At 36.2% G+C, this 57,671-nt stretch carries 43 protein-coding genes (2 of these 43 running past the window's edge); 21 read left to right on the top strand and 22 right to left on the bottom strand.

Going from position 1 to position 57,671, the window contains the following annotated elements; translation table 11 throughout:
• The 5 genes from VHP32_09435 to pyk all read right to left on the bottom strand — a co-directional run.
• On the bottom strand, nt 1–352 hold the 5' portion of the coding sequence (locus VHP32_09435; protein ID HEX2788115.1) for a hypothetical protein. The gene continues 599 nt to the left of window position 1, outside the view; the window shows 352 of its 951 coding nt (coding positions 1–352); it begins with the start codon at nt 350–352; its stop codon lies beyond the left edge, outside the window.
• A gap of 775 nt (nt 353–1,127) precedes the next feature.
• Nucleotides 1,128–2,768, bottom strand: coding sequence for a chaperonin GroEL (groL, locus tag VHP32_09430; GenBank protein HEX2788114.1), 1,641 nt, complete (start codon nt 2,766–2,768; stop codon nt 1,128–1,130).
• A gap of 33 nt (nt 2,769–2,801) precedes the next feature.
• The gene (gene groES / locus VHP32_09425) at nt 2,802–3,086 is read right to left on the bottom strand and encodes a co-chaperone GroES (GenBank protein HEX2788113.1); all 285 of its coding nucleotides are present in this window, start codon (nt 3,084–3,086) and stop codon (nt 2,802–2,804) included.
• 442 nt (nt 3,087–3,528) lie between these two features.
• Nucleotides 3,529–4,515: a YpdA family putative bacillithiol disulfide reductase gene (locus tag VHP32_09420; GenBank protein ID HEX2788112.1), complete on the bottom strand. Its 987-nt coding sequence runs from the start codon at nt 4,513–4,515 to the stop codon at nt 3,529–3,531.
• Between the two features lie 17 nt (nt 4,516–4,532).
• Nucleotides 4,533–5,957, bottom strand: coding sequence for a pyruvate kinase (gene pyk, locus VHP32_09415; protein ID HEX2788111.1), 1,425 nt, complete (start codon nt 5,955–5,957; stop codon nt 4,533–4,535).
• A gap of 168 nt (nt 5,958–6,125) precedes the next feature.
• Between pyk and VHP32_09410 the strand changes: the two genes are divergently transcribed.
• The 13 genes from VHP32_09410 (at nt 6,126) to VHP32_09350 (ending at nt 26,198) form a co-directional block, all read left to right on the top strand.
• A complete protein-coding gene (locus VHP32_09410) occupies nt 6,126–6,893 on the top strand; it encodes an SDR family oxidoreductase (GenBank protein ID HEX2788110.1) in 768 nt (255 codons plus the stop codon).
• Nucleotides 6,894–7,014: 121 nt separating this feature from the next.
• Nucleotides 7,015–9,396 (top strand): S8/S53 family peptidase, encoded by a 2,382-nt coding sequence (locus VHP32_09405; GenBank protein HEX2788109.1) that lies wholly within the window; start codon nt 7,015–7,017, stop codon nt 9,394–9,396.
• A gap of 140 nt (nt 9,397–9,536) precedes the next feature.
• Nucleotides 9,537–10,607 carry an Omp28-related outer membrane protein gene (locus VHP32_09400; protein ID HEX2788108.1) on the top strand — a complete coding sequence of 357 codons (1,071 nt, stop codon included), beginning with the start codon at nt 9,537–9,539 and terminating at the stop codon, nt 10,605–10,607.
• A 214-nt stretch (nt 10,608–10,821) separates the two neighbouring features.
• Complete coding sequence (locus VHP32_09395) at nt 10,822–12,171, top strand: T9SS type A sorting domain-containing protein (protein ID HEX2788107.1); 1,350 nt, start codon at nt 10,822–10,824, stop codon at nt 12,169–12,171.
• A gap of 139 nt (nt 12,172–12,310) precedes the next feature.
• Nucleotides 12,311–12,754, top strand: coding sequence for a hypothetical protein (locus VHP32_09390; protein ID HEX2788106.1), 444 nt, complete (start codon nt 12,311–12,313; stop codon nt 12,752–12,754).
• A gap of 46 nt (nt 12,755–12,800) precedes the next feature.
• Entirely contained in the window at nt 12,801–13,685 is an 885-nt protein-coding gene (hpnC, locus tag VHP32_09385; GenBank protein HEX2788105.1) for a squalene synthase HpnC, read from the top strand.
• Entirely contained in the window at nt 13,685–14,566 is an 882-nt protein-coding gene (locus VHP32_09380; protein ID HEX2788104.1) for a phytoene/squalene synthase family protein, read from the top strand. Before hpnC ends, VHP32_09380 begins: the two co-directional genes overlap by 1 nt.
• Nucleotides 14,567–14,664: 98 nt before the next feature.
• Nucleotides 14,665–16,026: a hydroxysqualene dehydroxylase HpnE gene (gene hpnE, locus VHP32_09375; protein HEX2788103.1), complete on the top strand. Its 1,362-nt coding sequence runs from the start codon at nt 14,665–14,667 to the stop codon at nt 16,024–16,026.
• A 31-nt stretch (nt 16,027–16,057) separates the two neighbouring features.
• A complete protein-coding gene (locus VHP32_09370; protein HEX2788102.1) occupies nt 16,058–17,887 on the top strand; it encodes an activator of (R)-2-hydroxyglutaryl-CoA dehydratase in 1,830 nt (609 codons plus the stop codon).
• A 97-nt stretch (nt 17,888–17,984) separates the two neighbouring features.
• Entirely contained in the window at nt 17,985–18,602 is a 618-nt protein-coding gene (locus tag VHP32_09365) for a transposase (protein HEX2788101.1), read from the top strand.
• 21 nt (nt 18,603–18,623) lie between these two features.
• Complete coding sequence (locus VHP32_09360; protein HEX2788100.1) at nt 18,624–22,244, top strand: BadF/BadG/BcrA/BcrD ATPase family protein; 3,621 nt, start codon at nt 18,624–18,626, stop codon at nt 22,242–22,244.
• Complete coding sequence (locus VHP32_09355) at nt 22,241–22,762, top strand: YdeI/OmpD-associated family protein (protein ID HEX2788099.1); 522 nt, start codon at nt 22,241–22,243, stop codon at nt 22,760–22,762. Before VHP32_09360 ends, VHP32_09355 begins: the two co-directional genes overlap by 4 nt.
• Before the next feature lie 127 nt (nt 22,763–22,889).
• Nucleotides 22,890–26,198 (top strand): hypothetical protein, encoded by a 3,309-nt coding sequence (locus VHP32_09350; GenBank protein HEX2788098.1) that lies wholly within the window; start codon nt 22,890–22,892, stop codon nt 26,196–26,198.
• Nucleotides 26,199–26,300: 102 nt separating this feature from the next.
• On the opposite strand, the gene secA is transcribed toward VHP32_09350, so the two are convergent.
• Nucleotides 26,301–29,384 (bottom strand): preprotein translocase subunit SecA, encoded by a 3,084-nt coding sequence (gene secA / locus VHP32_09345; GenBank protein ID HEX2788097.1) that lies wholly within the window; start codon nt 29,382–29,384, stop codon nt 26,301–26,303.
• Between the two features lie 318 nt (nt 29,385–29,702).
• Between secA and VHP32_09340 the strand changes: the two genes are divergently transcribed.
• Nucleotides 29,703–30,035, top strand: coding sequence for a 4Fe-4S dicluster domain-containing protein (locus tag VHP32_09340; GenBank protein HEX2788096.1), 333 nt, complete (start codon nt 29,703–29,705; stop codon nt 30,033–30,035).
• Here the strand turns inward: VHP32_09340 and lspA are convergent.
• The 6 genes from lspA to VHP32_09310 form a co-directional block, all read right to left on the bottom strand.
• Entirely contained in the window at nt 30,024–30,686 is a 663-nt protein-coding gene (lspA, locus tag VHP32_09335) for a signal peptidase II (GenBank protein HEX2788095.1), read from the bottom strand. The two genes, VHP32_09340 and lspA, sit on opposite strands and share 12 nt — an antisense overlap.
• Nucleotides 30,683–31,477 carry a conjugal transfer protein TraR gene (locus VHP32_09330; GenBank protein HEX2788094.1) on the bottom strand — a complete coding sequence of 265 codons (795 nt, stop codon included), beginning with the start codon at nt 31,475–31,477 and terminating at the stop codon, nt 30,683–30,685. Before VHP32_09330 ends, lspA begins: the two co-directional genes overlap by 4 nt.
• A gap of 47 nt (nt 31,478–31,524) precedes the next feature.
• On the bottom strand, nt 31,525–34,665 hold the full coding sequence (gene ileS, locus VHP32_09325; GenBank protein HEX2788093.1) for an isoleucine--tRNA ligase: 3,141 nt from the start codon (nt 34,663–34,665) through the stop codon (nt 31,525–31,527).
• 110 nt (nt 34,666–34,775) lie between these two features.
• Entirely contained in the window at nt 34,776–35,246 is a 471-nt protein-coding gene (locus tag VHP32_09320) for a hypothetical protein (GenBank protein ID HEX2788092.1), read from the bottom strand.
• Nucleotides 35,247–35,258: 12 nt separating this feature from the next.
• Nucleotides 35,259–35,936, bottom strand: coding sequence for a hypothetical protein (locus VHP32_09315; protein HEX2788091.1), 678 nt, complete (start codon nt 35,934–35,936; stop codon nt 35,259–35,261).
• A 101-nt stretch (nt 35,937–36,037) separates the two neighbouring features.
• Entirely contained in the window at nt 36,038–36,613 is a 576-nt protein-coding gene (locus VHP32_09310) for a sigma-70 family RNA polymerase sigma factor (GenBank protein ID HEX2788090.1), read from the bottom strand.
• Between the two features lie 289 nt (nt 36,614–36,902).
• Between VHP32_09310 and VHP32_09305 the strand changes: the two genes are divergently transcribed.
• Nucleotides 36,903–37,829 (top strand): transglycosylase SLT domain-containing protein, encoded by a 927-nt coding sequence (locus VHP32_09305; GenBank protein HEX2788089.1) that lies wholly within the window; start codon nt 36,903–36,905, stop codon nt 37,827–37,829.
• Nucleotides 37,826–39,028, top strand: a complete 1,203-nt coding sequence (locus VHP32_09300; GenBank protein HEX2788088.1) for an aminotransferase class V-fold PLP-dependent enzyme — start codon at nt 37,826–37,828, stop codon at nt 39,026–39,028. Before VHP32_09305 ends, VHP32_09300 begins: the two co-directional genes overlap by 4 nt.
• On the opposite strand, the gene VHP32_09295 is transcribed toward VHP32_09300, so the two are convergent.
• The 6 genes from VHP32_09295 to VHP32_09270 all read right to left on the bottom strand — a co-directional run bounded on the left by VHP32_09295 (nt 39,025) and on the right by VHP32_09270 (nt 45,221).
• On the bottom strand, nt 39,025–40,989 hold the full coding sequence (locus tag VHP32_09295) for a tetratricopeptide repeat-containing sensor histidine kinase (protein HEX2788087.1): 1,965 nt from the start codon (nt 40,987–40,989) through the stop codon (nt 39,025–39,027). The genes VHP32_09300 and VHP32_09295 overlap by 4 nt on opposite strands.
• Nucleotides 40,990–40,995: 6 nt before the next feature.
• Nucleotides 40,996–41,691, bottom strand: coding sequence for a ComF family protein (locus tag VHP32_09290; protein ID HEX2788086.1), 696 nt, complete (start codon nt 41,689–41,691; stop codon nt 40,996–40,998).
• Between the two features lie 23 nt (nt 41,692–41,714).
• Entirely contained in the window at nt 41,715–43,388 is a 1,674-nt protein-coding gene (gene ettA, locus VHP32_09285; GenBank protein HEX2788085.1) for an energy-dependent translational throttle protein EttA, read from the bottom strand.
• Nucleotides 43,389–43,484: 96 nt separating this feature from the next.
• Entirely contained in the window at nt 43,485–43,814 is a 330-nt protein-coding gene (locus VHP32_09280; GenBank protein HEX2788084.1) for a hypothetical protein, read from the bottom strand.
• 233 nt (nt 43,815–44,047) lie between these two features.
• A complete protein-coding gene (locus tag VHP32_09275; GenBank protein HEX2788083.1) occupies nt 44,048–44,659 on the bottom strand; it encodes a GNAT family protein in 612 nt (203 codons plus the stop codon).
• A gap of 88 nt (nt 44,660–44,747) precedes the next feature.
• The gene (locus tag VHP32_09270) at nt 44,748–45,221 is read right to left on the bottom strand and encodes a MerR family transcriptional regulator (protein HEX2788082.1); all 474 of its coding nucleotides are present in this window, start codon (nt 45,219–45,221) and stop codon (nt 44,748–44,750) included.
• Nucleotides 45,222–45,404: 183 nt separating this feature from the next.
• Between VHP32_09270 and VHP32_09265 the strand changes: the two genes are divergently transcribed.
• The 5 genes from VHP32_09265 to VHP32_09245 all read left to right on the top strand — a co-directional run bounded on the left by VHP32_09265 (nt 45,405) and on the right by VHP32_09245 (nt 49,976).
• Nucleotides 45,405–47,066 (top strand): amidohydrolase, encoded by a 1,662-nt coding sequence (locus tag VHP32_09265; GenBank protein ID HEX2788081.1) that lies wholly within the window; start codon nt 45,405–45,407, stop codon nt 47,064–47,066.
• A gap of 87 nt (nt 47,067–47,153) precedes the next feature.
• Complete coding sequence (prmC, locus tag VHP32_09260; GenBank protein HEX2788080.1) at nt 47,154–48,044, top strand: peptide chain release factor N(5)-glutamine methyltransferase; 891 nt, start codon at nt 47,154–47,156, stop codon at nt 48,042–48,044.
• Nucleotides 48,044–48,493, top strand: coding sequence for a D-aminoacyl-tRNA deacylase (gene dtd / locus VHP32_09255; GenBank protein ID HEX2788079.1), 450 nt, complete (start codon nt 48,044–48,046; stop codon nt 48,491–48,493). Before prmC ends, dtd begins: the two co-directional genes overlap by 1 nt.
• A complete protein-coding gene (locus tag VHP32_09250; protein ID HEX2788078.1) occupies nt 48,494–49,345 on the top strand; it encodes a DUF2520 domain-containing protein in 852 nt (283 codons plus the stop codon).
• A 10-nt stretch (nt 49,346–49,355) separates the two neighbouring features.
• Entirely contained in the window at nt 49,356–49,976 is a 621-nt protein-coding gene (locus VHP32_09245; protein HEX2788077.1) for a hypothetical protein, read from the top strand.
• A gap of 3 nt (nt 49,977–49,979) precedes the next feature.
• On the opposite strand, the gene VHP32_09240 is transcribed toward VHP32_09245, so the two are convergent.
• The 4 genes from VHP32_09240 to porU form a co-directional block, all read right to left on the bottom strand.
• Nucleotides 49,980–51,080 (bottom strand): glycosyltransferase, encoded by a 1,101-nt coding sequence (locus VHP32_09240; protein HEX2788076.1) that lies wholly within the window; start codon nt 51,078–51,080, stop codon nt 49,980–49,982.
• A 113-nt stretch (nt 51,081–51,193) separates the two neighbouring features.
• Nucleotides 51,194–54,226, bottom strand: a complete 3,033-nt coding sequence (locus VHP32_09235; GenBank protein ID HEX2788075.1) for a T9SS type A sorting domain-containing protein — start codon at nt 54,224–54,226, stop codon at nt 51,194–51,196.
• Between the two features lie 147 nt (nt 54,227–54,373).
• Nucleotides 54,374–55,432 (bottom strand): type IX secretion system outer membrane channel protein PorV, encoded by a 1,059-nt coding sequence (gene porV, locus VHP32_09230; protein ID HEX2788074.1) that lies wholly within the window; start codon nt 55,430–55,432, stop codon nt 54,374–54,376.
• Between the two features lie 93 nt (nt 55,433–55,525).
• Nucleotides 55,526–57,671: the 3' portion of a type IX secretion system sortase PorU gene (porU, locus tag VHP32_09225; protein ID HEX2788073.1), read on the bottom strand. Its footprint extends 1,919 nt past the window's final position; the window shows 2,146 of its 4,065 coding nt (coding positions 1,920–4,065); its start codon lies beyond the right edge, outside the window; its stop codon occupies nt 55,526–55,528.

Below are 57,671 nucleotides of genomic sequence, written 5' to 3'. Positions count from 1 at the left end.
TGTATATAACATAGCATTTTATTGCGAGCATAATCTCGCCGCCGAATCTCATTTCCATACCGCCGGGATTTTTGATGGCATATTTTGAAATGGTACAGATACGGTATTTGCAGCCGTTCGTGACGTGAACCGTATCACCGAGAGCATATCCGCCGGTGAACGGCTTGGAAGTCTCGGTCATATAGTTCGAGATGTCCACTTTTGTTTCGTAGTTATCAACATAAAATCCGTCAATGAAAAGTATCCTCCCGCAAAGCTCAAGGGAAGTGTTTTCTACTAACGGAACTTCCTGTGAGTAGGAACTGCTTGTAAAAAGAAAAATGAATGCGAGAAATGAAAGGGTTAGTTTCATAGTTTGTTGTTGAGTGGAGAAAATTTAACGATGAATTGTGCGAATTGAAACGAAAAAATTTAGGAAGGGAAGCCACGAATTATCACGAATTGCACGAAAGGATTTGCCACAGAGAACACGGAGAATCACAAAGAAAAGACTAACCACAGATTTACACGGATTAACACAGAATATCAGAGGTTAAAGGTGAAAGGTGAGAAGTATGAAGTCAATATTCCCCCTTTGGAGGGGGATAAAGGGGGAGGATTAATAAACTGTCCTCCTCCTAAATCCTTCCCGACAGGTCGGAACAGGCACTCCAAAGGAGGACTTACACACCCCGTCTTTGACTTCGCCGAATCCACCTCCCGCCTTGACGGGACGTTCCGCCTCTTCTCATAGGGACTCCTTCGGAGCAAGAGGGGAATTAAAAAGCTAAAAACTTGTCACCCTGAACTTGATTCAGGGTCAACGAGTGCTTTCCGTTTAAAATGATTTTTGTTTGGGTTCCCGCCTGCGCGGGAATGACATTAAGAGAAAGTGCAGAAAAATAAAGATACAATATTTTGCGTCTGTTGAAAGAGGATAATTCAAAGAATCTCTTCGCAGGATTGACAAATTATTTCATAATTTGTAGACAGACAAGAATGTCTGTCTTACCAAAATGAAATGTCATTCTTCGCTTCGCTCAGAATGACATTAAGATAGATATTAAAATATAAAAAAACCTGTCAAGTTTGCACCTGACAGGTTTTTATTTTTTACTTTTGCCTTTTTACTTTTTACGAGGAGAGGATTAATACATATCACCCATGCCGCCACCCATTCCCGGAGGCATTCCCATAGGTGCTTTTTCCTTTTCAGGTTTTTCGACGATACAAGCTTCGGTCATCAATAACAAAGAAGCAACCGATGCAGCGTTTTCAAGAGCTACTCTTGTTACTTTAGTAGGGTCGATGACACCTGCTTTTACAAGGTCTTCATATTTTTCAGTTGCAGCGTTGAATCCGTAGTTACCTTTGTTGTTTTTGACTTCATTGATAACAACCGAACCTTCAAGACCTGCGTTTGAAACGATTTGTCTGATTGGTTCTTCGATGGCTCTTTTGATTATGTTAATACCTGTCATTATGTCTGAGTTAGCATCTTTCAATTTTTCGAGGTTAGCGCTGACTCTTAAAAGAGCAACACCACCGCCCGGAACGATACCTTCTTCAACTGCAGCTCTGGTAGCGTGTAAAGCGTCTTCGACTCTTGCTTTCTTTTCTTTCATTTCGACTTCGGTAGCAGCACCGATTTTCAATACTGCAACTCCGCCTGAAAGCTTTGCAAGGCGTTCCTGTAATTTTTCTTTGTCGTAGTCAGAAGTTGTTTTGTCCATCTGAGCTCTGATTTCATTGATACGTTTCTTAATGTCATCCGATTTTCCGGCACCTTCAACGATTGTTGTGTTGTCTTTATCAACAACGATTCTTTTTGCGGTTCCTAAGTATGAAAGTGTAGCGTTCTCGAGCTTGTAACCCTGCTCTTCGGAAATTAATGTTCCAGCGGTCAGGATTGCAATGTCTTCGAGCATAGCTTTTCTTCTATCGCCAAATCCCGGAGCTTTAACAGCAACTACTTTTAAAGTACCGCGTAATTTGTTTACAACTAGTGTAGCAAGAGCTTCACCTTCGATGTCTTCTGCAATGATTAAAAGTCCTCTTCCTTGCTGCGCAGTTTTTTCAAGAATAGGAAGCAAGTCTTTCATTGTAGAAATTTTCTTATCGTAGATTAAGATATAAGGGTCTTCGAGCTCAGCTTCCATAGATTCAGGGCTTGTCACGAAGTAAGGTGATAAGTAACCTCTGTCGAATTGCATACCTTCAACAACGTCAACGTTTGTATCTGTTCCTTTTGCTTCTTCAACTGTGATAACACCATCTTTGCCGACTTTTTCCATTGCCTGCGCAATAAGGTCGCCGATGTATTTGTCATTGTTAGCTGAAATAGCACCAACTTGTGCGATTTCTTTGTTTTCTTTGATAGGGGACGAAAGGTCTTTCAATCCTTTTACGAGTTCGCTAACTGCAAGGTCGATTCCTCTTTTTAAATCCATCGGGTTAGCACCGCTTGTTACGTGCTTTAAACCTTCACGGTAAATTGCCTGAGCAAGAACTGTTGCGGTAGTTGTTCCGTCACCTGCAACGTCAGAAGTTTTTGAAGCAACTTCTTTTACCATTTGTGCGCCCATGTTTTCAACGGGATCTTCGATTTCGATTTCTTTAGCTACTGTAACACCGTCTTTGGTAACAGTAGGAGCACCGAATTTTTTATCGATAACAACGTTACGTCCTTTTGGACCTAATGTAACTTTTACTGCATTAGCGAGAGTGTCCACACCTTTTTTGAGGGCGGCTCTTGCGTCTGTGTCAAATGTTATTAATTTGCCAGCCATATTGTTTGTTATTCCTTTTTAGTTTTTTAAAATTTAGATGATTGCATAGATGTCTGATTCGCGCATAATCAAATATTCTTGTCCGTCAACAGTGATTTCGGTTCCTGAATATTTTCCGTATAAAATTTTGTCGCCTTTTTTAACTGCCATGGCAACTGTTTTTCCGTCGTCTGTAACTTTTCCTGAACCGACAGCAACAACTTCACCTTTCATAGGTTTTTCTTTTGCTGTATCAGGAATGATTAATCCACCTGCAGTTTTCTCTTCAGCTTCCATTGGCTTCACGAGAACTCTGTCATGTAATGGTTTAAGATTCATGTTTTGTTTTCCTTTTTGATTTATGTTTTATTAACGAATTTTGATTTTATTTTACACACCCCGTCTTCGACTTCGTCGAATCCACCCCTCTCGAGAGGGGATTTTGGAGAGTTGAATTGATTGCTGATTAGCAATCAGTATGTATGAATGCTAATATAATATAAACGGATGGTGAAAGCAATTCAGAAATAAGGTTTGTGACAGGAATTGTATAAAATTAATGTAAAATTTGATTGAAATAAAAGAATATTAGCTTTTGGAGCGTTTTTGACGCTTGGGATTGTTGCTTAAAATGGCATATTAGCTTAGATTCCCGCCTTTGCGGGAATGACAACTAGAAACATTTTATCACACTCTCAAGGGGATTCTTCGCTTCGCTCAGAATGACACAAGGAGACGCAAAATGTTGCGTCTCTACAATATCCCTATTGAATAAATTAATTTATTTCTTTTTAAGTTGTTTTATTAGGCTTGTGAAGATGCGGGAGGCGTGGTCGCGGGAGTTTTCGATAAAGAATTTATCTGTTTCCATTCCGCCGCAGACAACACCCGCGGTGTAAACTCCTTTGACGTTGGATTGAAAATATTTATCCATTTTCGGCTTACCGTTTTTCACGTTGATGCCGATACAGGTAAGGAGAGAGAAGTTCGGGTGATAGCCCGTCATCGAGAAAGTGTAATCGTTTTTGATTTTGAAAATTTTTGCTTTCTGCTTCGGAAGTTTTTGTTCGAGGACTAAAAACTTCGGAGTGATTTCAAGAACTTTGGTATGAAAAAAAGATTTTATCGAACCTTCTTTGATGCGGTTTTCGATGTCGGGACGAACCCAATATTTTACGCTTGGCTTTATGTCGGCTTCGCGAACGATAAGAGTAACGTTTGCATTCTTGCGAAATGTTTCGAGCGCAACATCGACAGCAGAATTTCCTCCGCCGATAACAGCTACGTCTTTATAAGCATACGGATGGGCTTCATCAAAGTAGTGTTTTACTTTCGGAAGCTCCTCGCCGGGAACGTTGAGCAAGTTTGGATTGTCATAAAAGCCGATTGCGATGATGATTGTTTTTGTTGTATAAGAACGAAGCGAGGTTATAACATTGAACTTTGGGTATTTGCCATTGAGTTCGAGTACACGCTCGTCTGTGTGAATATTAAGTTCATATGCTCCTGCAACGCGAGAGTAGTAATCAAGAGCTTCGCGTCGGGTCGGTTTTACGTCGTGAGATACAAACGGCACTCCTCCGATTTCGATTTTCTCAGATGTCGAGAAAAAAGTCATGTTGGTGGGGAAGTGAAAGATGGAATTCACTACGCATCCTTTTTCTATTATAACATAATTGAGATTATTTTTTTTTGCTTCTATTGCGCAGGCGAGACCGATTGGTCCTGCACCGATTATTACAACATCATAAATTTTTTTGCTTGGCATATTTACAGGTGATTATTTTATATTTCGGAAACGTTAATCATGTTTGCAACTTCAGGGTTATCAAAAGGTATTGATGCAACGACGACAATCCTGTCGCCTTTATTGAGTATATTATTGCTGATAATTTTTTCTTTAATGATGTCCATTGTTTCGCCATAGCGCGGAGTGCGTTCAATCATAATTGACTCAACTCCCCATACAAGCTTGAAACGGCGCACCATTTTATCGTTGTTGGTTGCTGAAATTATTTGCGCACCCGGACGGTGATTTGAAATCAGCAATGCTGACCGCCCCGTGCGGGTCATTGTGATGATTGCTTTTGCATTTACACGAGCGGCTATAACGCTCGCGGAATTGCAGATTGTGTGAATAGTGTTTTCAGGTGAATCTTCGACGAAAATCTCGCTGTGATAAAACGACGGTTTAATTGTCTCGGTGCGCAGAATGATTTTTTTCATCATGCTGACTGCAAGAACAGGATATTGTCCCGTTGAAGTTTCTGCCGAGAGCATAACGCAATCGGTGCCGTCGAGAATAGCATTTGCAATATCTGAGGCTTCTGCGCGCGTGGGTGTTGGTTCGGTAATCATGCTTTCGAGCATTTGTGTTGCGGTGATAACGGGCTTAATCTTATCGTTGCATTTTTTAATAATCATTTTTTGAAGAAGAGGGACTTCTTCATTTGAGATTTCAACGCCAAGGTCACCGCGAGCAACCATAATCAAATCTGTTTCTTCAATAATTGAATCTATGTTTGCTATAGCTTCGGGTCTTTCGATTTTTGCGATAACTTGAACGTCGGCATTTTTGGATTTTAATGTTTCTTTAAGAAGACGTATGTCATCTGCAGTGCGGACAAAACTCATAGCAACGAAGTCGATGTTATTCTGTAAACCAAACTCAAGGTCTTGCAAATCTTTTTCTGTTACAGATGGAAGCTTTATTTCGGTATGAGGAAGATTAACTCCTTTATTTTCTTTTAAGATACCTCCGACTACTACTTCGCAATCGCAATACTCACCGCTTATGTCAATGTCAGATACTTTTAATTTTAAATTTCCGTCATCAAGCAAAATAATTTCATCAAGCTTTACATCAGAAGGAAGTCCTGAATATGTAGTAGAAAAACCCTTCTGATCACCGACTCTTTCATTGGAGGAAATGCGGACAGTGTCGCCGAGATTGAGGAGAATGAAGCCGTTTTCGAGCTTACCAACACGTATTTTTGGTCCTGACAAATCCTGAATGATGGCAATCATTTTTCCTGCTGTCTTGCCTGCCTCACGGATGTAATTAATGTATTGTAAATGTTCCGTGCGCGTGCCATGAGAGAAGTTGAGGCGCGCCCCGTCCATGCCTTCTTTGATGAGTTCGAGGATTTTTTCAACGGATGCAACTGCAGGACCTATAGTGCATATTATCTTTGTTTTTTTAAACTGCATTCTTGTTATTTATTTTAACACACCCCGTCTCCGACAAGTCGGAGCCACCCCTCTCAAGAGGGGATTTTCAAATTACTTTTTGTATTTGAAATAAGATGCTTTATAGACTTTATAAACTTTATGAACTTTATAAACTTACTGATTAAGATAAAACAATTATTTTTCAAAATGAGTTTAAAAAATAAAGTAGTTTTTATAACGGGAGCGACAAGCGGAATAGGGAAGTCGTGCGCAGTTGCATTTGCAAAAAAGAAAGCACGGCTGATAATCTGCGGAAGAAGGAAAGAGAGATTAGAGGAGCTTGCGAAAGAGCTGAAGAAAAAATGCAAAGTTGATATTCTGACTTTGAGCTTTGATGTCCGCAAATATAAAGAAGTTAAAAAAGCAGTTGGGGGTTTATCAGGAGAATGGAAAAATATTAACGTGTTGATTAATAATGCGGGGCTTTCCAGAGGATTGGATAAATTGCATTCAGGAGTTTTGGATGACTGGGAAGAAATGTTGGACACGAATGTGAAGGGTTTGCTTTATGTGACGAGAGAAATTTTGCCGGGAATGATTGATAGAAATTCCGGACATGTAATTAACATCGGTTCGATTGCGGGTCATGAAGTTTATCCCGGAGGAAATGTGTATTGCGCAAGCAAACATGCTGTTGATGCGATTACTAAGGGATTGAGAATGGACGTAAACGGAACGAAGGTGCGTATTTCGACGATTGACCCGGGATTGGTTGAGACTGAGTTCAGCATAGTGAGATTTAGAGGGGATAAACAAAGGGCAAAGACGGTTTATCACGGATTGAAACCGCTGACTCCCGATGATGTTGCAAATGCGGTTATGTATGCTGCTGAAAGACCTGCAAATGTTGTTGTTGCCGAAATGATTTTACTTCCTGTTGCGCAGGCGAGTTCAAGCATAGTGAGTAGAAAATAAATTAGTTAAGAATTAACATTAAAATCCTATTTATACGTTAATTTCCCATTAGGAATTAATAAAAAAACTTCATAATTTTACATTATCCTGACCTCTTTTATAACTAATTAAATTCACCAAAATGAAATATTTATTATCACTTTTGATGGTTTTGGGATTAGCGGTAACAACATATGCAAATCCTAAAATTCAAATTGATCTTCAGCATCAAATGACACAAGTCCGTGCTGATGAGCAAATCCCCATATATATTCTTTTCAATCAGCATTTAACATTAAATGACTTTGCTGATATTAGCTACGATACTCCAAGGCAAGAAAGAAGGAGAATCGTGATTGAAAGATTACAGAATTTCGCAAACAATTATCAGAGAGACATAAGACCATATCTTGACATGAAAGTATCTGAAAGAGATGCAAGCAGTTATGAAGTTCTATGGATAAACAATTGTATCGCATTAAGCGCGAACTCCGAAGTCATTAATGACATTGCAAACAACTTCGATAACGTAATGATGATTTGTTATGACAGACCTGTGCCGCTTGAGGAATTACGAGATGTTATTCTTGCACAAATTCCTTTTAACAATGCCGTTGTAACTTCAACCATAAATCCGGGAATTACCTCATTGAAAGTTGACCTGTGCTGGGCACAAGGCAACAGAGGCGCAGGCGTGCTTGTAGCAAATTCGGATGACGGTTTCTGGTGGAAACATCCTGACGTAGTTAACGGTATCTGGCAAAATTTAGGTGAAGATGCAAATTCAAACGGAAGAACCATAAATATTGTACCCGGAGGAACAAGCTCGGCATTCGATGCGGGTGATGTGAATGGTGTTGATGATGACGGGAACGGAAAAATTGACGATTTAATCGGCTGGGATTTCACAACAAATAATTATAACGTTACATCTGCTTCACACGGAACAGCAACTTTAAGTCAGGTTATCGGCGATGGAACAATGGGTAATCCGACGGGTGTAGCACCACTTGCAAAATCGATTGTAATGAGAAATGCGAGCGGTCAAACACAACAATGGGCGGCTTTTCAATATGGTCTTTCAAAAGGAGCTGACGTAATAACAAGCTCATTGAGCTGGAAATGGCCTTCAAGACCCGATTACAGTCAGTTCAGAATAGTAACTGACATGACACTTGCTGCGGGTTCCATTCATACAAACTCAACAAGCAATGACGGTAATGGAAACGGTTTTCCTTTAAACATTTCAACTGCAGGTAACTGTCCTGCACCATGGCTTCATCCTGACCAGTTAAAAATTGGCGGTGTCGGCGGTGTCCTTGGAACCGCAAACATTAATGTAGGCTCTAATGTCATTCAAAGTTCTTCACCATGGGGACCTGCAACATGGGGTAACTGGAATTTATGGGGAACATACAACAATGTTATAGACCCTTCTCATAAGGATTATTCATACAGCAGAGTTGCTCCTGTTGAAATGCCTGACTCAATGGGGTTATTGAAACCTGACATTGCATCACCTGGAGAAGGAACTATTGCATGTTATGTAAGTTCCGGAACGGGTTATGGCTCAACATTCGGAGGAACATCATCCGCAACTCCACACACTGCAGGTGTTGTTGCTTTGATGCTTTCAATTAATCCTGAAATGCTTCCGAGAGACATTGCAAAAGTTATACAGATGACTGCAATTGACATGGGAGACCCGGGAAAAGATTACAGATATGGCGCAGGAAAGATTGATGCATTTGCTGCTACAAGCTCACCGAAATTTTTAGTTGCAGGAATTAACGGTCCGAGCAACATGCTTATGAACTCATCACTTGCAGCATCAGATACAGCAAGAGAGCTTGTCGGGATAAAAATTTCTACTTCATTAAATCCGCAGCTTGGTTCTTTGAAGCTGTTAAAGTTCGGAATGACTACGAATGCAACGGCATCTCACATAACAAGCTTTGATTTATACTTTGATAAAGATAAAAGCGGATTAGTAAGCACAGGTGATATTAAAGTCGGTTCATTGCCTTACCAGTCAATGGGTCCTTTAACATTTGATAATCTGAAATTCAAATTTCTCGATACTGCCAGAACACTTATTCTGGTTGCAAAAACTACAGGTTCAGCATCGGGTTCGCAAAATGTTAATATTGGTTTGACTGATACAAATCAGGTAGTGGCATATTATACAACAACTGCTTCAGCAACAAACTTTCCGTTCGGAAGCGTAACAGGAACAGGAAGCAACACTGAATTGATTTCTTATGATTTAGGACAAAATTATCCTAATCCATTCAATCCTGAAACTCAAATCAGTTTTTCGATTGCAAAAGACGGAATGGTAAAGATTACATTGTTTGACGTTCTTGGAAAACAAGTAGCAACTCTTGTAAATTCATTCAGAACTGCAGGAAGTTATAAAGTTGAGCTGAATGCAAATAATTACAAGATGTCGAGCGGAATATATTATTATAAGATTGAATCGGGAAGTTTTAATGATGTTAAGAAAATGATTTTAGTAAAATAAACTTTAAAGATTTTACCAATGTTTAGGAGTAAAAACCCTAAACATTGGTAAATTATATATTTAAAAAAGGGTTGATTTAAATATTCTTTTTATTAATATTTCGTTATAAATCTAAATAATCCCAAGCGGAGGAGAAAGAAATGAAGAAATTTATACTAGCTTCTTTATTAGTGTTCTCATTACTCATATCAACTAATAATTCACAAGCACAACAATTTAATACCACTCTTGAATATTGCACCGGAACATGGTGTCAATGGTGTCCATGCGGTCATGATATTATCGATCAAATTTTGGCAGTCTATCCTAATACTGTTGTATTGGCATATCACGGAGCAGGAAGTGACCCGTGGCAGTCATTTACTTCAGGCATAAGAGGATTAATGGGAATGTCTGCATATCCGACCGGAACAGTCGGAAGAAGAACCGGAATAATTTCCAGAGGATCGTGGGGAAGCAATGTTGTTCAGCAAACAATTGGTATTACTCCTACAATCACTGTTCAAAAGCAGAAATCAATTAATGCAACAAACAGAACTATTACGTTGGAACTTACATTTACTGCAACCGCAAACATGACAGGTAATTATTTTATAAACTTTATTTTAACAGAAGATAATATAATTTACGGTCAGACATCAAATAACACATGTTCACCCGGAACTACATATTTTCCGAACTATGACCATGACCACGTTGTAAAAGCAATGATTAACGGTGATTTAGGTGAAGCTTTAAATACTGGCGGAGTATGGAATCAAGGTCAGGTAATTACAAAAACTTTGAATTATACAGTTCCTGCAGGAATTGAGTTCTCAAATGCTTTTGTTAATTATTTAGTTTATAAGCAAGAGGGTGCATTATCCTCACAAAGTGAAGTTGGTATTGCAGAATGGATTGACATCGACGGACCAACAAACATAACTCCGATTTCAAATGGAGTTGCTGACGGGTATTCACTTTCACAAAATTATCCTAATCCTTTCAATCCACAGACAAACATTAATTTTACAATTCCAAAAGATGGAAACGTAACATTAAAAGTTTATGACGCACTCGGAAACGAAGTAGCATCATTAATGAACGGTTTCCTTAAAAAAGGATTGTATAAAGCTGAGTTTGATGGTAAAGGACTTTCAAGCGGAATTTATTTCTATAAATTAATAACCGACGGATTTACCGATACAAAGAAAATGATATTATCGAAGTAAAATTTTTAAATTTATTGTTTTTAAATAAAAAGGGCTTCAAATAGAAGCCCTTTTTATTTATAAGCATTTTATTTTCATTGTAGTGCATAAAAATGTTGATTTTATTCATTTTTAATTATAAATTCTACTAACCTCATTAGCTCTTCCAGAATATTTATTTAAAGTTCTCTGTTTATACCAATATAAATTAATTTTAATAGAAGGAGAAAAAGAAATGAAGATTAAATTACTTATTTCAGTTGTAATATGTTCTTTATTTTTTGCGGATTTAAGTTATGGACAATGGACAGTTGCAACTACAGTTGTAACAGGCCAAACTTTTCCGGCAATTTCTGTTGCAGGACAAAATGTTGTATGGATTGCACGGGGAACGTCGGGAGTTCCGTTGGTTTACAGGTCAACTAACGGCGGAACGAATTTTACAAACGTAACGGGTACAGGAATTTCTCTCGATTTATTCTGCATTTGGGCAAGAGATGCGGACGTTGCATTTGTAGGTAACGGTGGTGGTGCAGGAGGCACAGGCGGAAATGCATCTTTTTATAAAACAACAAATGGCGGAACTACATGGACACTTGTTGCATCAACAGGAGGAACCTTAGCATTTTTTAATGGAATAACTTTTTCAAAATTAATGCCATCATTCGGCATTGCACAAAGTGATCCTCCAACAGGTTCAGGACAACCTTATTATGTTTCAAAAACTACTGATGGAGGTACAACATGGACACTTACCAATCCACCGGGCATAACAGGTGAAGCATCAGCAGCAAATTCAATTGTGGTATTAGATAACATGTGGTATGGCTTTGGTTTGAATGCCTCATCCAGAGTTTATTTTACAACAAATGGCGGAACGAATTGGACAATAGGAACATTGGGTATTGCCGGCACGTTCGTTTCAGGTTTTGCAATGAGCGATAATAAGACCTTAGGTATTGCGGCTACTCAATCATCGCTTCCAAGTATTGCCAGAACGACAAACGGCGGAACAACATGGGCTACTGTGAATGTAGGAACAGGATTTACCGGATATTGTACTACTAAATGGATTGAAGGAACTAATACTTGCTATATTTCGTGCGATGGTGCAGGAGCAACAGGAGGTGCAATCAAAAAAAGTACTGATGGCGGTGCAACATGGACAACAATGACCACCGGAGGAATAACGGGTGTTCAACATATGGAGTTTACAAGAATAGGAACAGTTGTTTACGGTTATGCTGTTACAAGTTTGGGAACAGTTTTAAAATTAGTTGATAATGTAACAGGTATTGAACCTATAAATAATCTTATTCCTTCTCAATATAAACTTGGTCAGAATTATCCAAATCCATTTAATCCTTCAACTACAATTGAATTCTCAATTCCTATTTCAGGCAACGTGAGTTTAAAAGTTTATGATGCTTTAGGCAAGGAGGTAGCTTCAATTTTAGATGGCTACAGAACGGCGGGAAATTATTCCGAACAATTTATTGGAACTGAGCTAACATCAGGAGTTTATTATTATCAGCTTATCTCAGGAGATTATAAGCAAACCAAAAAATTCATGTTGGTTAAATAATTTTCTCATTCTTTCTTGATGTTGTTAAAGAAGGGGTTATATAACCCCTTCTTTATTTGGAGTCAGATAATAATTATTTAATATTCATACACTTATATGAATATTGATTTTATGCATAATTAGTTATAACTTGACGGAAATGGAAGTATTTTTACAATACATATATTATGTCCCTCTCCGTGAATTTTTTGTTCCGGAATATTTATTCATCTACAGATTGCATCATATTCTAATGATGGATTTTTACAGAAAGCTTTTTTATAAATGTTACTGGAGAGACATCACAACAATCGAATCCGGCAGCAGATGGAAGAAAGTTTCCATAATAGGTTTCTCGATATTAGCTTCCATATTCATTTCATTTTTTTATGACCCATCAGACCCGACAAACTCAAAGTCGGCTTCAAGTCTTTTGAATGTTTCAAATTATATTAAGAAGTTTTTAATTACGATTTCAAATCTTAATGATAATTTTGTAAATTCATTTAACAAAATTCTGAATGGTATATTGAATCATAGTTATATTTTGTTTCTTGTACCCGCACATCAGAATCTTGCTTACATAAGACGCTGGAGAATTTAGCATTCCCGGTATTGCCTTAATCGCTTAATCCAAAAAACATTAGATATTGAGTTCAGCTCAGAACGAACATAAGATTCAAGAGTCTTATGAGTTTTGTAAAAATTTAGCAGTCAGCCATTACGAGAATTTTCCCGTAGGTTCTTTCTTAATACCAAAGGATAAGCGAAGATATGTTTACAGCATATATGCTTTTGCAAGAACAGCTGATGACATTGCTGATTCTAATGAAAGCTCTTATGATAAGTTTCATAAGCTCAGCGGATTAAAAGAGGATTTGCATAAGGTGGTTAAGAATGAGTTTGAGAGTATAAATGAAGATAACAAAAAGTTTTTAAGTGCTCTTTCACATACGATTGAAACATTGAACATTCCCGTTATGGAATTCGATGATTTGCTTGCGGCGTTTATGCAGGATGCAATAAAATCTCGATATGAAAAATGGGGTGAGCTGATTGAGTATTCGAAGTTTTCAGCTAATCCGATTGGTCATCTGATTTTAATTTTGTTTGGATATGACATGAAAAAAGATGCAAAACTATTTGAGTATTCGGATAAGATATGTACTGCACTGCAATTGACGAATTTCTGGCAGGATGTTTCAGTGGATTTGAAGATTGACAGGGTTTATATACCTGAAGAAGTTATGAGACAATATGAGTATGATTACGAGGCATTGATACTCGGGAGAGAAGATAAGAGGTTTCATAGTATGATGAAGGATTTGGTGAGCCGAACACGGAATTTGTTTTTGGAAGGAAAAGATTTGATTAATAATGTTTCGGGAAGATTAAAGCTTGAAATGAAGCTGACATATGCGGGAGGGAATGAGATTTTGAACAAGATAGAGAGAATAAATTACAATGTTTTAACTGAAAGAGTAAAATTAAGTAAAACGGATTTTATAAAATTGTTTTTCAAAACAATTTTCTGATGAGTTTAGTAATGGAAGAAGCAAAAGACATTTCGAAACAGAGCAAAAGCAGTTTTTTGTATTCGTTTTCTTTGTTAGGAAAAACAAAGAACGATGCAATAAACACAGTGTATGCATTTTGCAGAAAGACCGATGACATTGTAGATGATGAAAGCGTATCGACTGATGTAAAGTATAAAAGAATCCGTGAATGGAAAAATGAATTTGAAAATGCTTTGCAGGGGAGCTCAAAATATACTTTGCTGAATCATGTGAATCAGATTATTAAAAAATTTAATATTCCGGTTGAGCCGTTTTTTGAGCTAATAAAAGGAATGGAAATGGATTTGCAGAAGCACCGGTATAAAAACTTCGAAGAGCTTTATGATTATTGCTATTGCGCGGCGGCGACGGTGGGACTTATGTGCATAGAAATATTCGGTTATAGAAATTCAAAGACACGTGAGTTTGCGATTAATCTGGGAATAGCATTGCAGCTGACGAATATATTGAGAGATTTAAAGAAAGATGCAGAGAATGGTAGGATATATCTGCCAAAGGAAGAATTAGAAAAGTTTGGTTATTCAGAGGAAGAACTTTTGAGATATGAATATAATAATTCTTTTATAGAACTTATGAGATTTCAATGTGAGCGCGCGAGGGATTATTATAAAAAAGCTAATGCTAACCTGACAAGAGAAGACAAAGGTTTAATGTTTGCGGCGAGGATAATGGAGAAGATTTATTTTGGTATTCTCGAAAAAATCGAGAAGATGAATTATAATGTATTTGATAAAGTTGCAAAGGTATCAAAGTTTAAAAAGATTTTTATAACGGCAGGGGTTTTTGTAAAGTATAGACTTTTATACAGCTTTAAAGACCCGAGACCTGCTTTTGATTAATCGTTCTTTAAAATAATTTAAATTATGCTAGAGAGTTCACAGAGAAAAAATAAAAATTTGCAAAACATCTCTGTGTGCTCTGTGGCTAAAACTAAATTTTGAAAAAAAAAGTTGTCATTATCGGCGGTGGACTTGCAGGATTATCGGCAGGTGTGTTTTTGAAAGAAGCTGATAAAGAAAATAAGCTCGACATAAAATTGTATGAAGGTTCGCCCAAGTTTGGCGGAAGAGCTTACAGTTTTTATGATGAAAAAAATCAGGTTTGGCTAGATAACGGACAGCATATTCTCGCAGGATGGTATAAAGATACTCTTGAGTATCTGAAAATAACCGGGAGCCTGAACAAACTGAATTTTCAGAAGAAACTTGAAATAAGTTTTTATGAAAAGGGAAAAGAAAGCGTTAAGCTGGATTGTCCGGGTGTTACCGCACCGCTGAATATAATTCTCGGCTTATTCAGATATAAACCATTAGGTTTTAATGACAAGAGGAGGTTTCTGAAGGTTCTGAAATTGATTAACAGGGAGAAGTATTCGGATGAGCTTTTAAAGAAACGAAATGTAAAAGACCTTCTGAAAGAATTAAGACAGGGTGACAATGCAATTAAATATTTCTGGGAGCCGTTTTTGCTTGCGGTGTTTAATACAAGCTTGGAGAAGATAAACGAAAGTGTGTTTGCAAATGTTCTTGCGGAGGGATTCGGGAAGAAAGGAAATGCAAACTTGTTGATTCCTGATAAAGATTTATCGAAGCTGTTGATTGACTATGCGATCAGGTATTACAAAGATAACGGAATGATAATAGAGGATAATAAAAGAATTAGTAGCTTAAAGATTACGGATGACAGTATTGAAGTGATTGAGGATGAAACGGGGGAGAAAGAAAGCTTTGATTATGTGATTTCGTCGGTTCCGTTCTTTAGATTCAGAGAGTTGTTTGATGAAAATGATTTTGCTAAATATTTTGATTATGATTTTGACATAAAGCATTCTTCGATTGTGTCGGTTCATTTGTTTTTTGAAGATGTGATAAATGAAAATGTTCTTAAAAATAATTCGTTTGGCATGAGCGGGCTGCTCGGAACGAATACTCAATGGATATTCAAACGAAATGATAAACATTTATCGATGGTAATCAGCGGAGCAGATTTTCTTGAATATGACGGAGGGAAAGTGATTGATATGACCGCAGAAAAGATTTTTGAAATGTGTAAAGAGGAGTTATCAAGGTGTTTACCGGGATTTGGCAGTTTGAAAATAAAAGATTATAAAGTAGTGAAAGAAAAAAGAGCGACCTTTATTCCCGATGTGGATTCTGAGAGATTCAGGTATAATGCAGAAACGAAAATTAAAAATTTATTTCTTGCGGGCGACTGGACAAATACAGGTCTGCCTTCAACAATAGAAAGCGCGGTGCGAAGCGGAAGAAACGCCGCAGAGCTTGTGCTTAACAAAGTTTAAAATTAAAATTCTTATTAAAGGAGGTTCCAAAATGGAAACAGCAACAAACACTCAAACAGTAATCGGAAAGATTTCACTTCCGGGCGAAGTTGAAAAAAATAATGCTGTTCTTGAAAAAGAACGAATGATTCAGGAAGCACTTCTTGAAGAAAAAAAGCGTCTTGAAAGGGAATACGGTGTCGAGAGCAAAAAAATCGAACACTTCAAACGTCCTTTTGAACATGCTTTTACAAGGTCACAAAGAAAAGACACAACGATTCTTTTCGGCGGTTTAACATGGAAGCATGAAAAACTTATTAAAGGTGCCCTTGAGGGAATCGGTTATAAGACCGATTACATTCCTGTGCCTGACAAGAAAGCGTTTCAATTAGGTAAGGAGTACGGCAATAACGGTCAGTGCAACCCGACATATTTTACCGTTGGTAATCTTGTTCAATTTTTGCAGACACTTGAGAAAGAAGGTCAGAGCAAGCAGGATATTATAGATAAGTATGTTTTCTTCACTGCGGGTGCATGCGGTCCGTGCAGATTCGGCATGTATGAAGCTGAATACCGTCTGGCTTTAAGAAACTCGGGATTCGATGGTTTCAGAGTGCTGTTGTTTCAACAAACCGGAGGATTGTCTCAGGAAGAAGCAGAAGCAGGCTTGGAAATGAACCTTGATTTCTTTTTGGGAATCTTGAATGCAATGATGGTTGGTGACGTAATTAATGACGTTGCATATCAGATAAGACCTTATGAAGTAACGCCGGGTGATACCGATAAAGCGATTGAGAAAACAATCGATATGTTTGCGGAGAGACTTCGCAGCAAAAAATATTTTGACTTCAACTCGCGTCTCGGACAGCTTATTCAGAAAATGCCTGCTTCCGAATATGTAGTGAAATTCTTAGACCAGATACTTGGTGATTATTACATGGAAACAATGCATGAGACAAAAAGAATTTTCAATGAGGTGAAAGTTGACAGAACCAGAATGAAGCCGATTGTGAAGATTACTGGTGAGTTCTGGGCGCAGACAACTGAGGGCGATGGTAATTTCAATATGTTTCCTTTCCTCGAAAGGGAAGGAGCACAGGTGCTTGTCGAGCCGATTGCAACGTGGATAATGTACATGCTTCATCAGGCAAAGAAAGTAAATGAAGATGAGCGTGGATTGATTGTTTCGAAAGAACTAGGAACTAAACTTACAGCAAAAGAAAAAATACAGCTTAAAAAAAATTATAAGCAATCGAAATTGGTTTTGACAATTGCAGAAAAAGTTTTTGACAGGGAGTATAATAGATTCAGAAAGGCATTGGACAATATGCCTCATGAGCTTGTTGACCAAAAAATTATGACTGAGCTTGCACATCCGTTCTATCATTCAAGAGTTGAGGGCGGTGAGGGGCATCTGGAAGTTGGAAAGAGTATTTATTATACAATAAATCATTTATGCCACATGGTGCTTTCATTGAAGCCGTTTGGTTGCATGCCGTCGACGCAGTCGGATGGTGTGCAATCAGTTGTGACTTCAACTTATAAGGATATGATATTCCTTCCGATTGAAACATCGGGCGAGGGTGATGTGAATGCACATTCGAGAGTTCAGATGGCTCTTGGCGAAGCAAAAGCAAAAGCAAAACTTGAGTATGCCGAGTGTCTTGAGAAGAGCGGGTATTCGCTTGATGAGATAAAAGCATACGTCGAAACTCATGAAGAATTGCAAAGACCTTTCCGTCATGTATCACACAGAAAGGGAATAGCCGGAGTCGGAGCGAATTTCATTCTCGACGTTGCAGAATTGATGAAGAAAGATGGGATTAAGAGCGTGAAGAAAGATGAAGAAGTTATTGAAGAAATAAAAGAAACAGTTGTTTAAATTAGGTTAGTTTTTCGTCAGGACGTAAGTCCTGACGACACCATAAAATATTTCACAGTGCGGTCAGGACTTATGTCCTGACCGAAATAAATTAAGAATGGGTTTAAGAAATAGAACATTATTTGATAAAAACGGAAATGTATTATTTATAACTACTACCGTTATGAATTTTGAAAGAATTTTTTCTCTTGGAAATAATTATAGTGATATTTTAATTTCTTCTTTAAAATACTTAATTAAAGAACATAACGCTTATCTTTTATCATATGTTATTATGCCGAGCCATATTCATTTTATAATAGCACTTCCAACAAATGAAAGTATATCAGATTTTATGAGAGATTTTAAAAAGTATACTTCAACTAAGATAAGAAAACAACTTGAGTCAGATAATCATGCCGAAATTATTGAATCATTGAGAAGTAATGCAATTGGGAAGAAGAATCAAATGTTTAAGTTATGGATGGATAGGTTTGATGATGTTGTTATTTATTCAGAAGAAATTCTAAAAATAAAAATTAATTATATTCATAATAATCCTGTTAAAGCAAATTTAGTTTCAAATCCCGAAAATTGGATTTATTCAAGTGCCGGAAATTATTTAAAAAGTGATAATAGTATTATTGAGGTTTATACTGATTGGGATTTTGATTTAAACCGTCAGGACGTAAGTCCTGACGGCACTCTAAAGGTAATAAATGAAGTTGTTGCTTAATTAAACTAAAAATTTTCTATTATGGCAGATATTAAAAGGAAATACTATATAGGGCTTGATGTGGGCTCGACGACAGTAAAGGCAATTGTTGTTGACATGGATACTGACGAAATGTTGTGGAGTGATTATCAGAGGCACGACACTAAACAGCCCGAAAAAACTCTTGAGCTTCTTAAGAATATAGAGAAAGACCTGAATCTGACAAATCCTGATGAGTTCAGAATTTTTGTGACGGGTTCGGGTGGAGCAAATATCGGAAAGCATCTCGGAGCAAAGTTTGTGCAGGAAGTGAACGCTGTTTCTCTTGCAGTTGAGAAGCTTTATCCCAATACGGGCTCGGTAATCGAGCTTGGCGGTCAGGATGCGAAGATTATCATCTTCAAAGAAGACCCCGAGACGGGGAAGAAGAAGAAAATTCCTTCGATGAATGACAAATGCGCGGGTGGAACAGGCGCGGTTATTGATAAGATTAACGCAAAGCTCAAAATTCCTGCTGACCAGCTTTGCCAAATGGGATATGAGGGCTTGAAGCTTCATCCTGTTGCCGGTAAATGCGGTGTATTTGCAGAGACAGACATCAACGGTTTGCAGAAATCAGGGGTACCTGCAGATGAGCTTATGGCTTCGCTTTTTGAATCGATTATTCAGCAGAATATATCAGTTTTAACGCGAGGACATACTTTAAGACCGGAGGTCTTACTGCTTGGCGGACCTAATACTTACATCAAAGGAATGAAAGATTGCTGGAGGCATAATATTCCCAAAATCTGGAAAGAACGTAAGGTCGAATTACCTCCGGGAAAGACTCCCGAAGACCTGATTATTGTGCCTGACAATGCTCAGTATTTTGCTGCAATTGGAGCAATTGAGTTTGGCAAGGAAGAGGAAGAGCATATCGGGGTTTATAAAGGATGGGGCGGACTTGAGCATTATATTTTGGTCGGGCGTGAGGAAGAAAAGAAGCGAATGAGCGGCGGAAATGATACCGGGCTTTATAAAACTGAAGAAGAACTGGCGGAATTTAAGGCAAAGCATACTTTAGAGAAATTTAAACCGGCACAGTTTAAGCCGGGCGAAGTTGTGCGCGGATTTATAGGTATTGACGGCGGTTCCACTTCAACTAAGGCGGCTTTGATTTCCCTGGATAAGCAAGTTTTGATTAAGTCATATCAGCTATCGAAAGGTAATCCGATTGAAGATACAATGGAGATTATTTATAAAATCCAGCAGCAGGTTGAGGAGCAGGGCGCGACTCTTGAAGTACTTGGTGTCGGAACAACGGGATATGCGAAGGATATTTTGAAGGATGTGCTAAATGCAGACGTTGCGCTTGTTGAGACTGTTGCGCACACGCAGGCGGGACTGCATTTTTATCCTGATTGTGATGTAATTTGCGATGTCGGCGGTCAGGATATTAAAATTATTATTTTAAATCAGGGAAGAGTTGTTGATTTTAAATTGAACACGCAATGCTCTGCCGGCAACGGATATTTCTTACAATCGACTGCGCAGGGATTTGGATATCCTGTTGAGCAGTTTGCCGATGTAGCATTTTCTGCAAAGACATATCCGATGTTCGGGTATGGATGCGCGGTGTTTATGCAGTCTGACATTGTTGATTTCCAAAGACAGGGATGGAAAGCCGAGGAAATCATGGCAGGACTAGCAAATGTGCTTCCGAAAAATATCTGGCTTTATGTATCGCAAATTCCGAATCTTGCAAAGCTTGGTAAAACATTCGTGCTACAAGGCGGAACACAGCATAACTTAGCGGCTGTAAAGACACAGGTTGATTTTATAGAGGATAGATTTAAAGGCTCGGGAATTACACCTAATGTATTTGTTCATAAACATACGGGTGAAGCGGGGGCAATAGGATGCGGTATCGAAGCAGCGAGATTATATGCAAACGGACATAGGACATCGTTTATCGGACTTGAAAAAGTTGCTAAGATTGTTTTCAAAACCACGAGAGAAGAATCGACGAGATGTTATTTCTGCAAGAATAAATGTCTGAGAACTTTTATTGATGTTAAGACTGATATTAAAGAAGACGCAAATTATGAAGCAGAAAAGAAAAAGTTTTTAGAGCTGAACGTGATTCCTGCGGAAGAAGTTATTAATCCGAAGTCAAAGGTGCCGATGGCGGAGGGAACGCAGAGATTGATTATTGCAACTTGTGAAAAGGGAACTGTTGAAGATATTAACGATATGAAAGACATCAAGAAAGGTCTCGATGACATTAAGAAAGCTAATCCGAATTTTGTTGACCAGGCGGCGACTAAGGCATTTGTTGGATTTAAACCAACTGTTGTTGCAGAGCCGGTTGGTGAGGAACCGAAAGGAATGTTTGTATCAAAAGCAAAAAAAGATGAATGGGCAAAGAGAAAAGAGCTTGTCGAGAAACGAAGCAAGATTGTAATTGGCATTCCGAGGTTGCTTAATATGTATCAGCATACTCCGTTTTTCACTGCGTATTTTGAAGCGCTTGGAATTATGCCGGGTAATTTTGTTTATTCGGAATATACTTCCGAGGAGCTTTACAAAGCAGGCGCAAAGCGCGGAAGCATTGACCCATGCTTCCCGTCGAAAGTTGCTATCCCTCACGTTCATAACCTGATGTATGTTCAGCATAAAAAGAAAAAACTTGATTTCATTTTTTCTCCGATAGTCGATAATATGCCGTCTGATTTGGTGCATGCGCAGGCGCATAATGCTTGTCCAACAATTACCGCAACGATTGAAGCCGCAAAAGCTGCATTTACAAAAGAAGGTGACTTGTTTAAGGAATCAGGACTTGAGTATATATCAACATTTGTTCAATTGTTCAATCCGCAATTGACGGCAAGACAGTTGTTTGAAGAGTTTAAGGACAGACTTGGACTAACAGAGGAAGAGAATTATAAAGCAGTCAATGAAGGATATAAGGCGTATAATAAATTCATGAATGACCTTAAAGACGGTTCAAGAAAAACGCTTGATGATTTGAAGAAAGAAGATAAAATCGGAATTGTTGTTCTTGCAAGACCGTATCACAATGACCCGGGAATTAATCACGAAATACTGGAGGAATTCCAAAAGCTTGGATATCCTGTTTTCTATCAAGATACATTGCCGACTGACCCTGATGTTTTAGAAGAACTATTCGGTGCTGAGGTCGAAGCAGGCATGATTAAATCTGCTATGGACATTGAAGACGTATGGAAAAATTCTTATTCTGAAAATACATCGCGAAAAGTCTGGGCTGCGAAATATACTGCAAGGCATCCGAACCTTGTTGCGCTTGAGCTTTCATCATTTAAATGCGGACATGATGCTCCGATTTATACGGTAATTCAGGAGATTGTTGAAAGTTCGGGAACACCGTATTTTTCATTCAAAGACATTGACGAGAATAAGCCATCGGGTGCAATTAAGATTCGTGTTGAGACAATCAGCTACTTCTTGAAACGATATCGCGAAGACATGATAGCGAAAAACAACAAACAAAGAACTATTGAAGAAAAATTAAAAGAGCTTGAAGCGAAGTTGAGAAATGAAGAAGAATTATTGAAACGAATTAAATTCCTTGATGAAAAGAAAAATGATATTGTGAGAGTTGAAGAGATAGGATTTAAAAAGGAAGAAGAAGTTATGGCATGAAGAGGCGGACGTTCAGTGCTGAAATTTTAATAATTGGCGTTAATCCTTATGTGCGTCCGCCAGATTCAATATTAAAATTTATCTTTAAACAGGCAGGTAAAGAAACGAGTCCAATTCCTGTCGAAGGCAAAGTTAATGGCGCAGCTTTTCAGCAAACATTAGTTCGATATTCAGGTGACTGGCGATTATATATTAACAATGTTATAGCAAAAGCCGCCGGGCTTAAATTCACAAAGAGTGTCACTACCATCGCCGGACAAAAAATAAAAGTAACGATTGCATTTAATCCTTCACCCCCCACATTTACTATACCTATTTTATTTCAAAAAGCACTTCTCAAAGACAGAAAAGCAAAAGCTGCATTTGACAAACTTACACCGGGACGTCAAAAAGAAATAGCTCGATATCTTGGATCTCTGAAAACCCAAGATTCTCTTAAGTTAAATATTAAACGAGTATTTAAGCATTTACGCGGCAAAAAAACAGATGGTCTTCATGCACTTATGGGCAAAAAGTAGTTTAACTTATTTTTATAGTTATAGTGGTAGATTCCTATAAAAGTGAGGCATTTTTAGACAATTACCAAAATATTAACCTTACTTTTTAATAAATTTATTTATTTATTGTAAGGATTTAAATTGGGGAATGTCACTTATTAACATTAAATTTTCTCAGAAGATAATTTCGCCTTCTAACAGCGAATTTTATTATTCAAGAGAAAGACTTCTGGAAAAAATCCATTCATTCAGAGATAAAAAGCTGATTCTTATAACTGCGCCTGCAGGTTACGGAAAAACTTCTTTGTCTGCCGAATATTTCAATTCAATCAAGCGTGACATAAAAATCTGGATAAGCTTAAGTCATTATGATAATTCAATAGAAAATTTTTTCTTATTGCTTTCACTGGCATTTGAAAAAAACATACCTGATGCGCATTTCGGTGAGAACATAAAAAAAGTCATAGCAACGAATCAGGATATTTCCTCAAAAGAAAAAATTCACAATGTAATTTCTTCTTTCTCGAATGATTTGTTTTTATATCTCGAAACAAAAAAGAAAAACATACACATATTTTTAGATGACTTTCATAATATAGACGACAGCCCGGAAGTAAGTGAAGCGCTAAATTATTTTATGGATTATCTTTCGACCAATGTTCATTTTGTTTTTATATCACGACGTGAGCCACCAAAAATTAATTATTCAAAATTTCTTGCAAAGAACTGGCTTGGCAGAATTACAAAAAACGATTTAGCTTTCAAAGAAGACGATTTCAAGAAGTTTTTTGCGTTCCTTAAAAAAAATAATAAGATAATTAACATCGACAAAAGTCTTCTTGAAGAGTTTTTGAAATCTACCGAGGGATGGATAACTGCGATACAGCTTGTATTTCTTGTAAACGACTTTGAACATTTTAAGCTTGAGGATATTATCAAGTCGAAGCATGATTTGTTCAGTTATTTTACAAATGAAATTTTTAATACTTTTTCAGAAGAAGAGAAAAAGTTTTTATATCTTACTTCATATCTTGAATCACTCGATGAAGTAATTTTAAACCGTGTTCTGGGAAATGAGAACGGATATAAATTCATTAATACGCTTTATGAAAATAATGTTTTCATAAGCAGGGAAGATAACATATACCGTTTCCATGAATTGTTTAAAGAATATCTGAACAAGAACGCGGTACTTTATCTGAAAGCAAGTGATTTACAAGATTTATTTATTAAATTAGGGGGTTATTATCTCGGACTTGGGGACTGGAGAAGTGAATACATCGGATTGAATTATTTGATTGATGCAGGTGAATACGATTTGTTAAAAAGCTGGATAAGATTAAACGCGACTGAAAAGCTTTTTTTGATTCACTCAAGTAATTTATTTAATAAAATTCAGGACATAAAAGATAATAAATTTAAGGATTCTCTTGAGTATATTCTTTTAAATGTTAATACATACATTTATATAGAGAAAAATCTTGATAAGACCCTCGAGTATCTTAAAAACTTAATTGTAAGAAAATTTAAAATAAAAAATCCTGATAATTATCTGATTTCAAAAATAAAAATAAATAAAAGCGATGTAACTTATTACACTGAAATTCTGATGCTTATCAGTAACTGTAATTTTCTTAAATATGGAATTTCACCGGTGAACATTGACATTGCAAAGCATATACTAAAATTTAAACTGACACCCGAGCAGGAGATTCAGTTTTTAATAACGCTTATAAAATCATACATAACGACTTCCAATAATTCTAAGAGTAAACCATACATAAACCGCCTGAGGGAAATATTTGATAATCTTATTAGTGAATACGAAAAGGGGTTAAGGAGCATTTCCGATAATAATTTTATTGAGAGCATATTTTCTCTACTGATATTTTTTGATTACGGAGATTATAAAACGGGTAATAAAGTCATAAGCTTTATAAAAAATCATATAGATTTTAACAAATTTGATTTATCTAATTACAGTCAGGTTTGTTTTGCATTATTCACGAGTTATAATGCAAATGATTTTCAGTTTTTCTTTAATAAGCTGAAAGAAAAAAACCGGGAAAAGAATAAAACTTTATTTCTTGCATATAAAAATCAATTCGAATTTCAGAGAGTATTGTTGAGATTTCTGAATTATGACATAAAAGATACAATAGGGCAGCTTGAAATTATTAAGAAAAATGTTTATCTGAAAAATTATATTTTCTTCATAGATGCTCTTATTCTTTATTGCTATAATTTATTAAATCAACCGGCTAAAGTCATTTATTTCCTTAATGATACAAAAGATTATAGTGTATCAAATACCCGCAAACTTATTCTGAAGCTTGAAGCGTGTTTATTGCTTGATGAATTCGATAATGCAAAGATTATTTTAAAGGAAATTTCGCAAATAAAAAGAGAAAATTTTACTTTATTTAATCAGGCAGTAATTTATTTCTGTGAAAGTTATATTGAGGCAATGAAAAACAATGAAGAAGAATTTGAGAAAAAATTCAGAAGCTTCATAAGTTTGGTTAAGGGATGCAGTTACGAGAATTATCTTATTTTCAGAATGAAGCTTAATAAAATGCGTTTTGTTTTTACATATGCAATTGAAAAAAACATTGAAAGAACATATTTGACTTCTTTATCCAGCAAGGCACAGGTAAGCATAGATGCAAGAAATTCAATTCAGCTTAATGTCAGAATTGAATTTTTGAATGAAGGCAAAATAATCATTAATGGCAAACATTTTGATGACAAGTTATGGGAAAGACCTAAGTCAAAATTAATTTTTATGTACTTACTGTTAAGATTTTATAACATAAAAGACATAACAAAGGATGCGTTAATTAATGATATTTTCATGAATACATCAAGCAATAATCTGAATGCATTTATCGACGTTGAAATAAATAAAGTGAGAAAAGCATTTCAAGCTTTTTTGAAACAGAATGTTCCCGGCTCTTCAGAAAAAGACATACTGCTTGTAAAAGACAAGAAATATCTTTTGTTCGGAAACAATTATAACGTTAAAATAAATTTTGACACCCTCGAGTTTATCAGATTAAGCGACAGCAGCCTGATACCTGACAACGAACAGGCATTTGAAATGTACAAAAATGAATTTTTACCGAATATATATTTAAATTGGGCTGAAGACATTCGTGAAAACCTTAAATTTAACTTTCAGAAAATTTCAACAAAGCTTCTGTTTTATTATGAGAATGAAGTGATGTTTGAAAAATATAACAAGCTGCTTGAGAAGCTGTATGAATTAGACCCTGCAGATGAGGAAATAACAAATAAATTATTGAATTATTATAATTCGATAGGTGATATGAATAAGGTTAAATTTGTTTTCGATAAACACAAGAAAGCTATGAAGAACGAATTTAACCTTACACGAAATGAAAAGCTGAAGAAATATTTTACTGATATTAAGAAAAGGTATAATATATCGGTTTAATGTTAAAATACACCTGTATTTTCGTTGCTATTATACTGGGATTCCCGCTTTCGCGGGGAATGACTTCGTCTTTTGTCCAATATTAATATATTATAAAATTAACTAAGCGTTTTTGCCGTGACAGTTTTTATATTTCTTACCGCTTCCGCAATGACACGGGTCATTTCTTCCGATTTTAGGACCAACTTTCACAGTTTCGACCTTTCCGCCAGGCTGTTGTCCGCCTTGTGACTGCACAGGGTCAGCATTTCCAATGAATCCCATTCCCGATGACGATGCATGAGAGGTTCTCAAACGGGACATATTGACCGACTTAGGTTGATTTAATGGCTGCTGTTTTTCAGGTGTCTGAGTTGTGAACTTGAATATAAAATTTATAATGTCTTTTGAAATTTCATCCATCATCTCCCCGAACATTTTGAAGCCGTCCATTTTGTATTCAATCAACGGGTCTTTTTGTCCGTAAGCACGGAAGTTTATACCTTCTTTGAGGTCATCCATTTCGCGCAGATGCTCTTTCCACTTGTTGTCGATTACGCTAAGAACAGCAAAGCGTTCAACCTGGCTCATTAATTCCGAACCATAACGTTCTTCTTTTCTGTCGTAAAATCCTTTAACTTCTTTTTTTATTAAATCTTTTAATCCTGCTTCGCCAAGTTTTTGGAATTCTTCAGGTTTTATATCGAGACGAACAAGGAAAGTCCTTTGAACTTCATCTTTAAGTCCGTCGAGGTCAGCTTCGGGGAAATATGCATCAACCATAATATCGATATGCTTATAAGCCATATCGAGAATTTCATCTTTTAAGCGTTCACCCATAAGCGCCTGACGTCTGCGTGCGTAAATAATCTCACGCTGCTGGTTCATCACGTTGTCATATTCAAGTAGTCTTTTTCTGATGGCGAAATTGTTTTCTTCAACTTTTTTCTGAGCACGTTCGACAGAATTTGTAATCATTTTATGTTCAATTGCCTGACCTTCTTCGATTCCGAGACGCTGCATGATGTTTGCAATCCGCTCGCTTCCGAATAAACGCATCAAATCATCTTCAAGAGATAAGAAAAATTTTGTGGAGCCGGGGTCACCCTGACGCCCTGAACGACCTCTGAGCTGCCTGTCAATCCGGCGTGACTCGTGACGCTCTGTTCCGATAATATGCAATCCGCCTGCCTCAGGAACACCGGGTCCGAGCTTAATGTCGGTTCCACGACCTGCCATATTGGTAGCGATTGTTACCGCTCCCGGCAAGCCGGCGTTTGCTACGATTTGCGCTTCACGCTGATGCTGTTTTGCGTTCAGAACTTCATGAGGAATGTTTTTACGTTTTAAAAAACGGGAAATAATTTCGGAAACCTCAACTGATGTTGTTCCAACAAGTGTCGGCCTACGTTTCTTTCTCATTTCCTCAATTTCATCAATTAAGGCGTTATATTTTTCACGCTTGGTGCGATATATAAAATCATTTTGGTCTGTTCTGATAACATCTCTATTGGTAGGAATTACTACAACGTCGAGCTTATAAATATCATAAAATTCAGCAGCTTCGGTCTCTGCAGTTCCAGTCATACCTGCAAGCTTTTTATAAAGCCGGAAGTAGTTCTGCAAGGTAATCGTTGCAAGAGTTTGGGTATCTTTTTCTACTTTAACGCCTTCTTTTGCCTCAATTGCCTGGTGCAATCCTTCTGAATAACGTCTTCCCGAAAGCACACGACCCGTGAACTCATCGACAATCATAACTTTTCCATCCTGAATAACATACTCAACATCTTTTTCATATAAAGCATAAGCTTTCAATAATTGCTGAACGGTATGCAGACGGTCGCTTCGCTCAGAATAAATCTTTGCAAGCTCATCTTTTTTCATTTCACGTTCTTCAACAGAAAGATTAGGGTCATTTTCGAGAACAGCTACTTCAGTACCGACATCGGGAAGAGTAAAGAAGTCACGTTCTTCATGTGAAGGAGCAAGAAACTCACGACCTTTTTCAGTCAAATCGGTTATATGAGATTTTTCATCTATCATAAAATACAACTCGTCATCAACTATGTGCATTTGTTTCGAGTTGTCCCGTAGATAAAACATTTCGGTTTCCTGCATCAATGCTTTGTTGGCAGGTTCGGCAATAAGCTTCTGAAATTTTTTATGCTTCGGAAGACCCCTGTGAGCGCGAAGCAATGCGAGCCCTGCTTTTTCCCTGTCTTCACGGCTTATTTTATCTTCGCCGGAAAGAATTCTCTCGGCTTCTGAGGTGAAATCAGTAACAAGTCTTCTTTGAGCTTCAAACAAACGTTTGATTCTCGGATTCATTTCATCAAACTTATGCACGCTTGCTTCGACAGGTCCTGAAATAATAAGCGGCGTTCTTGCTTCATCGATTAAAACCGAGTCAACCTCGTCAACGATTGCATAGTAATGTTCGCGTTGGACAAGATGAGTTTTATCGACAACCATGTTGTCTCTAAGGTAATCAAAACCAAACTCATTGTTTGTTCCGTAAGTAATGTCGCGGTTATACATTTCACGGCGTTTTGCTGAATCCATATCGTTAAGAATAACTCCGACGGATATACCATGAAAATCAAAAATCGGAGACATCCACTCGCTGTCACGTTTTGCAAGATAGTCATTGACAGTAACAAGATGCACGCCTTTTCCTGCAAGAGCATTCAGATACATGGGAAGAGTAGCGACAAGAGTTTTTCCTTCACCGGTTGCCATCTCTGCAATTTTTCCGCTGTGAAGCACAACTCCACCAAGAAGTTGAACATCATAAGGAACCATGTTCCATGTAATTTTATTTCCGGCAGCCTCGTATTGTTTTCCTTTAAGACGAACGCAGGTTTCTTTTACAACTGCAAATGCTTCAGGCAAAATATCATCAAGAACAGCTTTCAGAGTTTCATAATAATCTTTTTCAAGCGATTCAATTTCAGATTGAGTTTCTTCACGTTCATCGTGTGAAAGCTCCTGTTTTAGTTTTTCTCTAAGTTCATTAAGCTGTGAGGTTATTTCAGAAGTTTCGTCTGTTATTTTTTGTTTGAATTCAGTCGTTTTTGCACGGAGTTCATCATCTGAAAGATTTTTTAAATTCTCCCAGTATTCATTAATTTCATCAACAATAGGCAGTATTTCCTTAACATCTTTTTCGTGCTTCGATGGAAATAGTTTGGTTATAAACTTGAACATTAATTCAGTCGGTTTTTAGTTAAGTATTAAATTTACAATTATTAATTATCAATTTAAATTGCAAAAGACGTTCCATTGCTTCATTTTGCTAAATTTGGCTGAGAATTAACACTAAAAGTCAGAATATAATTTTGAATTAAATGGTTTGTGACGTGTATGACAAAAATAATATTGTTTTATTGTTGAATAAAATTATATGCATCAAGAATCATACTTGTTTGGATTCCCGCCTGCGCGGGGAATGACAGCGAGGTGATTATTTCGTAAATTGATAAACGTGGATTAAATGATTAAATTGATGAATAAAGGAGATACTTAATGTCAATAATGATAACATCGGAGTGCATAAATTGCGGAGCGTGCGAGCCGGAATGTCCGAACACGGCGATTTATGAGGGTGGAACGAACTGGGTTTTAGCAGGAAAAACTTTTGATGAAAACGATCCTGCGCCATCGGGCTCCGAAGGTTTTTTTTCAAATGATTTTTTCTATATTGTGCCTGATAAATGCACCGAATGTGTCGGCTTCCACGATGAACCGCAATGTGCTGCCGTATGTCCGGTTGATTGCTGCGTTCCGGATCCGAAACATGTTGAAGATAAAGATACTTTGCTTGCTAAAAAAGAAATGCTTGACGGTTTAGGAAGATAACTGTGTGTTGTCATCCCGCTCCATTGGAGGAGGTTCTAATGGGGAATTTATTTCTGTAGTAAAAGTATTTTCCGTTTCTTCCGGTTTAATCTGCTCCTGTTCAGGAGTTTCTTTTGGTTTTGCGATTTTTCTATAACCAAATAAAATCATAACAAATCCCAAAGACACCGCAACATCCGCTATATTAAATATAGGCCAGGAGTAAAACTGTTTTCCTAATATCATAAAGTTCGGAGTATCAATGTGAAAAAAATCAACAACGTTGCCATAGAAAAGTGGTGCGTATCCGTAAATTACTCCGTAGAAAATTCTGTCAATTAAATTTCCCACCGCTCCGCCAAGTATCAATGCAAGAGCAACTCTCAGATAAAGCGGTTCGTTTCTGTTTTTGTAAATGAAATAAACAATAAGAAGTGTTGCGGCAATTGTGAAAAGCGAAAGGAAAAGCTTTCCGCCAATCTGAATGCCGAAAGCCATTCCCGGATTTTCTATATAGGTAAGCTTGAAAAAATCTCCGATTAAGTTAATGGACTGCTGATAGTGCATTCCCTGTATGTTTATGTTCAGGGAAGGAATAGATATGCCCTTTACTAAAAACTTAGAAACCTGGTCAAGAATAATAATGAATAAACTTACAAATAGGACTCTCAATAATTAACCATTCCTCTCAAATTTTTACATTCAATACAATGCTGTGTTACAGGCACTAATTCAAGACGCTCGGGGTCAATCAGAGGACAAGTTCTGCATAAATTCTTGGGTGTATCGAAGCAGTCGATACAAACGCCGTATGTTCCTGCATCGATTCTGATCAAAGCTTCCTCAAGGTAGCCGAGATATTTTTCATCACGCTGAACAAACATATAATTTTTTTCACGCTCCATTTCATCACTTCCTTGCTCAGCCATATGAGACGCATAGGTGGCATTATCGCCAACATATTCACCTGACTCGTCATCGACAAGCGCTTCCATATTTGCTTTTGCACTCTGAATGATTTTTCTTCTTTCTTCAAGAATTATATCCTTGAAATGTTTTAACTCTTTCGGAGTATAACGTGTTTTTGAATTTGGTTTATATCTTTTCAAAGGTTTCATCACAGGCGGCGACGGAACCGGTTTTGCGACAATTTTATTAGGGTTTGTTACAACTTGTTTAGTTTTGGCAGTTAAAAGCTTCGGCTTTACGGATGCTTCGGCTTTTTTAACGGCAACAGATTTTTTTACAGGTAATTTTTTAACTGCAGTTTTTGCTGCGGATTTTTTGGATGAACTTTTCTTCAAACTCTTTATTCCTTTCAATGCTGTCTTTGTATTTTTTATATTAGCTTTACCTTTTGGTTTTATCTTTTTCACAACGGATTTTTTAGATACAACTTTTTTGGCAACAGCCTTCTTCAGTTTCTTCTTTGGTACGGATTTTTTAGTAGTTTTGCGTTTCAATTGCGACTCCTTTCACATAGTCAGGGCTATGGAATTTTAAGAGTTTATTATACTTTTTTTATTGAAAACTCAATTAACTCATTATTAACTTCTGCAGACTCTAACTTTTCTCCGTTTACATTAACAACCGATGTAATATCAGTAATGGAAGTTTCCGATTTAATGTAATCAATATTTTTATTTATGATTCCGATAAGATAATCAGATGATTTTAAATTTAAAATAATCTTATCGTTTACTGCGAAATCATTGTTCTTTCTAAAATTTTGTATTTTGTTAATAAACTCACGAACATATCCTTCTTCAAGAAGGGAATCATCAAGCCGTGTATCGAGCGCAACGGTTATGTCGTTTTCAGATTCAACAATCCATCCTTCGATTTTCTCGGTGTAAATTTCGATGTCCTCGAGATGGATTTTGAAATTATCTTTTTCTAAGTAACCATTCAACTCAATTTCTTTTATTTCATCATTGCTTAAGCTGTTAATCGACTTCTGCACCGTCTTAACATCTTTTCCGTATTTAGGACCTATGACTTTAAAGTCGGGCTTGGCTTTCTTGATGATAATATCAGAATCGCCTTCGATTAGATTAAGTTCCTTAATATTTACTTCTTCAAGAATTATATTTTTAACTTTCGTCAGCTTGTTTTTTAAGTTACTGTTTAGAACAGGAATTAAAATCTGTTTCAACGGCTGTCGAATCTTCAAGTTATTTTTTACTCGCATCGCACGAACAAGAGAAACGACTCTTTGTGCAAGATACATTTCTTCTTCAAGCTCGCGATTGATTGAGTTTTCATCTATAAGAGTGAATTCCGAAAGATGAATTGACTCAAAATTATCCGACAAATTTAGGTATAATTTCTCTGCCAAAAAAGGGGAGAAAGGCGCGGTCATCTTTATCAATTCAATGAAAACTTCATATAAAGTCTGGAAAACGTACTGCTTATCCTTTTCGTTTGCAGGATTTCTAAACCGTTTTCTGTTTCTACGCACATACCAGTTGGAAAGTTCATCGAGAGTGAACTCCGCTACAATTCGGGATGCTTTGGTTATATCGTAACCATCCATTAAATCAAAGTAATCGCGTTTTAAGGTATTAAAACGTGAAATTATCCATCTGTCGATTTCATTTCTATCTTTTACATCGGTTCTTTGAGAATTATCGTACTTAAATCCGTTCAGGTTTGCATAGATAACAAAAAACTTATAAGTATTTATAAGCGTATCAAAAAATTTATTTTTTACATCGATTAAATCGTCTTCATTGAAAAGTTTTGATTTTCCGATTGGTGAAGATGAAATGAGATACCATCTTAAAACATCAGCTCCGTATTTATCCATCATCTCAAACGGATTGACCACGTTGCCGATAGACTTGCTCATTTTTTTGCCGGTCTTATCGAGAATTAAACCATTGACGATTAAATTCTTATAAGCAGGTGTCTTGAACAGAAAAGTCGAGATTGCATGAAGAGAATAAAACCATCCGCGTGTCTGGTCGAGACCTTCCGCGATGAAATCAGCAGGGAAGTTGTTTTCGAATAACTCTTTGTTCTCGAAAGGGTAATGATGCTGTGCAAAAGGCATTGAGCCGCTGTCAAACCAGCAGTCGATTACCTCTGTGACGCGTTTCATTTCTTTGCCGTCTTGGGATTTTAAAATTAGGTCGTCAATGAACGGCTTATGCAAGTCAAGCTTGCCGTCAGGATAAACTTCATCGAAGTTGACAGCTTTTGATTTTAATTCGTCAAGACTGCCGATACATTCATAATAAGGTTTGCCCTCATCATCCAGATAATACCAAACCGGAAGGGGAGTTCCCCAGAAGCGGTTTCGTGATAAAGCCCAATCACGGTTTTCTTCAAGCCAGTTTCCGAAACGTCCTACGCCAAATTCTTCGGGATGCCAATGAACTTTTTTATTGTTCTTTATCATCTCGTTTTTGAAATCGGTAGTGCGGATAAACCAGGTATCGGTAGCATAGTACATAAGCGGAACGTGGTGTCTCCAGCAATGCGGATAGCTGTGAACAAACATTTCTTTTCGGTATAAACGACCACGTGATTTAAGGTCGTTCATAATATCCTGGTCGGCTTCTTTGAAGTTCTTGCCTGCGTAATCTGTTGCAAAATCTTTGAAACGTCCGTTTGTGCCGACTGCCTGAAATACAGGTAGCTTATATTTTAATCCAATCTGATAATCATCTTCACCGAATGCAGGAGCAATGTGAACTATTCCTGAACCGTCTTCCATTGTTACGAAGTCACCAAGCGTTACAAACCACGTTTTGTTCTCGGGCTTGAAGTAATTAAACAACGGTTCGTAGTCTGTATATTCTAAATCAACGCCATTTATTTCTTCTAAAACTTTGTATTCTTCTTTTATGGCACTTAATCTTTCTTTTGCAAGAATGAGCTTATCGTTTTTTTCTGTTTCGATTAAGACATAAGTGAATTCAGGATTTACAGAAAGCGCAGCATTTGATGGCAGTGTCCATGGAGTTGTTGTCCAAACAAGGAAATCACTGTCTTTATATTTACCTGAAGTTATTTTAAACTTCACATAAACAGAGGGGTCTTTTAAATCTTCATAGCCCTGCGCAACTTCGTGTGATGAAAGCGAAGATTCACATACAGGACAGAAAGGAATTATTTTATATCCTTTATAGATTAAATCATCATCAAAAAACTTTTTTAACGCCCACCAGACAGATTCAATGTATTCATTATGGTAGGTTACGTAAGCAATAGATAAATCAATCCAGTAACCCATTCTCTCTGTGAGCTTTTCCCATTCGGAGCGGTAGGTAAAAATTGAATCTTTGCAGGCGTTGTTGAAAGCAACAACACCGAACTCTTCGATTTCGCTTTTCGATTTTATGCCAAGCTTTTTCTCGACTTCGATTTCCACAGGCAAGCCGTGAGTATCCCAGCCGGCTTTTCGATAGACACGGAAGCCCTGCATCGTCTTATAACGGCACATAATGTCTTTGACTGAGCGCGAAATTACATGGTGAATGCCCGGAAGACCATTAGCAGTCGGAGGACCTTCATAAAATGTGAAACGTTTATTTTCCGGGCGTGAGTTGACGCTTTTGTTGAAAATATCATTTTCTTTCCAAAATTGTATGATTTCGGTCTCTAATTGAGGTAAATTTATATTTTCCGGTAGATTTTTGAACATTAAAATCGAGATAAACATACAAAATACGCATATATTTAGGGATTATCAATGAAATAAAAGGGAGGGACTAATGAATAGAACAGACAGGAATGTCTGTCCTACTAAAAAGTTTAATCTCTTTTTCTTTTTTTCTTGTCTTTACCGCGGCGTTTATCAACTTCGTTTTTAAGTTTTTTCATAAACTGGCGTTGAAAGATAATCGTCTGGGCGACTTGTTTTGGTGTGAGAAAAGTTTTGAGACTTTCGTAATATTCTTTTTTAACATTTCCAATTTTAGCTTCATTTTCGATGAACTGGTTTAACTTTGACTCGATATCGGATGCATCGGGATTATCTTCGATGCTTTTCATAATTCGTCTCTGGCTCTGATTCAAATCTTTCATTGTTTCCATGAAAGTATTTGTCACCTGAAAATATCTGTCCGCGGTCGCATCATCGACTTTAATCTTTTCGATGAATTTTTCTTTTCTGACTTGGTCAAGTTTCTGTTTGAAATCATCACGGTCATTCTGAGCATAGGAATCCGTAAAGCTGATAAAGCCAAAAAGTGCAATGATAAAAAAGAATATTAATTTTTTCATAATATTTTAAAATTATAAGTCTGAATTTTTTAAACTGTTTAAAATTTGCTCCTCATCTTCATCGGATAAACCTTCATACTGAATGTCATATATATCATCTTCGGTTGTAAAAGCATTATCAGTCGCTATAATATCCGTTTCAATCTGACTTATGGTTTCAACTGGTATGTTTTCAATTTGAATTTGAGAGGTTTCAGTTTGATTTTTAGTAATCGATTCGTTAGTGTTTTCAGCCGATTGATTAGTTGAAGCATTTGAATCACCCTGAATATTATTCGCCGTGGTATTTTCATTTACAATGGTAGTTTCAGGCTGATTAATTACAGCAACCTGTTCGACAGTGGCATCTTTTGTGTAAATATAGACAACAAACATAATGCATATAACCGGTAAAACATACTTCAATGTTGGGGAAAGATAATCTAAAATGTTAAATTTCTTTTTATCTTTTTTAGCATCGATTTTTGCGTGAATATTAGGCAGCAAGTTATTAAAATATGCCTCTGACGGCTCTTCGAACTGAGTCTTGTTGAGAAACAAAAAAGTATTTCTCAGATTTTCATATTCAAGCTTGAAACCGGGATTATTATTAATCTCCATTTCAATTTCTGAAATCAGTTTTTGGTCTTTAATCTGATCGTTTATATAATCGGGCAAGCTGTATAACAGCTCTTCGTTTAGATGTTTCATAATACTTAAAAGGGTAGTAGAATTTTTCTATACGCTTTTTTTATTTTTCTATGGATTCCTGCATGCGCCACAAAGTGACGAGCAGGAATGACAGTTAATTTTTACAAATTTTTTTTCTTAATAAACTCCTGTATTTTTTTTACCGCATGGAAATAATTGGCTTTCATTCCTCCGACTGATTTTTTTGTGATGCTTGCAATCTCTTCATAGTTCAGGTTTTCGTAAAACCGTAAGTTAAACACAACACGCTGCTGTTCGGGCAAAGTTGAGATTGCCTGCTCAAGGTATTTTGTATTTATCTTGTCATCGAATTTTTCATCAGAAATTTTATCAGTTGAAGCAATTTTGAAACCTTCTATCTCCAAGTCGGCTTTTCTCGAATTAATCTTTTTATTTTTATTAATATGATTAATCGAATAGTTAACTGCAATTCTGTAAATATATGTAAAGAACTTTGAATCGCCTCTGAACTCGTTAATCGAGCTATGAAGCTTTATGAAAACCTCCTGTGTCAAATCATTAGCATCATCGTGGTCAATAACAATTTTTCTTATTACCCAGTAAATTCTTTTCTGGTACTTTCTGACTAAAATATTAAAAGCATTAACATTACCGTTTTTAAATTCATCAATTAACACCGAATCATCAGAATCCGTATTTAAAATTGGACCGGTCAATATTTCGTCTGTTTATTTGACAATTTTATCAATAAATAGTTTAATTATATACAAATTTTTTGGATTGGAAGTTCGGATTAAACCTTAAGTGAAACATATATTACTTTAAATTAGTAATAATTGATAGCAATTTGAAGTGATATTAATTTAACAAATGACTAATTTTCAATTACTTAAGTCCAAGTAATTGGAAAAGAAAACGAAAAAAGTGGTAAAGTCGTTAAATCTAAATAAAATAATTTTTTTATTCATTCCTCTTGTGTTTTTAGGGGTAGTGGTTTTTAGCACTTTGAATTCAATTCCTAAGAATCCTGTCGAAAAAATTGACCTTAATCTTAAAAATACCGAATCCGAGAAAATTATAACTCCGTCATTCAGCGAACAAAATCAAACCCGTACTGAGGAAAACGGTTTTAACTCTTCAAAGAATAAATATTTTGTTGAGACTTTGTTTAATAACTGGGATGGATTGTTTGAGTTGTTTGCATTTAATCCTGCGTATGTTCAGGAATCAAAAAGAATGGATGCGCAGAAGCTTGAGTCATTGAATGAAAGCATCAGCAAAACAAAAACCGATTTCAAGCCGGGTAATTTGGGAAACGTAGAAAAACTTGCCGATGAATACGGAGAGATAATAAAACGCGAAGCTAATTTTTATAAGCTTGACTGGCGGTTGATTCTTGCAATGATAAGACAGGAATCGTATTTTAATTCGGATGCGGTTTCTCATGCAGGCGCAATCGGGTTTATGCAGATAATGCCCAGAACGGGAGCGGGAATTCAGATGGATTTAAATTTAGAGGAAACTAAAACTCCCGAGAATAATTTGATTGCAGGAATTTATTATTACGCAACGATGGTTGCGAATTTTGAATTTGCCGGTGAAGATAAATATAAGTTTGCTCTTGCTGCTTATAACGCAGGACTTGGAAGAGTTATAGATGCAATGACGATTACTGCTTATCAGGGTCTTGATTATAATAAATGGGAGAACGTGAAAGAAAATTATAAATATCTTGCGTCGGGCAATGACAGCATTCACGCGGCAGTCTGGCCTAAATCGCAGCGTCCTCCTTATGGAATTCTGAATAACTGGAAAGAGCCGTATAATTATGTCGAGAGCATTAGTTATTATTATGACCAGTATAAAAATATGTTTGCATCGAACCTCAAAGAACAACCAAAGAAAAAATCGAAAAAGAAAAAATCTAAATGACAATTTCACCTCCTTCCTCTGAAGAAAATGAAAAGATTAAATCATTATTTGAAAATATTAAATCCGTATCACAGGCAAGGGAGCTTTTTCCTGTAACGAAAACCTGTATTTACATTGACAGCGCTCATTATTCGCAATACTCACTCGAGACATACCGCAGATTAACCAATTTCATTCACGAATTTACCTTTACAAATAAAAATTTAAGCTTATTTAATTTTCGTTTAGCAGAACAGCTGCGTGGAATATGTGCGGAATTAATAAATGCCGATAAAGATGAGACGATAATCACAACAAGTGCAACGCACGGATTAAATATTTTTGTGAACGGACTTGATTTGCAAAAAGGTGACAAAGTTGCGTTTGCGGATTCTGAGTTTCCTGCTGTTGTTTACCCCTGGTTGAATCAGGAAAAATTGAAAGGTGTTGAGTGTGTTTATATACCATCAAAAAACGGCGTCATAAAATTTGAAGACATAGAAAGCATTTTAAGAAATAATAAAATAAAAGCTCTGACTATTTCATCGGTTGAGTTTTTAGGTTATCGAAACAACATAGAAAAAATAGGAAAGTTATGCAAAGAAACAGGAACGTTGTTTGTCGTTGACGCAATTCAGTCAATGGGAATTATTCCTCTCGATGTGAAAAAAATTCCTGAGATAGATTTTCTTGCCGCAGGAGCGCAGAAGTGGCTGCAAGCACCTTCGGGAATCGGTTTTGCTTACATTCCGAAGCGCAACAGGAAATTAATTCATCCTTCCTTTATCGGGACAATGAGCATTAAATATGATTTCAAAAACTTTTTGGATTACAAATTAAACTTTGCAGATGACGGTCAGGCGTATGAAAACTCAACATTGAATTGTCTGGGAATGATTGGATTGCAAAGCACAATAGAATTATTTATGAAGCTCGGTGTGGAAAATATCTTTGAACATATCACTAATCTTCTAAATATATTTATCGCAAACATAAAGGATACGAATTTTAATATTGAATCAAGCCTTGAACCGGAACACAGGTCGAATATTTTAATATTCAGTCATTCAGACATGAGTAAAAATGAGTTTGTGCAGAAAGAGCTTGAGAAGAAAAACATTTTTATTGCTTTAAGAGAAGGATTTTTGAGAATCTCTCCACATATTTTCAATAATGAAGAAGATATTTTAACTTTATGTAAGGAATTGAAGAAGTTTTAGTTATGACTTAAAGGAATAGTTACAATAAATTTGCTTCCCTTTCCTTTTTCGCTTTCCAATGTTATGTCGCCGTTTAAAATATTCAATAATTTATTAACTATGAACAATCCCAGTCCTGATGATTGCTCACCACCGGTCGGTTGAGCGGATAATTTTGAAAACTTTCCGAATATTTTGGTTTTATCTTCTTCTGAGAAACCGGGTCCTTTATCTTCAACTTCAAATACCAGACGCGTGCTGCTTTTATCATTATAAACATTTACATTAACCAAGCTATTATGAGGAGAATATTTTAAAGCATTTGAAATCAGGTTATCGAACACCTGATAAATGAGATGCCTGTCGGATTGAAGAATTTTTTCCGTCAGCTTATTTTCAAAATTTATATTAATGCTTTTATTTGAAGCGGGAAGGTTATATGAAATTATGAGCTTATTAATTAATTCAGCTACATCGAATTTTTCAGAATGAAAATCTATTTTACCTTCTTCAATAAGATTGACGTTAAGGATATTCTTAATTATCTGGAACATATTTCCGGATGAAAAAATTATCATGTCGAGATAGCTGTCAAATTCATCTTTAGCCAAATCTTCATCAAATCTAAGAAGCTCGGCAACACCCTTAATACCAAGCAGGGGATTTTTCAAATCGTGAGCAGCAATGTTCATAAACTCGGTCTTGTCAAGATTGAGCTTATGAAGACGGTTGTTTGCATATGTCAGGTCTTCATTCAGTTTATCAAGCTCAGCATTTTTATTTCTCAAACTTTCAGTTTCTTTGAGGGCAGATTCTACTTTATATAGTGTCTGGAGACTTTTTAATTTTTTATCAGAAGTCTCATTAAACATTTTTTCTTTTGTATTATGATAACGTTTGTAATATTCCAGAGATGTTTTATAATCCTCCTTAGATTCAAAAATTTCCGACAAGGCAACTTCAATTTTTGACAGAATGTTCATTGCTTTTATTTCAACCGCAAGCTCAAAAGCTTTTTTGAAATAAATAAGGGCATTTTCAGTGTCATTTATTTCGGGATCTTTAAAATAACTACCCAAAGCAAAATATCCTTCAACCATGTTGTACTTGTCTTCTTTGCTTTCGGCAATTGAAAGACCTTTTTCAAAATATTCTTTCGCAACTTTATAATTTTGAGCCGTCAGCTCGATAAATCCTAAATTAAAAATGGCAACAGATTGTATTTTCAGATTACTTATTTCAACTCCTATGTCCAATGCATCTTTAAGATACTTGACCGCAAATCCCATCTGATTCATCATTTTATAACAAATACCGATGTTGTTCAAGCAGTTAGCTATTCCGATTTTATTGTTATCAAGACTGCTTTTTTGAAGCGCTTGTGTATAGTAATCGATTGCCTGATTATAATCTTCATTACGGAAGTTTATATTTCCGATATTCATAAGAGCAGTAGCTCCGGAATTTCCGCTATCGGCATCCTTGCTGTAATTTACACTTTTAATGAAAAAATCGAGAGCAGTTGGATAGTCATCAAGAAAATAATATGCTGTGCCGAGATTTCCGTATGAACCGATAAGACCGCGTCTGTCATTCACTTTTAAATAAAAGTTCAATGCATCGACAAGATGATTTATTGCCGTTTCATAATCTCCCTTGTTGATATAATTAATACCAAGAAGATTATTGCAAGAAGCGACCCAATGGAATCTTTTATTTTTGAAAGCTAATGATTTGGTTTTTGTTATTAAATCTATGGATTCTTTAAAATCATTTTTCTGCCAATAATAATCAGCAAGGAGATACTCCGCCTCAATTCGAACATCCACATCCCCTGATTTTTTTGCAGCATCCATAAACTCATCGGCAACTTTTTTAAATTCTTCCGGATTGACGCCTCTTGCTTCATCGGCGCGCCTTACCAATGCGCCATATTTTTCCATGTATTCCGGAGTTCTTTTAACGCCTGCAATTTCTTTCATAATTTTTTAATCCTCAGCTATTGCCAGAGAGCAAACTGTGATTTCCCCCGTATTATGTTTTTTTAATAAAGAAATTATTTCGTTCACTGTTGAGCCTGTTGTAATTATATCATCAACAAGCATAATATTTTTAGAGCGCAAAAAATTTTGCTTATTTTTTTCAAATGTAAAAGCATTTTTAACATTCTTTAATCGTGCCTCAAGCTTTAGCTTTGTTTGTGAGCGTGTGTTTTTGACTCTTATTACGGTATTTTTCTCAATGGGTATTCCGGTTGCGGCGCTTATTCCCGAAGAAATATAATCGGATTGATTGAAACCTCTCTCGCGCATTTTAGCATTATGCAGCGGCACAGGAATGATAAAATCTATTTTGATTTTATTATTATCAAGATATTCTTTGACCGATTTCCCTACATAATTACCAAAATAGAATCCAAGATTTTTCATTCCGGCATACTTAATACTGTGAATTAATTTTTGAACCTCGTTATCGGCTTTGAACTCATAAAAACTCAGGACATAATCGGCATTTACTCTGGATTTAAGTTTGGCTAAATCTTCCGTTATTACTTTTTCTAAATTCTCGAATTCGGAATTTAAAATATAGCGGTTTGAATTTTCGATATGAATTTTTTCTTCCGAAAAAATCGACACGTCAGGAAAAATAAAATCTCTTATGTCGGAAACTAAACCCCTGAGCATAGGTTAGTGTATAATTTAATTATTTATTCCACAAGCTTTTTATATCTTATTCTATGCGGCACATCATCCCCGAGACGTTTTTTCCTATTCTCCTCGTACTCGGTATATCCGCCTTCAAAATAATAAACTTGTGAATCACCTTCAAATGCAAGAATATGAGTAGCAACTCTATCGAGAAACCATCTGTCGTGCGAAATGATAACAGCGCAGCCGGCAAAGCTTTCGAGACCTTCTTCAAGCGCGCGAAGAGTGTTCACGTCTATATCGTTTGTCGGTTCATCAAGAAGTAGAACGTTTGCCTGAGATTTCAAAGTCATTGCAAGATGCAAGCGGTTTCGTTCACCGCCCGAAAGCATTGCAACGGTTTTGCCCTGGTCTGCGCCGCTGAAATTAAATCTCGCTACATATGCGCGTGAGTTCATTTGCTTGCCGCCTAATTCAATTACTTCGTTACCGCCTGATATAACTTCCCAAACGGTTTTTTCAGGGTCGATTTCCTCGTGCTGCTGGTCAACATAGCTAAGCTGAACCGTATCGCCAAGCTCAAAATTTCCGCTGTCGGTTTTTTCGGTTCCGAGAATCATTCTAAAAAGAGTAGTTTTACCTGCGCCGTTTGGTCCGATGATTCCCACAATTCCGTTCGGAGGAAGCGAAAAGCTTAAATTCTCGAATAATAATTTATCATCAAATGCTTTGGAGACATTGTTAGCTTCAATTACTTTGCTTCCGAGACGCGGACCATTCGGGATGAATATTTCAAGCTTTTCTTCTTTTTGCTTTGTGTCTTCATTGAGCAATTTATCATATGCACTTAATCGTGCTTTTGATTTTGCGTGACGTGCTTTAGGAGACATACGCACCCAGTCAAGCTCGCGTTCAAGAGTTTTCTTTCGTTTGGACTCCTGTTTTTCTTCCATTGCAAGACGATTTGACTTTTGTTCAAGCCATGAAGAATAATTACCTTCCCATGGAATTCCTTCGCCTCTGTCGAGCTCAAGAATCCATCCAGCAACATTATCTAAGAAATATCTATCGTGAGTAATCGCGATTACTGTTCCTTTGTATTGCTTCAAGTGCTGTTCGAGCCAATCAACCGATTCAGCATCAAGATGGTTTGTCGGTTCATCGAGTAGAAGAATATCCGGTTCTTGCAAAAGCAATCTGCATAAAGCAACTCTTCTGCGTTCGCCTCCTGATAGATGTTTAATTAACTTATCACCTTCGGGAGTTCTGAGAGCATCCATTGCGCGCTCAAGCTTCGAATCGATTTCCCATCCGCCTTTCATTTCAATAAGCTCTGTAAGCTCGCCCTGTCGTTCAATAAGTTTTGTCATTTCATCATCTGACATCGGCTCGGCGAATTTGTTATTTACCTCCTCATATTCTTTGAGAAGTGAAATAACATCGCCTGCACCTTCCTCGACGATTTCGCGAACAGTTTTAGTATCATCTAAATCCGGTTCCTGCTCGAGCAAGCCGATTGAATATTCTTTTGTAAAATGAACTTCGCCCTGAAAGTTAGTCTCTTTTCCGGCGATTATTTTGAGAAGTGTTGATTTTCCTGAACCGTTGAGACCTATGATGCCGATTTTTGCACCGTAGAAAAATGATAAGTAAATGTTTTTTAGTACTGTCTTATTTGGAGGGAACGTTTTCGATACGCCAACCATCGAGAATATAATCTTATTATCTGCCATTATGTAAATATATGTATTAAATTAATTAATTTGCAAAATAGCTAATATTTTACTCATTTTTAATTTAATAATAAGAGGATAAAAATATGAGAGGTCTTATATTGCTTTTCTGTAATAATTTGAATTTAGTGATTCGCTATTACTGAATAAGCTTTCCTCAGGTAAGGATTTTGCATAAAATTCGCTTTTAGGAGTGTCGTTAAGGATGCAATTATAGATTTCGCTTTTAATAAAATTAACGGGGGTATTAAAAGGAAAAGTTTTCTTGTTACCGTTGCAGGAGATTATAAAATCATTTCTTTTGTTCATTCCATAAAGAAGCTCTTTAACGTTTGCATTAAACGCAATTTCAGTCAGAAATGATTCGATTAAGCTTCTTCTTTTGAGAAGATTTAGTTGTCTGGTGTTATTTTTAAGGTTTTGCATTTTATCTTCTTTATAAACCCATATAAAATTATGGTATTTTTATTTTAATGTCAAGAGAAATAATCTCAAGATTGATATTACAAAAATAGTGAGGTTGTAGAGAAATTTGTTCTAAAAATGTTAGAATAAAATGGGGAAGGAAAATCGAAGTCATTCCCGCGAAAGCGGGAATCCCATTAGTTAAAAGGAAGGGGATCCTTCACTTCGTTCAGGATAACACAGTGCGACTATTTTTACAAAAACTCTTTAAAATTATTTTGTTTGGCTTCCTCCCATTCTTTTGAGAGAATGGAGTAATAGACTGAATCGCGCCAGTAGTTGTCACCGAGGTATGTATGGCTTCGGAGGACACCGTCTTCTTTTGCTCCGGTGCTGATGAGCGATTTGCGAGCTTTCAGGTTGCGGACGTCGGTTTTAAATTCAACCCGCTGAAATTGCAGCTCTTCAAACAAAAATCTTAATAGCTCAAACTTAGATGCTTTGCTTAAACCTTTACCATGAAAATCTTTTCCGAGCCACGTCCAGCCGATTTCAGCACGCTTGTCGGGAAGAGAAATGTTTGAGATGCGTGTGCTTCCCGCAATTTTTCCGGATTGATTATCGGTGATTACAAACGCTGCGCCTTTCTCGTCTTTGTATTCCATCATGGCATTATAAACATAATAAACCATGTCATCTTCATTGAATACTTTTGTCGGAGTATATTTCCAGATTTCAGGTTCAAGCGCAACTTTAAGTAAATCCTGAATATGGTCGAGACTTATAAGCTTCATTGTTACAAGCTTATTTGAAAATTCAAGAGGAGTATAAAAAATTTTTTTTATGATTGTTTTGTTTTCGAGCATTAGTGTTGAGTAAGAAAAAAAAATCCCGCAATGGAGCGGGAAGAATGGCTAACACAAAATCACAAAAATACAAAAGTTTTGTTAAATATTATAAATTTTCTAATAGATCGCCTAATAAAGATTTCAGCTCATGCAGGTCTTTTTTAAGCTGGCGGTTTTCATCTATGACTGCTTTTATTTCCTTGCTGCCTGCACCTTCGCCAAATAAGCTTAGCTCATCTTCATTATAATGCTGAACAATTTTCATCTGTGGCTTTGATTCTTCGCGAGGTCTTTGCTCTTCTTTTCCGTATGATGGTTCATCTTCTTTGAAGTTATAGTTCTTCAGAAGCTTCTTAGCGCCTTCTATGGTATATTTTTCGTCCCTTAAAAGCTTTTTGATATAAAGAATTAACTTTATATCTTTATTGGTATATATCCTGTTGCCTGCCAAGTTTTTTGCAGGCTTCAGACAGTCAAATTCAGTCTCCCAATAACGTAAAACATATTGTTCAAGGTCTGTGATTTTGCTGACCTCACTTATCGAATAATACAATTTCTTCATTGCGAAATTCTTCTTCATAACGAAAAATTTTTTTGTAAAATAAATAAGAACTTAAAAAATAGCAATACAAATGTTATTTGATTAAAGTAGTTATATTGCTGAACATAAAGTAGGGCATTAATAAAGATATTTAATACCATACAATTTTATTTATTAAAAATGTATTTTTGAGGATTAATCAAGTTATTAAACCACAACAATATGATGAAATTGAGAGCAATTTTAATACTTTTGTTAGGTTGTTTGCTTTTGCAGTCCTGCGGTAAAGAGCCTGATGTGATATATAAAAATGGTAAGATACATACATACGACGCAAATAACACTATTGCGGAGGCAATTGCCATAAAAGATGGGAAAATACTTGAGGTTGGTACAAATAATGATATTTTAGGCAAATATGAATCTGTAAACATAGTAGATTTGGGAGGAAAAGTAGTTTTACCCGGTTTTATTGATTGTGAGGGCTCGTTGGCGGAATTTTCGAAGAATTTGAGTTTGATTAATCTTTCCACTGCAAAATCAGTTGCTGAAATTACAGCACTTGTAAATGAAAGAGTTAAAAATCTTCCTTCTGATAGCTGGGTTGGTGGATTTTTCTGGAATGAGTTAATATTACCTGAAGCTGAATTGAATAAAATGGATAAAAGTGTTTTGGACAGTATTTCAACAACACAAAATATTTATTTAGTTAATCTTGATGGTTCGATAGTTTGGGTAAATTCCAAACTTTTGAATACTTTAAAGATTACAAAAGATACTCCTAATCCAAAGGATGGTGAAATCGGAAGATACGAAGATGGGGAACTGAACGGATTTCTATTTGATGCTGCTGTAAATCTTGTTAGAGAAAATATTCCTGAATTTTCGAATGATGAAATGAAGCAGTCGATGATAAAAGGGGTCAATGAACTTGTGAAATATGGTATCACAGAGCTTCAGGATAGAACAGTTAATTCAACATCTCTCGAAGCAATAAAGCAGTTAATAAATGAAGATAAATTTCCGATTCGAATGTATGCGGTGCTTTCATCAGGTGATAATACTTTTAATGAATATTTACAAAAAGGAATTGAGCTGAATTATAAGGACAAGCTGACCGTAAGAGCGGTTTCCATTGATTATGACGGTGCGTTCGGACTGCAAAGTGCCTCGATGCTTGATGATTACAAAACGGAACCGCACAGGATTGTTCCTTATGCAGTTGAACCGGATATTGTTGATTTATTAAAAAAAGCAGCAGCGAAGAATTTCCAGGTCAGGGTGAAAACAGTAGGTGACAATGCTGTTGTTGCAAGTTTGAATGCATACGAAAAAGTAAACAACGAAATAAAACTGACTGACAGCAGAACAGTGTTTGAGCACATTGAGTTTGCCGATAAAAATTCGATTAATAGGATAAGAGATTACAACATAATTCCATCTGTTCGTCCTGAGAATGCAATGCTGGACTTTGAAATTATTACTCCGAAGGTCGGGGATAGAAGCTTATCCCAGTGGGCTCTGTGGAATAGTCTGCTGCAAGCTGCCGGGAAACTGACTATCGGCTCTGATTTTCCATTTCAGCAAATTAATCCGTTTGTAAATATGTATTACCTGACAACAAGACAATTTACAGATACTACGATGGCAAGCATCACAAATCCGAATGAAAAAATTTCATTGGATGATGCTATAAGAGCATATACAATATGGGCGGCGTATTCGGCGTTTCAGGAGGAGTATAAGGGTTCGCTTGAAAAAGACAAATTTGCCGATATGGTTGTAATTTCAAATGATATATATGCCAATCCAAAGAATTTGTTATCTGCAAAAGTTGAAAAAACAATTATAAACGGAAAAGTTGTTTATCAATCAGGGAATTGAAATTCAAACACAAAAACACGAAATCACAAAATTTAAAGAACTAATTTTATTTTTTGTGCTTTTGTAATTTTGTGTTATTAATAGAAAATGAGTTTGACGAAAGAAAAGAAAAAGCTGAGTTCGTTATTGGATATTTTGAATTACTCAGCTGATTTATTGAAAGAAAAGGGGATTAATGATGCGAGGTTAAATGTTGAGCTAATGTTGTGTGAAGTTTTGAAATGCGACAGAATGAAGCTGTATCTTGATTTTGAGAAACCATTAAGCATGGCTGAGATAACGCAGTTTAAGCAGATTTTAAAACGAAGATTGACTAATGAACCGCTTCAGTATATTTTAGGAAAGACTAATTTTTATGGTTATGAAATTGAGGTTAATAAAAATGTTTTAATTCCCAGGCAGGAAACTGAAATTTTAGTTGAGAAAGTTTTAAATGACATTATTAATTCAAGCAAGCAATTTGTGAATATTTTTGAAATAGGCGCAGGCTCGGGATGTATTTCAATTGCGTTGTCAGGAGAATTGACAAAGAAAAACATAGGTCATAAAATTATTTCAATCGATAAATCAACAGAAGCCGTTGAGCTTGCAAATAAAAATAAAGAGTTGAATAACATTAGCAACAATCTTGAGTTTTCGGTTTGTGATTTATTTGAGTTTCAGAATGATTCCGTGAGGTTTGATTACATAGTTTCTAATCCGCCTTATATTTCCGAAGATGAATTTAAAGAATTAGACGTTGAAGTTCGTGATTTTGAACCTAAAATTGCGCTTACTGATTTTGGTGACGGGTTAAAATTTTATAAGGAAATTTTCAGATTAAAAAAAGAGAGATATACTGATGCTAAAGTTTTTTGTGAAATGGCTTATAACCAATCGGGAAAAATTAAGAATTTAGTTGAGCAATATGGATTTAAAGACTATGAAATATATAAAGACCTTAGCGGTATAGATCGTGTGATTGAGGTAGTTAATTAATGATTGCGGTTATACAAAGAGTTCTGAACTCTAATGTTGTCATTGATGGCAAGATTTACAGTGAGATAAATAAAGGTTTGATGGTTCTTTTAGGAGTTAAGAAAGGCGATACAAAAGAAACGGGAAAGCACTTAGCAAACAAGATTCTTGACCTGAGAATTTTTGAAGATGAAAACGGAAAAATGAATCTAAGTGTAAAAGACGTGCAGGGAGAGATTTTAGTAATTTCACAATTTACTTTATGCACAGATAAAAATAAAAGCGGCAACAGACCGAGTTTTACATTTGCTGAAGAGCCGCAAATTGCGAATGAGATGTATGAATATTTTGTGAACGAACTAAAGCAAAATTATGATTCTGATAAAATCAAAACAGGAGTTTTTGCCGCTGATATGAAAGTTAATCTGACTAATGATGGTCCTGTAACAATAATTCTTGAAAAAGAATAGATGAATGCAAAGAAACTGAATATTTGTATTATTGGCGCGGGAAAACTCGGTTCGCATTTGATTACGAATTTAGTTTCAAGGAAGTATTCAATTAAATATGTTGTTAACCGTGATGAAAAGGTTAACAACATAATAAGAAAAGATTTCAAAAAAGTTTTTGTAACGGATAAAATATCCAAAGATGTTATTAATGATTCGGATGTAATTTTAATCTGCGTTCAGGATAGATATATTTCCAATGTGTTTAAGAGAATTTTGAGTCTTAAGTTAAATTTAAAAAATAAATATTTTATTCATACAAGCGGTTCTCTGACTTCCGATATATTTAAATCACGTGCAGTTAATTCAAAACGAATAGCATCGTTTCACCCCGTGCAGACGTTCAGCAGCATAGATTTTAAGAACAAAAAAATTTTTGATGAGGTTTATTTCGGAATTGAAGGAGGAAGCGAAGCAATTAGCCTGCTTAAAAACATAACTAAAAGTTTAAATTCAAATTATTTAATAATTGATAAAAAATATAAAACTATTTATCATATTGCTTGTGTGATTTCATCGAATTATCTTGTAACTCAATATTATTTACTCGATAAAATTTTGAGAAAAATCGGGATTAATAATGCAAAGGCGAGCGGAGTGTTCAAGAGCATAGTTAATGAGACTATTTCAAACATAGATAAAAAAGGTGCGGTTTTATCGCTTACCGGACCTGTCGTGAGGGGTGACAAAAAAATAATAAATGAACATATTTCGGAAATCAGGAGTAAAATACCCGAGCTGTATAATTATTATACAGAGTTGTTAAAATTAACCTCACAAGTTGCAAAAGAAAAAAAAGCCCTGTCAAAATAATTTTATGAGAATGAATTTAAAGTATTTTATTTTTCTTATTTTATTAGGCGGTTTTATAGGTGCAAATGCCAACGCGCAGGATACAACCACTTCCACTCCGTTAAACAGAACAAGCTCAATACCGAATGCCGGAGGACTGTTTATATCTCCAATGATAGGGTTTGCATTTCCGATAAAAGCATTGAGTAATAATTCCGAAAAAGCTTTGACGCTCGGTGTTAAGCTTGAGTTTGCATCATCAAAATTATATCCATTTATCATCGGAGGATTTTTTGAACATGCAAAGTATCCCGGTCAGGATGCGTTTAAGTCTCAGTATTTTTTAAATTCATTCGAGACAAAAGTAACCTCGTTCGGCGGAAGCATTGACATTATTTTGAGCAAGTATCTGAAAACTGATTTTACTATACCGATATTGGGGCTTGAGGCAAAAATGATGAATGTATCGAGGACTATTCTACCTGATACAACTAACGTAGGTCTTGCGGCTTCCGAAAACATACTTGCTTTTGGCGGAAGTATAGGGTTTACAATTTTTATTTTTGATATAAACGTCGGCTATTCTCATGCAAAAGATTTCTCAACGGTTTACACCAGATTGAGATTTCACTTTCCTATAATAAAATTTTAAAAATTAAAACTTTCTGTCCTTCCATTCTATTTTATGTCCTGTTATGAATGTTAACGGGAGAAGCAATCCATACGCTGCAAAATATATTTCAAAAAATATGTAATACTCTAAAAGCTTAATCAAATTTAATCTTTTCATAACGGGGATAATCAGCAATAATTCAGAAATGAATTTTATGAGAATAACAAAAAGATAAACCGGCAAAGGCAGAAAAATCCATCCGAAGAAGAGCGCAAGATTCATCGAATACAACTCAAAACCCATGCAGTAGCCAAGCAGATTTATTTTGAGTCCTCCTTTAAACCACCTTTTCTTTTGTTTGTATAAAGTTTTGAAATCGGAACAACCTTCAGTCCACACAACACTCTCAGGGTTTACAGGATATTTTATTTTATATTTTTTCAGCTTATGGATTGCGCGCATTAATGCAAAATCTTCCGTAATTGAAAAATCAATACCGTTGTAGCCGCCGACATCATCATAAGCGGACTTTCTGAATGATAAATTATTTCCTATGCAGCTTAGAGTCTGATTTATTCCCGAGCTTCCTGATGCAAGTGAAAGCAGATAAACCCAGTCTATTGCCTGAACTTTTTCAAATAAGGATTTATCGGATTTGATATTTGTAAAACCGCAGACCATTCCTGTTTTATCATCATAATAAGACACAGTTTCAGTAATCCAATTTTTCGAAATAATGCAATCGGCATCGGAAGTCATAATTATTTCTCCCTTCGAGATTTCAATTGCCGTATCGATTGCGTTTGCTTTGCCTTTAAGGTTGGTTGATTCGGTTGAACGTGAGTCAATCACGACAAACTGCGGTAATCCTTTTGTATGATCAAGCATCAGATTTTTCGTGTCATCGGTTGATTTATCATTAACCAAAATGATTTCAAACTTTCCTTTGTGATAAGTCAGCTCTTTTAAGCTATTGATGCATTGAACGATATTATCTTTTTCATTTCTTGCTGCAACGATAACGGAAACAAATGCAGGCAGGTCTTTAGTTTTTTTAAGATTAAAAGATTTTAATAATCCTGAAAAAATATAAAGATGAATTAACAGATATAGAACAGCCGCAATTAGGAAAAATTCTGTCATAAATGAAAAGTGAACTATCAATTACGATAATTCACTTTGAATTTGAAATGCAAAAAAATTTTATTTAATAAAAAGAATGGGATCCTTCACTTCGTTCAGGATGACACAGCATTTTATTTAACAATTGCTATTTTTATAATGCGTGATTCTTTTGTTCCGTCTATTTCCGCTTCAACAACGCCGTAATAAACACCGCTCTGAACACTGCTTACGTCCCATGCGACTTCGTTATCGAGGTTAGGGAATTTCGTTCCCGGAAGCTCTGTGATGAGCTCTCCTGATAAATCCATAACTTTGATTGTTACGGAAGTTGCGTTTCCGTTTAAATAATATCTGATATAAGTTTTGTTGTCATAAACAGGATTTGGCCAGTTATAAACACGGTCAGCAGGAAGCTTTGTTGCGAATGATGACTGGGAAGCAATATTTGACTGCGAATTTGATAATGAAGAGTTCTTGAGGTAGTTTTTCCATAAGACATTTGCCGTATTATAAGCATAAGAAGTTTTGAAACCGTATAAATACCCATCACTGCCCATTACTATTATTCCGATAGAGTCATTGAAGTTACCGATTGCTGGTGTTGAAGTTGTATTTTCTCCAACCAGTACAGGGAATCCATCAACGATTTTTCCATCCATTCCATAAGCCATTAAGTTTCCTTCTCCGGTTACAAAAATTAAATCATAAATATTATCGCTGTTTAAGTCAGCAACTGATATTCCCGATGTAACATTAGATGTAAGCTGGACAGGGAAGTTATCAAGCATAACCCCTTTGTCGTTTAACGCATAAACTTTATTATCAGCAACGAAAACAATGCTCTGGTCTGAGTTCTTGCTTACAGGAACAAAAATAGGTGGCTGCTGAATATTCTGAATGTTGTAATTTAAATTTAACTGTGTTCCGTTAAGAATTAATTTATTATCAAGAGTTGTTATGAGCGTTCTTTCAACAGGAGCTGAACGAAAAATTCCAGAAGTTATATACTTGTGTTTAATAGTAATATATTCAACATCGGAAGTTTGAAGTTTAGTAAACTGAATAACAGTCGTATCAGCAAATGAGATTTGTGAAGACTGATTTGGTGAAAACTTCCAAATAATTTTATTCGATGCTGTATAAAGTGAGGTATCTGAAATAAGTGGCACAGAAGTTAAGGCTAACACACTTCCTGTTATAAATTGTTTAACAAAATTAGTATCAATATAATTGATAGAGTTGTTAGAATTAAAAGAATATTTGCCTATTGCAATCAGAAGTTTTGAATTATTTGGATTTGTCATTAATGCGGGAATATATTTCCCTGATGTGTCAATTAATCCATCAGCAGAAGCAGTTAGGCTATTACCGATAGAATTAAAGCCATAAGTTCTATAATTATTATTGACAAAAATTTCATCGGAATTATTTCCAATAAAATTGAAAGCTATTGGCTGCGAATTTCCCGTTGTATCAATTCCCAAGAATTTCGGGAAGTTTGCTATTGGCTTTACTGTATTTCCGCCGATGCGGACTGTGAAAGTCATCACAGGAAGAATCGTGTCGAAGTTATAAATGTTTATGTTGTTGTTTGCAAGTGAGTAGCTTAATGAACTCGGGAATGAAGTCGGAGTGAATTCATTTTTATAAATCGTTGATGGAACGCCGTGTTCGCCTCGATACCAAAAATCATAATATGAACCGTCACCGGTTACTTCACCAAAAGGAGTGTTAAAAGTGACACCGATAAGCTGTGCGCCTTTTGCTTCTTCAAGGTCAACTCCGCGGTGATTTATGTTATTATTAACGGTGTTATTAGCAAGATTAGCGTTTATAACGTTTTCATCGATATGCCAGATTAAAATTCCACCTTTGTAATAAGCTGTATCGTTTATTAATCCCGGCAAGCTCCAGTCGAGAGTAGTAACATCGGTAACGTTACCATTGATTTTTGAAATGTCATAATAAACAAATCCTTCAACATCCTGAGTATATCTTGTTGAATCATTGAAAGCGCGGTTTCGTGTATAAACAGTTTGTCCGAGATTTAATGCATCACGGTTTCTGTTTTCGACTAAGAAATACTCGCTGCTGTTAATCAAAACTTTATACATCGTGGAATCGGAGAACGTGCCTGTTGATGAAGTTTTAACTTTGTAATTAAACTCACCGTAAGAAATTGGGATTGGTTCAACCCATCCGAGATAATATTTTTCCCATGCAGACGGTTCAGGAGGAAAAATACCGCTGTAACTGAAAATTGACTGCCCATCCATAAGCCCGAATCTTCCGATTGCAGTTTTTCCGTTTGAAGTATTAAACAGGTCAGGCAAACCGAGAAAACTTCCGACATTTGCGCATATTAAACCGTTTATGCCGAGCTCAAGCAGAAAATTACCGCTGATTAAATCAAGCTCACGAAGCTCGGTTGAAGGCATGATAGCCGAGTTTTGAATAAAAAAACCATCCTGTGTCTGAAAACCGTTATATGTTGTTCCGAAAAATTCTCTGAGATTTTTTAATCCGAGGTAAACGGATGGAATATCGAAAGGCGTCGGGTCAAAACCAAGAATTGATTTTAAATCGACATCTCTACCAACTCCGGCATGAAATACTATGAACATAGTATTTGAAGGATTATACTGAGAGAAATTTATGAAACTGTCTGCTGCTGCCCATGCATCAGTAAACAATCCGCCGAGCTTATTAAGCGGCTCACCGTCACGAGGGGAGTATTCTTCCATTTTTTTAGGGAGAGTAATAACTCTTCCGTATAAATCATAAGAAATATTTAACTGACCTTTGGAGGATTTAGTAAAATAATTTTGCAAAAACTCTAAGTGGTCGACAAAGTATGCGCTGTCATAAGGAGGAGCATCGATTACCGTATCACGTCCTGTAGATGGATTTAAGTATTTATTGGATAAATCAAATCTTCCGTTGCCTGAAGTCAAACCCGAATTATCTTCCTGAAACTGAACAAGGATTGCAACAACTTTAATCGAATCATTTCCTCTCTTGAAAGCATTTGAGTTAAAAGTATTTTCAGCTCCGAACTTTAACGGATGAGAAAGCTTGTAGTTTCCGTTGAATTTATTCTGTGAAAATAATAAAGAGGGGATTATTGTTATGAGCGCTATTAAAAAAAGAATTCTGTTTTTCATTAAATAGATTGTTCTGTTCAGGAAAAAATGGAGAGAGGTGTCCTCCCCCTAACCCCCTCCAAAGGGGGAATAATTTTGATATGGGTATTAATATAAAAAACGTCATCCCGTTTGACAGGGATGACGCTGTGAAAATTTAATTAAAGCTTAGAAACTTACGGATAAACCGAACCTAAGCGTATTTGCAAGAGGATGATTTTCCTCGAGAGCGTTTATATAACTGAAGTCAAATCCATATAAGCTATATCTTATACCTGCACCTAAGGTTATGAACTTTCTGTTACCGTATGAAGGATCTTCATAAAAGTATCCTGCTCTTAACGCAATAAGTTTCGGATTTCCATACCAGTATTCAGCACCGATAGAGGTTTGTATTGATTTTAAGACATCACCGCTCCATGAAGTGAAAATTGCTTCATAAAAAGGATCTGACTGACCTGTTGTATCTCTTTTTACAAGAAGCTTTGCGAAATCAACTGTCAGAGTTAAGCTGTTTCCTTCGTTTTCAAATAAAAGATAACCTAATCCAACTCTCAGCTGAGTCGGAAGAGGGTCTGCCTGAGCCGCATCTACGTATGAAATTTTGGGACCAAGATTTGATAAATTCATACCGACTGAAAGCTTGTTAGCAATGATTTTTGAACCTGAAGTAGGTCTCCACAGACCTGCAAGGTCAAAGCTGGTTGTGAAAGCAGTTCCAGTTCCTCTTTCGTTACCTACTGTAATTTCAGGAGACAAACGGCTGTAAATGAGACGGGTTGTTACGCCAACGCCCCAGTCTTTGCTGAGCTTTGTTGCATACGCAACAGCAAATGCAAGCTCATATGCTTTATAGTTTCTTGTTTCATCTGTTCTTCCGGTTTCATCCGTATAAATGATTTCACCGATGTTAAGATATGTCAAGCTTGCGCCGACTGTTCCGTTTATGCTTGGAATATATTTTCTTGCGGCGACATAGTCATAAAAAAGGTCACCGATATTCAAACCTGCAAGCCAAGGCGAGTGTGTAAAGCTGATTTCTGTTCCTACGGTTTGATAAGCCAAACCTGAAGGGTTCCAGTGCATAGCAGTTGCATCATCAGCAATTGCAGTTCCAGTTTCACCCATACCGGCCATTCTTGAGTTAGGTCCTATAAGAAGGAACGGAACACCTGTAGTAACGGCGTTCGTTGATTGGGCAAAAACTTTTGATTCACTTAGCAACATAAAACCCATAACAAGAATTATGCATAAGTTCTTAATTTTTGAGTGTCTTAAAAACAAAATTTAGTCCTCCGTTATTTTAAAAAAAATCTATTATTATTTTAATACAGCTAATTTACCTGTTGAATTTGCATTAAAGTTACCATCAGATGATTTGACTACAAGGCGATATATATATGTTCCGTTGGCAATTGCATCCCCATCGGCATCCTTTCCATCCCATTCTATCTGAACAAATTTATCGCTTATATTCTCTTTATTCAATTCTTTTATTAGTCTTCCGCTTACGGTATATATACGGATATCCACATTCAACGGAACGTCAAAATTATGCTGAAATAGGAAGTTTGTCATATCTTTCATCGGGTTCGGGTAATTATATATGTTTTCAATAGTTAGCTGTTTATTGCTTGTAACCGTGAAATCCACCTGTGTTTCGCCAACATTATTATATGTATCAAAAGCCCTTAATTTTATGCTATAATTACCATCAGCCAGATTATTGAGGGCATATTCGAGCGTTCCGTTCTGATAATTTGTTGTCGAATTATAAAACTGGGTTAAGTCAATCTTATTATTTTCGTTATTATTTATAACTGCTTCTATTTTATGACCAATTGTTCCCGTAAGGTTCATTCCGTTTTCATCAAAGAAATCAGCAATGATTTTTGTATTCTGGTTTAGCATATCACCAGAACGGAAATTTCTGCTGTCCATATAAAGAGTAATTCTTGGACCTACAGTATCAACTGCGGCATTAGAATCGATTCCGTTAAGGAAAAATTTATTTGTATATCCCGAACCGTCAGTTCCGGAGTTATTAAAATATGTGATGATTTTTCCGTGACCTGTATCATAAGAAATGTCTCTCGGAACAACAAACTCAATTTTCCACTTTCCGTTTGTTACGCTTGCGTTTCCGTTAAAGATTGTTCCACCGTCAAGACGGAAGTTGAATGGAATTCCAAAATCAAATACTGTAACAAACCTGTCAACGTCAAAGACTTTCATGTTTATGTTGCCGTTGTAGTTATCCCAGAAAGTTGAATCGGTTCTCAAAACGCTTCCGTATATGCTGACTTTCTGCAATGCTTTTATCTGCGCAGTTTCGGTTCCCGGAACGTTATTAATGCTGTCAATTCTCGTGAAGTATTGAGGAATTGCAACTCTTAAAGTCGGGTCACTTATTAAAGTAAATTTTAATGTATTATCGCCTGAAAGTCCGGGGACATTTTTAGTATTATAGACTGCGCTGCCGATTCTTATAGGAAGATTAAGAGTATCTTTTTTGAACATAAAATTTCTCCACAGCTCTTCATTGAACGCGGCATTCGGTCCTGAATATACAGGTCTGACAGCAGCAATAACACCTATTGCGCCGCCATTAGGTTTATTCACAAGCTGTTCAGCCGCACTTATAAAAAACGGGTCATCATATCTTGCAAGGTCACAGCTTGCAATTGTTACAAAAGGCAGTTTACATCCGTTGTTTAATTGCGGAATACTGACCTGCCTGTCAAAAACCTGTTCGTGCGCCCATAAGTCCGTGCTTCCATGTCCTACATAATTAATAACAAGACGTCCTTCGTTCCAGCCTTTTATAATTGCCTCGTTCACACCCGGTTTTCTTCTTCCCTGAGGTGTATATATAGCCGGATAATTAACTAAATATACTTTATCTTTTTCAAAATCCGGAGGTGTGCATTGCTCAGCAACAATCTCGCATTGTGAAGTATGCAAAGCACCTTCTTCACCATTTGTATATGTTGTTGTCCATCCGTCATCTGCAACATACATAATTTTCTTTTTCCATATTCCATAGTTTGCCGGATTTTCATAGCAAATTATTTTTGAAACCACATCGTTTGCTTCCTGCAGAGAGTTAACACATAATCTTCCCCACGAAAAATCAGGAACAGTAGCGCTGTTAGGGTAAGGATAGTTTTCATTTATCTCCACGCTGAAGTCGTCACTGCAATAACTGAAAATTTCATTTTGGTCAAGACGGTCTAACTGAAACGGAGGAAGATAGTTCTTTGTGTTCAGATTATATAAATTTCTGAAGTCATAACTTCCATCAGCGAAAAACAGAATATGCACCGGCTTAATATTCCAATTGTTATAAGCATACTTAATATAATTTCTTATTGCAACCGGGTCCTGAAGTCCTGCCGAGAATTCATTATAGATTTGGTTTATGTCAACAACATGAGTTTTAATATAATTCGGACCGGGAGTTTCA

The sequence above is a fragment of the Ignavibacteria bacterium genome, assembly GCA_036262055.1.
Taxonomy (GTDB): Bacteria; Bacteroidota; Ignavibacteria; order Tepidaquicellales; family Tepidaquicellaceae; genus DATAJP01.
This window is presented reverse-complemented; position numbering and strand designations above follow the sequence as displayed.

What these genes read in the sequence shown, in the direction of transcription:
- VHP32_09340 (HEX2788096.1), top strand. Translation starts at nt 29,703, where the DNA reads ATGTCAATAATGATAACATCGGAGTGCATAAATTGCGGAGCGTGCGAG.
- VHP32_09235 (HEX2788075.1), bottom strand. Translation starts at nt 54,226, where the DNA reads ATGAAAAACAGAATTCTTTTTTTAATAGCGCTCATAACAATAATCCCC.
- groES (HEX2788113.1), bottom strand. Translation starts at nt 3,086, where the DNA reads ATGAATCTTAAACCATTACATGACAGAGTTCTCGTGAAGCCAATGGAA.
- VHP32_09395 (HEX2788107.1), top strand. Translation starts at nt 10,822, where the DNA reads ATGAAGATTAAATTACTTATTTCAGTTGTAATATGTTCTTTATTTTTT.
- VHP32_09245 (HEX2788077.1), top strand. Translation starts at nt 49,356, where the DNA reads ATGAATTTAAAGTATTTTATTTTTCTTATTTTATTAGGCGGTTTTATA.
- secA (HEX2788097.1), bottom strand. Translation starts at nt 29,384, where the DNA reads ATGTTCAAGTTTATAACCAAACTATTTCCATCGAAGCACGAAAAAGAT.
- VHP32_09390 (HEX2788106.1), top strand. Translation starts at nt 12,311, where the DNA reads ATGGAAGTATTTTTACAATACATATATTATGTCCCTCTCCGTGAATTT.
- groL (HEX2788114.1), bottom strand. Translation starts at nt 2,768, where the DNA reads ATGGCTGGCAAATTAATAACATTTGACACAGACGCAAGAGCCGCCCTC.
- VHP32_09315 (HEX2788091.1), bottom strand. Translation starts at nt 35,936, where the DNA reads ATGAAACATCTAAACGAAGAGCTGTTATACAGCTTGCCCGATTATATA.
- VHP32_09320 (HEX2788092.1), bottom strand. Translation starts at nt 35,246, where the DNA reads ATGAAAAAATTAATATTCTTTTTTATCATTGCACTTTTTGGCTTTATC.
- VHP32_09365 (HEX2788101.1), top strand. Translation starts at nt 17,985, where the DNA reads ATGGGTTTAAGAAATAGAACATTATTTGATAAAAACGGAAATGTATTA.
- VHP32_09275 (HEX2788083.1), bottom strand. Translation starts at nt 44,659, where the DNA reads ATGCTCGAAAACAAAACAATCATAAAAAAAATTTTTTATACTCCTCTT.
- VHP32_09360 (HEX2788100.1), top strand. Translation starts at nt 18,624, where the DNA reads ATGGCAGATATTAAAAGGAAATACTATATAGGGCTTGATGTGGGCTCG.
- VHP32_09280 (HEX2788084.1), bottom strand. Translation starts at nt 43,814, where the DNA reads ATGCAAAACCTTAAAAATAACACCAGACAACTAAATCTTCTCAAAAGA.
- VHP32_09270 (HEX2788082.1), bottom strand. Translation starts at nt 45,221, where the DNA reads ATGAAGAAGAATTTCGCAATGAAGAAATTGTATTATTCGATAAGTGAG.
- prmC (HEX2788080.1), top strand. Translation starts at nt 47,154, where the DNA reads ATGAGTTTGACGAAAGAAAAGAAAAAGCTGAGTTCGTTATTGGATATT.
- VHP32_09420 (HEX2788112.1), bottom strand. Translation starts at nt 4,515, where the DNA reads ATGCCAAGCAAAAAAATTTATGATGTTGTAATAATCGGTGCAGGACCA.
- VHP32_09370 (HEX2788102.1), top strand. Translation starts at nt 16,058, where the DNA reads ATGGAAACAGCAACAAACACTCAAACAGTAATCGGAAAGATTTCACTT.
- dtd (HEX2788079.1), top strand. Translation starts at nt 48,044, where the DNA reads ATGATTGCGGTTATACAAAGAGTTCTGAACTCTAATGTTGTCATTGAT.
- porV (HEX2788074.1), bottom strand. Translation starts at nt 55,432, where the DNA reads ATGTTGCTAAGTGAATCAAAAGTTTTTGCCCAATCAACGAACGCCGTT.
- VHP32_09290 (HEX2788086.1), bottom strand. Translation starts at nt 41,691, where the DNA reads ATGCTCAGGGGTTTAGTTTCCGACATAAGAGATTTTATTTTTCCTGAC.
- VHP32_09350 (HEX2788098.1), top strand. Translation starts at nt 22,890, where the DNA reads ATGTCACTTATTAACATTAAATTTTCTCAGAAGATAATTTCGCCTTCT.
- ettA (HEX2788085.1), bottom strand. Translation starts at nt 43,388, where the DNA reads ATGGCAGATAATAAGATTATATTCTCGATGGTTGGCGTATCGAAAACG.
- VHP32_09300 (HEX2788088.1), top strand. Translation starts at nt 37,826, where the DNA reads ATGACAATTTCACCTCCTTCCTCTGAAGAAAATGAAAAGATTAAATCA.
- VHP32_09405 (HEX2788109.1), top strand. Translation starts at nt 7,015, where the DNA reads ATGAAATATTTATTATCACTTTTGATGGTTTTGGGATTAGCGGTAACA.
- VHP32_09240 (HEX2788076.1), bottom strand. Translation starts at nt 51,080, where the DNA reads ATGACAGAATTTTTCCTAATTGCGGCTGTTCTATATCTGTTAATTCAT.
- VHP32_09295 (HEX2788087.1), bottom strand. Translation starts at nt 40,989, where the DNA reads ATGAAAGAAATTGCAGGCGTTAAAAGAACTCCGGAATACATGGAAAAA.
- VHP32_09400 (HEX2788108.1), top strand. Translation starts at nt 9,537, where the DNA reads ATGAAGAAATTTATACTAGCTTCTTTATTAGTGTTCTCATTACTCATA.
- VHP32_09355 (HEX2788099.1), top strand. Translation starts at nt 22,241, where the DNA reads ATGAAGAGGCGGACGTTCAGTGCTGAAATTTTAATAATTGGCGTTAAT.
- VHP32_09410 (HEX2788110.1), top strand. Translation starts at nt 6,126, where the DNA reads ATGAGTTTAAAAAATAAAGTAGTTTTTATAACGGGAGCGACAAGCGGA.
- VHP32_09265 (HEX2788081.1), top strand. Translation starts at nt 45,405, where the DNA reads ATGATGAAATTGAGAGCAATTTTAATACTTTTGTTAGGTTGTTTGCTT.
- VHP32_09250 (HEX2788078.1), top strand. Translation starts at nt 48,494, where the DNA reads ATGAATGCAAAGAAACTGAATATTTGTATTATTGGCGCGGGAAAACTC.
- pyk (HEX2788111.1), bottom strand. Translation starts at nt 5,957, where the DNA reads ATGCAGTTTAAAAAAACAAAGATAATATGCACTATAGGTCCTGCAGTT.
- VHP32_09380 (HEX2788104.1), top strand. Translation starts at nt 13,685, where the DNA reads ATGAGTTTAGTAATGGAAGAAGCAAAAGACATTTCGAAACAGAGCAAA.
- ileS (HEX2788093.1), bottom strand. Translation starts at nt 34,665, where the DNA reads ATGTTCAAAAATCTACCGGAAAATATAAATTTACCTCAATTAGAGACC.